46 protein-coding genes, 1 pseudogene and 1 riboswitch (1 of these 48 only partly in view) are annotated in these 44,277 nt (G+C 67.7%); of the genes and pseudogenes, 30 read left to right on the top strand and 17 right to left on the bottom strand.

The window, feature by feature from the left end; translation table 11 throughout:
• Window positions 1-898: pseudogene (locus ASD42_RS13885) on the bottom strand (pyridine nucleotide-disulfide oxidoreductase); the annotation flags it as partial.
• A gap of 1 nt (window position 899) precedes the next feature.
• The coding region (locus tag ASD42_RS35260) for an NAD(P)-binding protein (protein ID WP_235569405.1) at window positions 900-1,102 on the bottom strand (203 nt) is incomplete at its 3' end.
• Between the two features lie 191 nt (window positions 1,103-1,293).
• On the opposite strand from ASD42_RS35260, the gene ASD42_RS13880 reads away from it, so the two are divergent.
• From ASD42_RS13880 to ASD42_RS13870, 3 genes are all read left to right on the top strand, one after another.
• The gene (locus tag ASD42_RS13880; protein ID WP_131816915.1) at window positions 1,294-1,752 is read left to right on the top strand and encodes an Rv0361 family membrane protein; all 459 of its coding nucleotides are present in this window, start codon (window positions 1,294-1,296) and stop codon (window positions 1,750-1,752) included.
• Window positions 1,753-1,797: 45 nt separating this feature from the next.
• A riboswitch (SAM riboswitch) is annotated at window positions 1,798-1,917 on the top strand.
• A gap of 17 nt (window positions 1,918-1,934) precedes the next feature.
• Window positions 1,935-2,351, top strand: a complete 417-nt coding sequence (locus ASD42_RS13875; protein ID WP_056815009.1) for a rhodanese-like domain-containing protein — start codon at window positions 1,935-1,937, stop codon at window positions 2,349-2,351.
• Window positions 2,352-2,361: 10 nt separating this feature from the next.
• On the top strand, window positions 2,362-3,570 hold the full coding sequence (locus tag ASD42_RS13870; protein WP_056815005.1) for an O-succinylhomoserine sulfhydrylase: 1,209 nt from the start codon (window positions 2,362-2,364) through the stop codon (window positions 3,568-3,570).
• Here the strand turns inward: ASD42_RS13870 and ASD42_RS13865 are convergent.
• Entirely contained in the window at window positions 3,567-3,923 is a 357-nt protein-coding gene (locus tag ASD42_RS13865) for a hypothetical protein (RefSeq protein WP_056815001.1), read from the bottom strand. The two genes, ASD42_RS13870 and ASD42_RS13865, sit on opposite strands and share 4 nt — an antisense overlap.
• A 99-nt stretch (window positions 3,924-4,022) precedes the next feature.
• Window positions 4,023-5,033 (bottom strand): glucose-6-phosphate dehydrogenase (coenzyme-F420), encoded by a 1,011-nt coding sequence (fgd, locus tag ASD42_RS13860; RefSeq protein WP_056814999.1) that lies wholly within the window; start codon window positions 5,031-5,033, stop codon window positions 4,023-4,025.
• A 159-nt stretch (window positions 5,034-5,192) separates the two neighbouring features.
• Between fgd and ASD42_RS13855 the strand changes: the two genes are divergently transcribed.
• The 4 genes from ASD42_RS13855 (at window position 5,193) to ASD42_RS13840 (ending at window position 8,305) form a co-directional block, all read left to right on the top strand.
• Window positions 5,193-5,951: an HAD-IIA family hydrolase gene (locus ASD42_RS13855; protein WP_442938653.1), complete on the top strand. Its 759-nt coding sequence runs from the start codon at window positions 5,193-5,195 to the stop codon at window positions 5,949-5,951.
• Window positions 5,952-6,028: 77 nt separating this feature from the next.
• Window positions 6,029-7,120 (top strand): LLM class flavin-dependent oxidoreductase, encoded by a 1,092-nt coding sequence (locus ASD42_RS13850; RefSeq protein ID WP_056814995.1) that lies wholly within the window; start codon window positions 6,029-6,031, stop codon window positions 7,118-7,120.
• Window positions 7,117-7,728, top strand: a complete 612-nt coding sequence (locus ASD42_RS13845) for an FMN reductase (RefSeq protein ID WP_056814992.1) — start codon at window positions 7,117-7,119, stop codon at window positions 7,726-7,728. Before ASD42_RS13850 ends, ASD42_RS13845 begins: the two co-directional genes overlap by 4 nt.
• Window positions 7,729-7,756: 28 nt before the next feature.
• A complete protein-coding gene (locus ASD42_RS13840; protein ID WP_056814989.1) occupies window positions 7,757-8,305 on the top strand; it encodes a YceI family protein in 549 nt (182 codons plus the stop codon).
• A gap of 63 nt (window positions 8,306-8,368) precedes the next feature.
• On the opposite strand, the gene ASD42_RS13835 is transcribed toward ASD42_RS13840, so the two are convergent.
• Window positions 8,369-8,818, bottom strand: a complete 450-nt coding sequence (locus ASD42_RS13835) for a MarR family winged helix-turn-helix transcriptional regulator (protein WP_056814987.1) — start codon at window positions 8,816-8,818, stop codon at window positions 8,369-8,371.
• On the bottom strand, window positions 8,815-9,447 hold the full coding sequence (locus ASD42_RS13830; protein ID WP_056814985.1) for a DJ-1/PfpI family protein: 633 nt from the start codon (window positions 9,445-9,447) through the stop codon (window positions 8,815-8,817). Before ASD42_RS13830 ends, ASD42_RS13835 begins: the two co-directional genes overlap by 4 nt.
• 115 nt (window positions 9,448-9,562) lie before the next feature.
• Here ASD42_RS13830 and ASD42_RS13825 point away from each other — a divergent pair, with 115 nt between their 5' ends.
• Together ASD42_RS13825 and ASD42_RS13820 are read left to right on the top strand one after the other, a co-directional pair.
• Window positions 9,563-9,781: a hypothetical protein gene (locus tag ASD42_RS13825; protein WP_056814983.1), complete on the top strand. Its 219-nt coding sequence runs from the start codon at window positions 9,563-9,565 to the stop codon at window positions 9,779-9,781.
• Between the two features lie 12 nt (window positions 9,782-9,793).
• The gene (locus ASD42_RS13820) at window positions 9,794-10,891 is read left to right on the top strand and encodes an SPFH domain-containing protein (protein WP_056814982.1); all 1,098 of its coding nucleotides are present in this window, start codon (window positions 9,794-9,796) and stop codon (window positions 10,889-10,891) included.
• Between the two features lie 66 nt (window positions 10,892-10,957).
• Here the strand turns inward: ASD42_RS13820 and ASD42_RS13815 are convergent, their stop codons facing one another.
• Window positions 10,958-11,467 carry a nitroreductase family deazaflavin-dependent oxidoreductase gene (locus ASD42_RS13815; protein ID WP_056814979.1) on the bottom strand — a complete coding sequence of 170 codons (510 nt, stop codon included), beginning with the start codon at window positions 11,465-11,467 and terminating at the stop codon, window positions 10,958-10,960.
• A gap of 206 nt (window positions 11,468-11,673) precedes the next feature.
• Here ASD42_RS13815 and pta point away from each other — a divergent pair, with 206 nt between their 5' ends.
• The gene (gene pta, locus ASD42_RS13810) at window positions 11,674-13,752 is read left to right on the top strand and encodes a phosphate acetyltransferase (protein WP_056814976.1); all 2,079 of its coding nucleotides are present in this window, start codon (window positions 11,674-11,676) and stop codon (window positions 13,750-13,752) included.
• Entirely contained in the window at window positions 13,749-14,948 is a 1,200-nt protein-coding gene (locus ASD42_RS13805; protein WP_056814974.1) for an acetate kinase, read from the top strand. The genes pta and ASD42_RS13805 overlap by 4 nt, the downstream gene beginning before the upstream one ends.
• Window positions 14,949-14,956: 8 nt before the next feature.
• On the opposite strand, the gene ASD42_RS13800 is transcribed toward ASD42_RS13805, so the two are convergent.
• From ASD42_RS13800 to ASD42_RS13790, 3 genes are read right to left on the bottom strand one after another with little or no spacing between them, the layout of a single operon-like run.
• The gene (locus ASD42_RS13800) at window positions 14,957-17,689 is read right to left on the bottom strand and encodes a serine/threonine-protein kinase (protein ID WP_235569404.1); all 2,733 of its coding nucleotides are present in this window, start codon (window positions 17,687-17,689) and stop codon (window positions 14,957-14,959) included.
• Window positions 17,690-17,694: 5 nt separating this feature from the next.
• Window positions 17,695-18,651 (bottom strand): glutamate ABC transporter substrate-binding protein, encoded by a 957-nt coding sequence (locus ASD42_RS13795; protein WP_056816301.1) that lies wholly within the window; start codon window positions 18,649-18,651, stop codon window positions 17,695-17,697.
• Window positions 18,648-20,129: a hypothetical protein gene (locus ASD42_RS13790; protein WP_235569403.1), complete on the bottom strand. Its 1,482-nt coding sequence runs from the start codon at window positions 20,127-20,129 to the stop codon at window positions 18,648-18,650. Before ASD42_RS13790 ends, ASD42_RS13795 begins: the two co-directional genes overlap by 4 nt.
• Window positions 20,130-20,257: 128 nt before the next feature.
• Between ASD42_RS13790 and ASD42_RS13785 the strand changes: the two genes are divergently transcribed.
• On the top strand, window positions 20,258-20,896 hold the full coding sequence (locus tag ASD42_RS13785; RefSeq protein ID WP_056814971.1) for an NUDIX domain-containing protein: 639 nt from the start codon (window positions 20,258-20,260) through the stop codon (window positions 20,894-20,896).
• Window positions 20,897-20,971: 75 nt separating this feature from the next.
• Here ASD42_RS13785 and thiE read toward each other — a convergent pair whose 3' ends face one another.
• Entirely contained in the window at window positions 20,972-21,670 is a 699-nt protein-coding gene (gene thiE, locus ASD42_RS13780; RefSeq protein ID WP_056816294.1) for a thiamine phosphate synthase, read from the bottom strand.
• A gap of 79 nt (window positions 21,671-21,749) precedes the next feature.
• On the opposite strand from thiE, the gene thiO reads away from it, so the two are divergent.
• The 6 genes from thiO to ASD42_RS13750 all read left to right on the top strand — a co-directional run bounded on the left by thiO (window position 21,750) and on the right by ASD42_RS13750 (window position 26,683).
• Window positions 21,750-22,841 (top strand): glycine oxidase ThiO, encoded by a 1,092-nt coding sequence (gene thiO, locus ASD42_RS13775; protein WP_056814968.1) that lies wholly within the window; start codon window positions 21,750-21,752, stop codon window positions 22,839-22,841.
• Entirely contained in the window at window positions 22,838-23,053 is a 216-nt protein-coding gene (gene thiS / locus ASD42_RS13770; RefSeq protein WP_056814965.1) for a sulfur carrier protein ThiS, read from the top strand. Before thiO ends, thiS begins: the two co-directional genes overlap by 4 nt.
• Entirely contained in the window at window positions 23,046-23,810 is a 765-nt protein-coding gene (locus ASD42_RS13765; RefSeq protein WP_082843589.1) for a thiazole synthase, read from the top strand. Before thiS ends, ASD42_RS13765 begins: the two co-directional genes overlap by 8 nt.
• 85 nt (window positions 23,811-23,895) lie before the next feature.
• Window positions 23,896-24,828, top strand: coding sequence for an ABC transporter ATP-binding protein (locus tag ASD42_RS13760; protein WP_056814962.1), 933 nt, complete (start codon window positions 23,896-23,898; stop codon window positions 24,826-24,828).
• Window positions 24,828-25,589, top strand: coding sequence for an ABC transporter permease (locus ASD42_RS13755; RefSeq protein WP_056814959.1), 762 nt, complete (start codon window positions 24,828-24,830; stop codon window positions 25,587-25,589). Before ASD42_RS13760 ends, ASD42_RS13755 begins: the two co-directional genes overlap by 1 nt.
• Window positions 25,590-25,876: 287 nt before the next feature.
• Complete coding sequence (locus tag ASD42_RS13750; RefSeq protein ID WP_056816288.1) at window positions 25,877-26,683, top strand: adenylate/guanylate cyclase domain-containing protein; 807 nt, start codon at window positions 25,877-25,879, stop codon at window positions 26,681-26,683.
• On the opposite strand, the gene ASD42_RS13745 is transcribed toward ASD42_RS13750, so the two are convergent.
• A complete protein-coding gene (locus tag ASD42_RS13745; RefSeq protein WP_056814956.1) occupies window positions 26,666-27,004 on the bottom strand; it encodes a hypothetical protein in 339 nt (112 codons plus the stop codon). The genes ASD42_RS13750 and ASD42_RS13745 overlap by 18 nt on opposite strands.
• Before the next feature lie 49 nt (window positions 27,005-27,053).
• Window positions 27,054-27,197: a hypothetical protein gene (locus ASD42_RS34760; protein ID WP_162256181.1), complete on the bottom strand. Its 144-nt coding sequence runs from the start codon at window positions 27,195-27,197 to the stop codon at window positions 27,054-27,056.
• 85 nt (window positions 27,198-27,282) lie between these two features.
• On the opposite strand from ASD42_RS34760, the gene ASD42_RS13740 reads away from it, so the two are divergent.
• From ASD42_RS13740 to ASD42_RS13695, 10 genes are all read left to right on the top strand, one after another.
• Complete coding sequence (locus ASD42_RS13740) at window positions 27,283-28,998, top strand: acyclic terpene utilization AtuA family protein (protein WP_056814953.1); 1,716 nt, start codon at window positions 27,283-27,285, stop codon at window positions 28,996-28,998.
• On the top strand, window positions 28,995-30,146 hold the full coding sequence (locus ASD42_RS13735) for an acyl-CoA dehydrogenase family protein (protein ID WP_056814950.1): 1,152 nt from the start codon (window positions 28,995-28,997) through the stop codon (window positions 30,144-30,146). Before ASD42_RS13740 ends, ASD42_RS13735 begins: the two co-directional genes overlap by 4 nt.
• Window positions 30,143-31,741: an acyl-CoA carboxylase subunit beta gene (locus tag ASD42_RS13730; protein WP_056814948.1), complete on the top strand. Its 1,599-nt coding sequence runs from the start codon at window positions 30,143-30,145 to the stop codon at window positions 31,739-31,741. The genes ASD42_RS13735 and ASD42_RS13730 overlap by 4 nt, the downstream gene beginning before the upstream one ends.
• A gap of 8 nt (window positions 31,742-31,749) precedes the next feature.
• Entirely contained in the window at window positions 31,750-33,744 is a 1,995-nt protein-coding gene (locus ASD42_RS13725) for an acetyl/propionyl/methylcrotonyl-CoA carboxylase subunit alpha (protein WP_056814945.1), read from the top strand.
• Entirely contained in the window at window positions 33,741-34,901 is a 1,161-nt protein-coding gene (locus tag ASD42_RS13720) for an acyl-CoA dehydrogenase family protein (RefSeq protein WP_056814941.1), read from the top strand. Before ASD42_RS13725 ends, ASD42_RS13720 begins: the two co-directional genes overlap by 4 nt.
• A gap of 238 nt (window positions 34,902-35,139) precedes the next feature.
• Window positions 35,140-35,922 (top strand): enoyl-CoA hydratase family protein, encoded by a 783-nt coding sequence (locus ASD42_RS13715; RefSeq protein WP_056814938.1) that lies wholly within the window; start codon window positions 35,140-35,142, stop codon window positions 35,920-35,922.
• A 4-nt stretch (window positions 35,923-35,926) separates the two neighbouring features.
• On the top strand, window positions 35,927-36,541 hold the full coding sequence (locus tag ASD42_RS13710) for a TetR/AcrR family transcriptional regulator (RefSeq protein WP_056814935.1): 615 nt from the start codon (window positions 35,927-35,929) through the stop codon (window positions 36,539-36,541).
• A 70-nt stretch (window positions 36,542-36,611) separates the two neighbouring features.
• Window positions 36,612-36,818 carry a hypothetical protein gene (locus tag ASD42_RS13705; RefSeq protein WP_056814932.1) on the top strand — a complete coding sequence of 69 codons (207 nt, stop codon included), beginning with the start codon at window positions 36,612-36,614 and terminating at the stop codon, window positions 36,816-36,818.
• A complete protein-coding gene (locus tag ASD42_RS13700; RefSeq protein ID WP_056814929.1) occupies window positions 36,809-37,240 on the top strand; it encodes a PIN domain-containing protein in 432 nt (143 codons plus the stop codon). The genes ASD42_RS13705 and ASD42_RS13700 overlap by 10 nt, the downstream gene beginning before the upstream one ends.
• Window positions 37,241-37,314: 74 nt before the next feature.
• Window positions 37,315-38,094 (top strand): SDR family oxidoreductase, encoded by a 780-nt coding sequence (locus ASD42_RS13695; RefSeq protein ID WP_056816286.1) that lies wholly within the window; start codon window positions 37,315-37,317, stop codon window positions 38,092-38,094.
• 90 nt (window positions 38,095-38,184) lie between these two features.
• Here ASD42_RS13695 and ASD42_RS13690 read toward each other — a convergent pair whose 3' ends face one another.
• The 3 genes from ASD42_RS13690 to ASD42_RS13680 form a co-directional block, all read right to left on the bottom strand.
• The gene (locus ASD42_RS13690) at window positions 38,185-40,191 is read right to left on the bottom strand and encodes a glycosyltransferase family 39 protein (protein ID WP_056814926.1); all 2,007 of its coding nucleotides are present in this window, start codon (window positions 40,189-40,191) and stop codon (window positions 38,185-38,187) included.
• Window positions 40,188-41,465: a glycosyltransferase gene (locus tag ASD42_RS13685; protein ID WP_056814924.1), complete on the bottom strand. Its 1,278-nt coding sequence runs from the start codon at window positions 41,463-41,465 to the stop codon at window positions 40,188-40,190. The genes ASD42_RS13690 and ASD42_RS13685 overlap by 4 nt, the downstream gene beginning before the upstream one ends.
• 69 nt (window positions 41,466-41,534) lie before the next feature.
• A complete protein-coding gene (locus tag ASD42_RS13680; protein ID WP_056814921.1) occupies window positions 41,535-42,161 on the bottom strand; it encodes a class I SAM-dependent methyltransferase in 627 nt (208 codons plus the stop codon).
• A 150-nt stretch (window positions 42,162-42,311) separates the two neighbouring features.
• Here ASD42_RS13680 and ASD42_RS13675 point away from each other — a divergent pair, with 150 nt between their 5' ends.
• Window positions 42,312-43,043, top strand: coding sequence for a TetR/AcrR family transcriptional regulator (locus tag ASD42_RS13675; protein ID WP_056814918.1), 732 nt, complete (start codon window positions 42,312-42,314; stop codon window positions 43,041-43,043).
• Between the two features lie 239 nt (window positions 43,044-43,282).
• Here the strand turns inward: ASD42_RS13675 and thiD are convergent, their stop codons facing one another.
• Entirely contained in the window at window positions 43,283-44,131 is an 849-nt protein-coding gene (gene thiD / locus ASD42_RS13670; protein WP_056814915.1) for a bifunctional hydroxymethylpyrimidine kinase/phosphomethylpyrimidine kinase, read from the bottom strand.
• A 79-nt stretch (window positions 44,132-44,210) separates the two neighbouring features.
• On the opposite strand from thiD, the gene ASD42_RS13665 reads away from it, so the two are divergent.
• On the top strand, window positions 44,211-44,277 hold the beginning of the coding sequence (locus ASD42_RS13665) for a GTP-binding protein (protein ID WP_056814912.1). 1,076 nt of this gene lie beyond the right edge of the window; 67 of the gene's 1,143 nt are visible here — the first part of the coding sequence; the start codon lies at window positions 44,211-44,213; the stop codon falls past the right edge of the window.

Below are 44,277 nucleotides of genomic sequence, written 5' to 3'. Positions count from 1 at the left end.
CGTCGAACGGCAGCTGGGTGACGTTCTGCGAGAGRTAGCCGACGGCGCGGTACACGGCCTGGATGTCCCAGTCGGTGAAGTCGCCGGTGCCCTTGACGTTGCCGGTGCCGTCGAGCTGGGTGCGTTCGGTCTTCAGGCCGACGACCTTGCCGTCGGCGCCGAGGATCTCCGAGGGCGATTCGAAGAAGTGCAGGAACAGCTTGTGCGGGCGGTCGCCGTGRTCGCGGATGGCCCACTGCTCCAAGGTGTTGGCGACCATGTCGACCTGCTTGGAGTTACGGCGCGCGGCTTCGGAGCCCTCGTCGTAGTCGATGTCTTCGGGGTTGACGATGACCTCGATCGTCGGCGAGTGATCCAGTTCGCGCAGCTCGAGGGGCGTGAACTTGGCCTGCGCGGGGCCACGACGACCGAACACGTGGACCTCGAGGGCCTTGTTGGCCTTGAGGCCTTCGTAGACGTTCGGCGGGATCTCGGTCGGCAGCAGCTCGTCACCGGTCTTGGCGAGCACGCGCGCGACGTCGAGGGCGACGTTGCCGACACCGAGCACGGCGACCTTCTCGGCCTCGAGGGGCCAGGAGCGCGGGACGTCGGGGTGGCCGTCGTACCAGGACACGAAGTCGGCGGCGCCGTAGGAGCCGTCGAGGTCGATGCCGGGGATGGTCAGGGCGCGGTCGGCGTTGGCGCCGGTGGAGAAGATGACCGCGTCGTAGAACTGGCGCAGGTCGTCGAGGGTGATGTCGGTGCCGTAGTCGATGTTGCCGAGCAGGCGGACCTGGTCTTTGTCGAGGACCTTGTGCAGGGCGGTGATGATGCCCTTGATGCGCGGGTGGTCGGGCGCGACGCCGTAGCGGATCAGACCGAAGGGCGCGGGCATGCGCTCGTAGAGGTCGATGCTCACNGCGGTGATGATGCCCTTGATGCGCGGGTGGTCGGGCGCGACGCCGTAGCGGATCAGACCGAAGGGCGCGGGCATGCGCTCGTAGAGGTCGATGCTCACGTCGGCATCGGACTTCATCAACGCGTCGGCGGCGTAGATACCGGCCGGTCCCGCACCCACGATCGCAATGCGAAGTGGGCGAGTCGCTGCACTCTGTTCGGTCATTTCTACGCGCACCCTTTGGTCGAGAACTGATTTGACGGCGTCAACTTAGCTTAGGCTAAGTCGATATACCGGCTTACTGGCAGCTGCCATCCCACGCGGCAGCCGACCGCAATCAAGGCGATTCTAGCTGCGGCGTTGCAGCCACCCGGCGCGCGGTGTGGCTGCCCGCGCGGGTCTGTCAGGATTACAGCATGAACGAGGAGCAAACAGGCTCGGATGACCAGCCCGTAGTGGTGGATCAGACCGACAAGCGTTCCATCGTCCCGTTCGTCGCGGCCGCGGTGATCGCGATCCTCGTGCTCATCGGCATCGTGGTGGGCGGACTGCTCTCACCCGCTGAGAAAAATGTCACAGAGGCCGACCGTCTCGCGGCCGCCGTCACCAACTATATCGACGCCCGCTCGCGCAGCGACCTGCGTCCGCCGACCGGTGTGGCCTGCCCCGGCTTCGACGAAGAGTCCTCCGGCCTCGGCGAACGGCTGGGTGGCCCGAAATCTGTTGTCACGATCGACGGCAAGGGCTTCGCGAACGCGACCGTGAACGGCGACCGCGCCAAAATCGACGCGACGGTCGTCGTGAACGGCACCCCGTCGACGAGCACCTGGAAACTGACCAGCGTCGACGGCGCGTGGCTGGTGTGCACCTTCTGAATCGTTTGACACGGTGACCTGTGCCGAGGCAATCTCAGATCGCAAGGTCATGAGTGCCAGCGTCAAGCCCCGGCTCGCTGGTCGGCAACCCTCCTCCGCGGTGGGGTGCTCCGGGTGACGACCTGGCCGTGTGTTCGGGGACTTCCGGCACGGCAAGAGCGGATTCACGCAGGAGGATCGACATGACTTACGCCGGCGACATCACCCCTGAGAAGGCGTGGGAGCTGCTCACCGAGCACCCCGGCGCCGTACTGGTCGACGTGCGCACCGAAGGCGAGTGGGCACACATCGGTATCCCCGACACCAGCTCCATCGAACGCCCGGCCCATTTCATCGAATGGGTCGACGGCACCGGCACGCGCAACCCGGAGTTCGGCGTGCAGCTCGAGAAGGCGCTCGCCGGTCGCCCCGACGACGCGCCGGTGGTGTTCCTGTGTCGCTCCGGTCAGCGTTCCGCGCACGCGGCGAACCTGGCGACGGCGGCGGGCGTGGCACCGTCCTACAACGTGCTCGACGGTTTCGAAGGTGGTCCCGACGCGTTCGGTCAGCGCGGCAGCACCGGTTGGCGCGCTGTCGGCCTGCCGTGGCGTCAGGCATAAGGAGAAAAGCATGATCACCGGTGGTTCGTTCGACAAGCCACTGCCCGAGGGCGTCGGTCCGGGCACGCTCGGCGTGCGCGGCGGCCTGCGCCGTTCCGGTTTCGACGAGACCTCCGAGGCGCTGTATCTGACCTCCGGTTTCGTCTACGAGAACGCCGAAGCCGCCGAGGCCGCGTTCACCGGCGACGTCGAGCACTTCGTCTACTCCCGCTTCGGCAACCCGACCGTGGCGATGTTCGAGGAGCGCATCCGCCTGCTCGACGGCGCCGAGGCGGCCTTCGCGACCGCGTCCGGCATGTCGGCGGTGTTCACCGCGCTCGGCGCGCTGCTGAAGGCAGGCGACCGCCTCGTCGCCGCCCGCAGCCTGTTCGGTTCCTGTTTCGTGGTCTGCAACGAGATCCTCCCGCGCTGGGGCATCGAAACCGTCTTCGTCGACGGGGATGACCTCGACCAGTGGGAAGAAGCTCTTTCCGTCCCCACCCAGGCCGTCTTCTTCGAGACCCCGGCCAACCCGATGCAGACCCTCGTCGACGTTCGCAAGGTCACCGAGCTCGCCCACGCCGCGGGCGCGAAGGTGGTGCTGGACAACGTCTTCGCCACCCCCCTGCTCCAGCGCGGCTTCGAACTCGGCGCCGACGTGGTCGTCTACTCCGGCACCAAACACATCGACGGCCAGGGCCGCGTCCTCGGCGGCGCCATCCTCGGCGCCAAGGACTACATCGACGGCCCCGTCAAAACCCTGATGCGCCACACCGGCCCGGCCCTGAGCCCCTTCAACGCCTGGACCTTGCTCAAGGGCCTGGAAACCATGCCGCTGCGCGTACGCCACTCCACCGAGTCGGCCCTGCAGGTGGCGAAATTCCTGGAGACCAAGAACTCGGTCGACTGGGTGAAATACCCCTTCCTGGAATCACATCCGCAACATGCCCTCGCCAAGGAGCAGATGACCGGCGGCGGCACCGTCGTCACCTTCGCCCTCACCGGCGACGACGGCAAGAAGCGAGCCTTCGAGGTCCTCAACCGCCTCCGCATCATCGACATCTCCAACAACCTCGGCGACGCCAAAACCATGATCACCCACCCCGCCACCACCACCCACCGAGCCATGGGCCCGGAGGGACGCGCGTCGATCGGCTTGTCCGACGGGGTAGTTCGCATCTCGGTCGGCCTGGAAGACCTCGAGGATCTCCTCAGCGACCTCGACCACGCCTTGAGTTAGCTCCGAGTATCTGTCCTTGCGGCGTCCAGAATCGCGATTGCCTCGTCGATCGCCTCGATGACGAAAAGTTCAGTTCCGGCGTCGGTGTCGACGCGCAGACGAGTGCGGAGGCCGCCGCTGAACAGGCCGCCATCCGGGCTCTGCCGCCCGACGGCGCGCAGTTGGGTCAGGGGCACTTCCCAACGCTTGCCGCCGGTGACTGCGTCGAGGTGATTGGGTACGAAGAGCAGTCGGGTTTCGGTCAGGTGGAGGCGTCCGCCGACGGCCCTGCCGCCTTGTGTTCGATTGGCGAGTTTCTGCCAGACGACGTTCTCGGAGGCGTTCAGCGCGGGGCTACCGATCCACAATCCCATGGTTCATTTCCTTGTGTCGTTCCGGTGTTCGTCACCATGGATCGATATCTGGCCGGGCGCCGTTAATGGCGCCCGGCCAGGGATCTGAGCAGACCGGTCTCAGCCCAGGGCGCGCAAACGCGGGGCCAGGTCTCGCTTGAAGAGGTCGAGGAAGCGGAGCTGATCCTGACCGGGGGCGTGGAAGACCAGGTGGTTGAGGCCGGCGTCGAGGTAGGGCTTGATCTTGGCGACGGCTTCGTCGGGGTCGCTGGCGACGATCCAGCGCTTGGCGACCTGCTCGATCGGGAGGGCGTCGGCGGCCTTTTCCATTTCGATGGGGTCGGTGATGTCGTGCTTCTGCTCGGGGGTCAGTGAGAGCGGGGCCCAGAAGCGGGTGTTCTGCAGGGCCAGTTCGGGATCGGTGTCGTAGGAGATCTTGATCTCGATCATCTTGTCGATCTCGGCGACATCGCGTTCGACCTTGGCGGCGCCCTCGGCGACGGCGGGCAGCAGCTTCTCGGTGTAGAGGTCCATGCCCTTGCCCGAGGTGCAGATGAAGCCGTCGCCTGCGCGACCGGCGTACCTGGCCACCACCGGGCCGCCTGCGGCGATGTAGACGGGGATGCCGCCCTTGGGAACGTCGTAGATGGACGCGCCGACGGTGTGGTAGTACTCGCCCTCGAAATCGACGCGATCGCCGGTCCACAGTTCGCGCATCATCTTCACCGCTTCACGCAGGCGGGCGAAACGCTCCTTGAAATCGGGCCATTCGCCCTTGTAACCGGTGGCGATCTCGTTGAGCGCCTCGCCGGTGCCGACACCGAGCATCACCCGGCCCGGGTACAGGCAGCCCATGGTGGCGAAGGCCTGCGCGATCACGGCCGGGTTGTAGCGGAAGGTCGGGGTGAGTACCGAGGTGCCGAGCTGGATGCGTTCGGTGCGCTCGCCGACGGCCGCCAGCCAGGCCAGCGAGAACGGGGCGTGGCCGCCGTCGTGGCGCCACGGCTGGAAGTGGTCACTCACGGTCGCGCTGTCGAGGCCGTGCTGCTCGGCGGCGACGCCGAGTTCGACCAGCTCTCGCGGCCCGAACTGCTCTGCCGATGCCTTGTACCCGAGCTTGAGCTCAACCATTCCAGCCACTCCTGTCGTCCGTTGACCCCTGCCATCACGACACTAGCGCGCGGTCGGTCATCCGCGCCCACGCTGTTTCGTCACCCGCCATGCCGAGTTTTAGCGGACAATTAACTGGTGACCACCAAGGATGAGCAGATCTTGTCGTACCTCACCGACATGGACGGCGTGCTGGTGCACGAGGATCAGCTGATCCCCGGCGCCGACGAGTTCCTCGCCGAACTGCGTGCCAACGAGATCCCGTTCCTCGTACTCACCAATAACTCGATCCGCACCCCGCGCGACCTGCAGGCCCGCCTGCGCCGCACCGGCCTCGACATTCCCGAGGAGTCGATCTGGACCTCGGCGCTGGCCACGGCGACGTTCCTCGCCGACCAGCGCCCCAACGGCACCGCGTATGTGGTCGGCGAATCCGGCCTCACCACCGCGCTGCACGAGATCGGCTACGTGCTCACCGACAGCGATCCCGACTACGTGGTGCTCGGCGAGACCCGCACCTACTCCTTCGAGGCCATCACCACCGCGATCCGCCTGGTCGATCGGGGCGCCAAGTTCATCGCCACCAACCCCGACGCCACGGGCCCCTCCCGCGACGGCGTGCTGCCCGCCACCGGTTCGGTCGCGGCCCTGATCACCAGGGCCACCGGTAAGGAGCCGTACTACGTCGGCAAGCCGAACCCGCTGATGATGCGCTCGGCGCTGCGCCAGATCGGCGCGCATTCGCAGTCGACGGTGATGATCGGCGACCGGATGGACACCGACGTGATCGCGGGGCTGGAGGCCGGTATGCGCACGGTGCTGGTGACCTCCGGCATCTCGACCAAGTCCTCGGTGGAGGCATACCCGTTCCGGCCGACCATGGTGGTCGACTCGGTGGCCGACCTGATCGGCCGGACCCGCCGCCCGTTCTCCGCCTGATCATGTGACCTGCGCCTCATTGGAATAGGTTGCCCCCTTCGCTGGTTATAGTTGCCATGGCAACCAAAGGAGGGCCCGTGCAGTTCGGAATCTTCAGCGTCGGCGATGTGACCACCGATCCCACCACCGGCCGCACCCCCACCGAGGCCGAGCGGATCAAGGCGATGGTCGCGATCGCGCAGAAGGCCGAGGAAGTGGGTCTCGATGTGTTCGCGATGGGCGAGCACCACAATCGACCCTTCGTGCCGTCCTCGCCGACCACGATGCTCGGCTATATCGCCGGACGCACCGACAACATCTTGCTGTCCACCTCCACCACGCTGATCACCACGAACGACCCGGTCAAGATCGCCGAGGACTTCGCGATGCTGCAGCACCTGGCCGACGGCAGGGTGGATCTGATGCTCGGCCGCGGCAACACCGGCCCGGTCTATCCGTGGTTCGGTAAGGACATCCGCGACGGCATCCCCCTGGCCATCGAGAACTACGCACTGCTGCACCGGCTGTGGCGCGAAGACGTCGTGAACTGGGAAGGCAAGTTCCGTACGCCGCTGCAATCGTTCACCTCGACCCCGCGTCCGCTCGACGACGTGCCGCCGTTCGTCTGGCACGGGTCGATTCGTAGCCCGGAGATCGCCGAACAGGCCGCCTACTACGGCGACGGCTTCTTCGCCAACCACATCTTCTGGCCCACCGACCATTTCAAGCGGCTGATCGACCTGTACCGCCGTCGCTACGAGCACTACGGCCACGGCAGCGCCGACCAGGCCATCGTCGGACTCGGCGGACAAGTGTTCCTGCGCAAGAACTCTCAGGACGCGGTCCGCGAGTTCCGCCCCTACTTCGACAACGCGCCCGTCTACGGACACGGACCGTCGCTGGAGGAGTTCACCGAGCAGACCCCGCTCACCGTGGGCAGCCCGGAGCAGGTCATCGAGAAGACGCTCACCTTCCGCGAGCACTTCGGCGACTACCAGCGCCAGCTGTTCCTGGTCGACCATGCCGGACTGCCGTTGAAGACGGTGCTCGAGCAGCTCGACCTGCTCGGCGAGGAGGTAATTCCGGTGCTGCGCAAGGAATTCGCGGCCCGACGCCCCGCGCAGGTACCGGACGCGCCCACCCATGCATCGCTGTTGGCCGCCGCACGAACGAAGGAGTTGACCGCATGACCACCCGCATCGCCGTGGTGTCGGCCGGACTGTCGCAACCCTCGTCCACGCGACTGCTGGCCGACCGGCTGGCCGCCGCGACGGCACGGGAACTGGGCGGCGAGGTGGAGCTGGACTTCGTCGACCTGCGTGATCACGCCCGTGAGCTCGCCGACAACCTGCTCACCGGGTTCCCCGCCCCGTCGCTGCGGGCGGCGATCGACAAGGTCGTCACCGCCGACGGTCTGATCGCCGTCACACCGATTTTCAGCGCCTCGTACAGCGGTCTGTTCAAGACGTTCTTCGATGTGCTGGAACCGGATTCGCTGGCCGCGATGCCGGTGCTGGCCGGCGCCACCGGCGGCACCGAACGGCACTCCCTCGCTCTCGAGCACGCGGTGCGTCCGCTGTTCGCCTACCTGCGCTCGATCGTCGTGCCCACCGCGGTCTACGCGGCCTCGGCCGATTGGGGCGCCAACGGCGCCGACCAGGCGCTGAACAACCGAATAGACCGCGCCGCAACCGAATTCAGCGCCTTGCTACTCGGCAGGGCGGCCACCCGACCGACCGATCCCTACCTCGACACGACCCCGTTCGAAGACCTACTCGCGGCAAATCTTCCCCACTGATCCACACCCGTCAAGAAGGAGCACACTCATGACCACCGCCATCGCCAAGGGACTCACCGCAGGCACCTGGGCCATCGACCCCACCCACTCCACCGTCGGCTTCTCCGTACGCCACCTGATGGTGAGCAAGGTCCGCGGTCGCTTCACCGACTTCGACGGCGCCCTCGTGATCGCCGAGGACGGCACCGCCACCGCACACGCCGAGATCCGCGTCGACTCCCTCACCACCGACAACGCCCAGCGCGACGGTCACCTGCGCACCGCCGACTTCTTCCACGCCGAGCAGTTCCCGCTGATGACCTTCAAGTCCACCGGATTCCGCGGCGAGGGTAGCGATTTCGTCGTCGACGGCGAGTTCACCGTGCGCGGCAACACCAAGCCGGTCACCCTCGAGGTCGAGTTCCTCGGTGTCAGCCCGGGCATGGGCAACGGCCCGGTCGCCGGCTTCGAAGCCAAGACCGTGGTCTCGCGCCGCGACTTCGGGCTCGACATCGACATGCCGCTGCCCGACGGCGGCGCCGTGATCGGCGACAAGATCACCCTCACCCTGGAGATCGAGGCCGGCCTGCAGAGCTGAGCTCCGCGCCGAATCGACGCCCCCATCACCCGTCCGGGTGGTGGGGGCGTCGACGCGTTCCGGCTAGTCCTCGTCGGCGATGATCGTGTCGAGGGTCGCCGCGAGGCGAGTGAGGGTCGCGACCGTCGCGGCGAACTCCGCCGGACCGAGCGCCTGCGCCAGCCGGTGCGCCATGGCCGCGTGCTGCGGGTTGATGCGCCGAATGGCGGCGTGGCCTTCCTCGGTCATCGCGACCAGCTTGGCTCGCTTGTGCGCCGGGTTGGGTCGGTACTCGCACATACCCTTGCCGACCAGCAGGTCCGCGATCCGCTGCACGCTCTGCCGGGTGATGCCCATCGCGCGGGCGATGCCGGCCACCGGCTGCGGCTGCTCCTGCACGGCGGCCATCACCTGCCACCAGGCCACCGAGATCCCGGCCGGTGCGGACAACCCGTCACCGATCGTCAGGAACTGACCGTTGAGCCGGAAGACCGTGAGCGCGGCGCCGTCGAGTAAGTCCTGTTCGGAGTTCAAGCTGCGTGGGTCCCCTCGTATTCGGCCAGCGCGGCGTACCCGGCCGGGTCCTTCTGCGCATACAGCTTGTACCAGGCCTCGAGTACGTGCGGTTCGTACAGGTCCAGACGCGCGAAGATCTCTCTCGCGAATTCGAACGGTGACATGCCGTCCGCGGTGATCACGTCACGGTCGGTGATCGCCGCCGTCTCGACGTAGTGCTCGGCCCCCGAATATCCGCTGTAGACAAGGAGTTCCGCCGCATTGCTGGTGTGTGCGCGGTCATCGAGCAAGCCCGCCGCGGCCAGTCCGAAGGTGGCGCCGCAGATCGCGGCCACCGGCACCCCGGCGTCGACGAACTCCTTCGCCTTGTGCGCGAACGCGTTCAGCTCCCCACTCATCCACAGGTCCGCGCCCGGCAGGATCAGCATCGCGCTGTCGGCCGGATCGAGATCGGCGAGGGTGAGGTCGGGCGTTACCCGCAGACGCCCCATGGTGGTGATCGGTTCGGTGGTGAGGCCGACCGTCGCGACCTCGAACGTTCCGGGCTCCCGGTGCCAGTTTCCGTTGGCGATGTGCGCCGTGGCGGCCCCCACTTCCCAGTCGGCGAGGGTGTCGTAAACGGCTACGTGAACTGTGGTGATCGACATGACAACATGCTGTCATACTTGACAGGATGCTGTCAATAAGAATTTTACTACCGGCTTATAGCCGCCGCTCCGTACTCTGACGGCATCCGGTGCGAGACAGGGAGGTTCACCCGCGATGACCGATTCCGTGCACGGCATGACGGGCACCATCACGTCACCGATTCGGGAGGCGGGCGCACTGGGTGAGGTGCTGATCTCGATTCGCGGGGGTACGGAGCTCTACCTCGCCCGTGCCGATGAGCCGATCGCCGCCTGGACCACCGTGTTGATCGTCGCGGTCCATCCGGGGCGGCTGGTCGATGTGGTCACTTGGATTCCGCTTCCCTCAGAATGAAAGGGGCCCGCGATGCTGGGCTATCACGTTCCCGATCCCGACGAAGCCATGCTGGTCAGTGGTGCCAAGACCAAGGACGACACCCCTTTCAAGGTGGTCATCGGCCGCGGCACCTGGGTGGTGCCGCTGTTCCGCAAGGTCCGCTACCTGTCGCTGGCCATGTTCGAGTCCGAGATCCGCGAGCGCTGCGTCACCAAGCAGGCCATCCAACTCGATGTGCGTGCGGTGATCGCGTTCAAGGTCGCCAACGACACCCAGTCGATTGTCAATGCGGCACAACGCTTCCTGTCCGAACAGGAACAGGAGATGTCGGTGCTCACCGGCCGGATCTTCTCCGGTCACCTGCGCTCGATCGTCGGCTCGATGACCGTCGAGGAGATCATTCGTGAACGCCAGAAGCTGGCCGACGAGGTCCTCATCGCCTCCAAGGTGGAGATGAGCAATATCGGCCTGTGGGTCGACTCGTTCCAGATCCAGAGCATCGACGACGGCAATCTCGGCTACATCAACGCGCTCGCGGCGCCGCACAACGCGGCGGTCCAGCGCGATGCCCAGATCGCCCAGGCCCAGGCCGCCCAGCGCTCCGCCGAAGCCGAACAGGAGTCGTTGCGTCGTCGCGCCGAATACGAGCGCGAAACCTCCATCCTCAAGGCCGAGTACCAGCGCGACATCGACAAGGCCAATGCCGAAGCGGCGCAAGCGGGCCCGCTCGCCGACGCCATCGCCAGGCAGGCCGTCCTGCACGCCCAGGCCGAGCAGGCGCGCAAGAACGCCGAACTCCGCGAACAGCAACTCCAGGCCGAAGTGGTGAAACCCGCTGAGGCGGAGGCGGAACGCGTCCGCATCCTCGCGGTGGCCGAAGCCGACCGCACCCGCATTCAGGCCGAAGCGGCAGCGTCCAACAACCGAATCGCGCTGGACCAGATGCTCATCGAGCAACTCCCCGAAATCGTCAAGCAGGCCGCACACGGCCTGGCGGGCGCCAACCTCACCGTCCTCAACGGCCCTGACGGCGTCGGCGAGCTGCTCAACGGAATGGTCGGTCAGGGGCTGACGGTGTTCAACTCCCTGCAGAAGGCACTGTCGAACGGCGAAGTCGACAAGGTCTGATGAGCGAGGGCGTCCCGAGCCTGACAAGCCCGGGGCGTCGCGGGGCTGCCGCGGTCTATGACCCGGTCAGGTAGTCCGGCGCAGGGCGAACATGCGGAGATCGCGGGTGGTGCGGTCGCGGTAGGCGGCGTAGGCGCCGGTGATCTCGACGAAGCGGGTGAAGATCGCGTCCTGGTCCGCGTCGGGGACCGGGGTGGCGGTGACCGGGATGCGCTCGCCCGCGATGGCGACGGTGGCCGACGGGTCGGCGAGCAGGTTGGCGGTCCACGCGGGGTGGTGCTGCTGGCCGAAGTTGGAGCCGATCACGTACAGGGTGTCGCCGTCGTGGACGTAGAGCAGCGGCTGGGTGCGGGCGACGCCGGACTTGCGGCCGGTGGTGGTGAGCAGGATCACCGGGGCGCCGATCGGGCCGAGCACGGTGTACTTGGCGTCGGTGCGTTCCAGCAGGGCACGGTCGAGCGGGGTGATCGTGCGGACCAGCCAGGACCCCGGCTTGGTCGCGGCGAAACGGTTGGCTGCGCGGGACAGGGGATTGGTGCGCGAACCCCACTGCCGATCCGGGAACTGCGATGTCATGGGGCGGACTATAGCCCGACCGATCGGACCACGATCCGGGCACTGAGTGTCATTTGGGGCGGACTATAGCCCGACGGATCGCACCACGATCCGGGCACTGAGTGTCCCTTGGGGGCGGGCTATAGCCCGACCGGGGCGGACTATAACGCGACCGATCGGACCACACCGCGCCCCTGAATCGCCGACGATTCACTAAGCTCGCGAGCATGGTCGAACAAGCGCCGTCCACCGTGTACATCGCCTCACCCGAGGGTGACACCGGAAAATCTACGGTCGCACTGGGTGTCCTCGGCATGCTGTGCGCGACCACCGCACGCGTCGGTGTATTCCGTCCGATCACCCGCTCGGCCGACGAACCCGACTACATCCTCGAGCTGCTGCTCGAGCACAGCACCGCCGATATCAGCTACGAACAGGCCATCGGCGTCACCTACGAGGACGTGCACCGCGACCCCACCGCCGCGATCAGCGACATCGTGATGCGGTTCCACGACGTCGCGAAGGCCTGCGACGCGGTGGTGATCGTCGGCAGCGACTACACCGACGTCGCCAGCCCGAGCGAGCTGCGCTTCAATGCCCGCATCGCGGTGAACCTGGGCGCGCCGGTACTGCTGGTCGTTCGCGGCGCGGATCGCACGCCCGGCGAGGTCAAGCAACTGGTCGAACTGTGTACCAGCGAGCTCACCACCGAGCACGCTCACCTCGTCGCGATCGTGGCCAATCGCTGCGCCCCTGACGAGCTGGACGAAATCGCCACCACATTGGCGAGTTTCGATGTTCCGTCGTGGACCCTGCCCGAGGTGCCGCTGCTGATGGCGCCGACGATGGCCGAGTTGTGCGAGTCCATCGAGGGCGAGATCTACAGTGGCGACCCGGAATTGCTGCAGCGTGAAGCGCTGCGCATCATGGTCGGCGGCATGACCGCCGAACACATCTTGGAACGACTCTCCGACGGTGTGGTGGTGATCGCGCCCGGTGACCGGTCCGACGTGCTGCTCAGCCTGGTGAATGCCCATGAGGCAGCGGGTTTTCCGTCGCTGGCCGGGGTCATCATGAACGGCGGCCTTCGCCCGCATCCGGCGATCGCGCGGCTGATGGAGGGACTGCAACCCAGGCTGCCCATCCTCGCCACCGAACTCGGCACCTACGACACCGCGAGCGCCGTGCACGGCACCCGTGGCCGGATGTGGGCGGGCAGCCCGGGAAAGGTGGACACCGCGCTCGCGCTGATGGAGCAGCGGGTCGACGCACCGGAACTGTTGCGGCGCATCCAGGTTCCGACCTCGACGGTCGTGACACCGCAGATGTTCGAGTACCGGCTGATCGAACGCGCCCGCGCCGATCGCAAACGCATCGTGCTGCCCGAGGGTGACGACGACCGCATCATCCGCGCCGCCGGACGAGTACTACAGCGCAAGATCGCCGACCTCACCATCCTCGGTGACGAGGCCTCGGTGCGAGCCCGTGCCGCCGAGCTCGGTGTCGACATCGCCGACGCCGAGGTGCTGGCGCCGCGCACCTCCGGCTACCTCGACGAATTCGCCGCCGAATACACCGAACTGCGCAAGCACAAGGGCATGACGCTCGAGCGCGCGCGCGAAACCATGGCCGACATCTCGTATTTCGGCACCATGATGGTCTACAAGGGGATCGCCGACGGCATGGTCTCCGGCGCCGCGCACACCACCGCGCACACGATTCGGCCCTCGTTCGAGATCATCAAGACGGTGCCCGGCGTCTCCACGGTGTCGAGCGTGTTCCTGATGTGCTTGGCCGATCGTGTTCTCGCCTATGGCGATTGCGCCGTGGTGCCCGACCCGACCTCGGAGCAGCTGGCCGATATCGCGGTGTCGTCGGCGGGCACGGCCGCCCGGTTCGGGATCGAACCGAGGGTGGCGATGCTGTCGTACTCGACCGGCGCGTCCGGGACCGGCGCCGACGTCGACAAGGTCCGCGCGGCAACCGAACTCGTGCGCGAGCGGGCGCCGGAACTGCCGGTGGAAGGTCCGATCCAGTACGACGCCGCGATCGAGCCCGCCGTCGCCAGCGCCAAGCTGCCCGATTCCGAAGTGGCCGGCAAGGCCACGGTTTTCGTCTTCCCCGACCTCAATACCGGCAACAACACCTACAAGGCGGTGCAGCGCAGCGCGGGTGCGGTCGCGATCGGGCCGGTGCTGCAGGGGCTGCGTAAACCGGTGAACGATCTCTCGCGCGGCGCGCTGGTCGCCGACATCGTCAACACCGTGGCGATCACCGCCATCCAGGCACAGGGAGACGGCAAGTGAGCGATCTCGTCCTGGTGCTGAACAGCGGCTCCTCGTCGATCAAATATCAACTGCTGCACGCTGTCTCGGCAGAGGTGTTGGCGTCCGGGCTGGTCGAGAAGATCGGCGAGTCGCACGGCGGACGGATCGTGCACGAGGCAGGCCCCGCCAAGCTCGAGTACGACGGCACGATCGAGGATCACAAGGCCGGTCTGCTGCGGGCATTCGAGATGTTCCGTGAGACCGGCCTCGATCTGACCACGATCGGAATCGGCGCGGTCGGGCACCGGGTGGTCCACGGCGGCGAGGTGTTCTGGGAGCCGACCCTGATCACCGACGACGTGCTGCACACGATCGACGAGCTGTCGGTGCTCGCGCCGCTGCACAATCCCGCCAATGTGGTCGGCATCGAGTCGACGCGAGAGCTGCTGCCCGGCATTCCCGAGGTCGCCGTCTTCGACACAGCCTTCTTCCACGCCATGCCCGACGCCGCCAAGACCTACGCGATCGACGCGAAACTCACCGCTGCCCACGGGATTCGCAAGTACGGCTTCCACGGCACCTCGCACCAGTACGTGTCGGAGAAGGCCGCGCAATACCTGGGCCGACCGACCGAAGAGCTGAACCAGATCGTCTTCCACCTGGGCAACGGCGCGTCCGCCTCGGCGATCCAGGGCGGCGTCGCGATCGACACCACCATGGGCATGACCCCGCTCGAAGGTCTGGTGATGGGAACCAGGCCGGGCGACCTCGACCCCGGCGTGCTGCCGTTCCTCATGCGCGCGGCCGACCTCGACGTGAGCGAGGTGGAACAACTACTCAATCGCAACTCGGGCATCAAGGGCCTGTCCGGGGTGAACGACTTCCGCGAGCTGCAGAAGCTGATCGACGGCGGCGACACCCAGGCGAAACTCGCCTACGACGTGTACATCCACCGCCTGCGCCGCTACCTCGGCGCCTATCTCGTAGAACTCGGCACCGTCGACGACATCGTCTTCACCGCCGGTGTGGGCGAGAACAGTCCGGCGGTGCGCGCCGACGCCCTGGCGGGGCTACAAGCCCTCGGTATCGAGATCGATCCCGTCCGCAACGAGACGAGAGCCCCTGGCATCCGTCGCATTTCGCCGGACTCCGCCCCGGTGACGGTGCTGGTGGTACCCACCAACGAGGAGCTGGCCATCGCGCGCGCGGCTCACGAACTGGTCGGCGCGCGCTGAGCTCCGGCTCAGAACCAGGATTTGGGGCGCAGCGAGTTGGCGAGGTCGACGAGAGCGTAGCGGTGGTCCCGGTCCGGTGCGTTGCGGGCGAGGGAACGCAGGCCGGATTCGGTGCCGTCGCGCAGGTCGCGTTCGGTGAAGCCGCGCCCGAACAGCTTGGCGTCCTTACGTTTCGGTGTGTTCCCGGCCTGTAGCCAGGCCAACGCGGTGCCCTGGACCAGCGTGCGCATGAGGGTGGCCCGGTGCTCGCCGGGGGCGATGGACTGGGCGCGCGAGGCGGCCAGCCGCAGGACCTGTTCGTCGAGTTCGGCGACGGGGGAGCTGATGAGCAGCAACAGGATCGCCGTGGTCTGGGCGGTGGTGAAGTGGCGGGACGCGGCGGGCACATCATCGAGCGCGTGTACCGCTTCGCCGACTCGTCCCGCCACCGCCAGCTGCCTGGCGAGGCCGAATGCCGCGCTCACCACAGCCCGGTCGGTGCGCCATACGGTGTCGTAATAGCGTTCGGCGAAGCTGCGCCACTGTTCGGGCGCCGCGGAATCCCAGTGTTGCAGGATGAGTTCCGCAGTGGCGGCCAGCGCCAGCTTGGGCGCGATCTCACCCGGCAGCACCCGCAGCACCGCCTCGAACGACGCGAAGGCGGCCTCGTAGTCGAGTTCGAGCAGATACGCCTGACCGGTGAACCAGTCCGTGCGCCAATCGGTGTCGTTCCGAACCCGGTCGAGCAGGTGCAGCACCGCCGCCGACTCGCCCAGTTCCAGCCGCGCACGCGCCTCGGCGAAGAGCAGCTCGCCCGCCAGCGTGTCGGGCGCGTTGTCGGGGTCGGCTTCGGCCCGCTCGCGGGAGTCGTGCAGCGCCTCCAGCACCCGCTCGGGTTCCGGGTTGGCGGTCGCGGCCAGCAGCGGAGCCGACGGGTCGGCGGGGTCGATCAGCGGAATCGGGAGCGCGGCGACCACATCGCGGGAATCCAGTAGCGGTGAGCGACCGACACCGTCGAGGTAGGCGTCGGTCTGGCTGATCAGCTCCTCGGTTCCGAAGCTGGTGCGCTGTGGACTGAACACTGTGGACAGCTGTGGATGTTCGGTGCCGGTGTCGAAAGCGAGGATCTCGCGCAGCACACCGGCCAGCTGTGCCGACATCGCCCGCGCCGACGGAAAACGAAGTGCCGGATCGAGATCGGTAGCGGTGAGCAGGAATCGATGGAAGAACTCGTAGCGGGCGAGCAGCGGTTCGTCGGCGGGGTCGGGGATGCCGTCGAGATAGCGGCCGTGTTCGCTGGGCAGTGCCAGCGTGAGCGCGGCGATCGTGCGACCGACGGTGTAGACGTCGGAGGCCGGCGTCGGCCCGGTCCTGGCGATCTCCGGCGCCTGGAAACCCTTGGTGCCATACAGGTTTCCGTAGGCGTCGATGGTGGCGACCGCGCCGAGGTCGATCAGCTTCACCTGGTCCTCGGTGACCATCACATTGTCGGGCTTGAGGTCGTTGTAGGTGAGACCGATCGAGTGCAGATATTCCAGCGCGGGCAGAATTTCCAGCACATACGCGATGGCCTCGGCCAGCGGCATCTGCTCGCCACGCGGCTTGGCGTCGAGGATGTCACGCAGCGAATGGCCGCCTACGTACTCCATCACGATATAGCCGATGGACCCGTCACCCGCGGTGTGCTCGACGAAGTTGTGGATCTTGACGATGCTCGGGTGCGCCACCTCCGCCAGGAACTGCCGCTCGGCTACCGCCACGGCCTGCGCTTCGGCGTCACCCGCGTGCAACAGCCCCTTGAGCACCACCCAACGATCGCTCACATTGCGGTCGATGGCCAGATAGATCCAGCCGAGCCCGCCGTGCGCGATGCAACCCTGGATCTCGTACTGCCCGGCGACCATATCGCCTTCGTGCAGCGACGGCCGGAAATCGTAAGCGGCCCCGCAGGTTTCGCATTCGCCACTGGTCGAGGCCGCCCGCGCCGGCGTCGAACGCCCGACCGGATTGCTACAGCGCCAGCAGAACCGCCGACCTTCTGACACCATCGGATCCGCCAGCACGGCATCACGCGGATCGGCCGGGGTCACCGTCGGAATCGGCACCAGCCCGGCCCCGAGCCGTCGGGTTGGCCGCGACCGTGCCGTTCGCACGCTGCGCCCCGACCGTGCGGTACCCCCACCGGTCTGCGGCGTGGACGGCCAGGATTCGGGATCGACCGGAGTCGCCTGCGTGCCGGGCTGTTCGGTGCGCTGAGCCGCCTCGGTCGCCGCGTACGGTGCGGTCATGGGGTCCCGCTGCGCGGCTTCGGTCGGCGCGTACGGTGCGGTTCGCGGTGCTGCTTCGGTCGGTGCGTACGCCGCTGACTCGGTTGCCGGGGGACGACTCGCGCGCTGTGTAGCGAGCTGCTCTTCCGCCTGTTGTGCCGATGCGGTCTGGGGAATCTCGCCCGATCGCTCGACGGCGCCGGACGCTTCGGCCCGCTGGGTCGCATCGGTCGCCGGGGTGTGGTCGCGGCTGCTCGCCTGCTGTCGGGCGAACTCCGCGGCCGCCTCGGCGGTGAGTATGGGCAATGGCCGCGTCTCGTCGTCGCCGGGCAACGTCCATCCACCCGGCAGCGTGCCCGGCCGCTGACGCTGGGTCAGCTGTGTCGGCTCGCGCCGTTCCGGGTCAGGCGCCGGATCGTGGGACGGCGACTCGGCCCCGATCTTCGGGTCCGGATCGGCTTGTCCCAGTTCGCCCTCGCGGGGATCGGTGCTCATGGCCGTCAGTCCTGGTACTTCGGTGCGGGTGGGCTCGGTGTCTCACCGAGGGTCGCGAGCCAGCGGCGGTGGATCCGGGTCCAGGCGCCGTCGTTGCGGATGCGCTCCAGGGTGGCGTTGACGAAACGCACCAGGTCGTCGTCGCCCTTGGGGATACCGATGCCGTACGGCTCGGCGCTGATGCTGCCGCCGACCACCTCGGTGTAGGGGTCCTGGGCGGCCAGACCGGCCAGGATCGAGTCGTCGGTGCTCACCGCGTCGACCTGGCGCTGTTGCAGCACCACCAGGCAGTCGGCCCAGGTCGGCACCGTCAGAATCGTGGCGGCGGGTTGGTCGCGGCGGATGTGATCGAGGGAGGTGGTGCCGCGCACCACGCACACGCGCTTGCCCGCCAGATCGGCGAGCCCGCCGATACCGGAATCCTTCACCGCGAGCACCCGCTGGTCGGCCCGCAGATACACCGTCGAGAACGCCACCCGCTGACGTCGCTCGCAGGTGATCGTCATCGTCTTCGCGATCAGGTCGACGGTGTGATCCTGCAGTGCGCGCTCGCGCTCTTCCGAAGCGAGACTGCGGTATTCGATCAGATCAGGATTGCCGAGCAGGTCGCGGGCGATCTCGCGGGCGATATCGGCGTCGAAGCCGACGATGCGGCCGCTGAGCGGATCGCGGAAGCTGAACAGATTGCTGCCCGCGTCGAGTCCGACGATGAGCCTGCCGCGCGCGCGGATGGCATCGATCGTGGGGCCGGACGCGGTGCTCGGCCGCAGGCTCGCGGTCGGGTCGCCGCATTGTTCGCCACCGGTAGCGGGCACGGGGGTATCGGTGCCGATCGGAATCGCCTTGGCGGGCAACGGCGGTTCCGAATAGACGCCTCGCTCAGCGGGCGTGGTTGTGCTGTCGGAGCAGCCGGCGAGCAACCCGACCAGCACCAGCGCCGCGAGGACGCGCCCGCGCCTCACCGGTACTCCCGCAGCCGCGGCCACAACCCGAGCGCGACGCAAGCCGCCGCCGCGATCCCGAGCACGAATGCGCCGGGGGCGAGGAAAGACAGCACGTCGATCGCCTGAGAGACCTTCGCGCGCAGGGTGTCTCGTGTCACCGCGCCCGCCTTGTCCAGCGCCCGGTCGAGTGCGTCGACCTGGGCGGCCGAATCGGCGGCGCTCGGACCGGTGGCCACGGTGGCCGCGCCCATGAAATCGCCACGCTCGAGGGTGTCGTTCATTCGCTGATGGGCCGACTGCCAGCGGGTCAGCGCGGCTCGCGCGTACGCCACTTCGTCGCGCGCGGGGGCGTCATCGGGATAGCCGGCGAGCAACTCGTTGAGCCGGGCGGCATTGGTATCGAATGTGCGGTCGTAGTCGCCGGTCGCGTCGCGGCGAACCAGCTTCACCATTTCCGCTGATCTGGCTTGCTGCACCAGGATTCGACTCTCGGCCAGCCGCGCCGACGGCACCGCTCCTTCGTCCCGGCAGCGAATCATCGCCACCGCGGACAACGATCCGGCCGCCACCGTCCAGATCAGCGTCAGTGCCAGCGCGCCGGTGCCGATCAGCAGGCCCATATTGAAGAACCGGCGCGAGCGCCGCGCCAGCTCGACCTGCACCCAGATCAGCGCACCGAGCGCCACCACCAGCAGCGCGATCGCCGTCCACGGCGGTTGCACGTGCCGGTGCTGCGCGGCGGTGACCGCGTCGAACCGGTGGTCTTCCAGCTCCTCGGCCATCGGCAGCAGCCCGGTCTGCATCTGATGCGATGCCTCGCTCAGATACGCCGCGCCCACGGGATAGCCGTTGCGGTTGTTCACCCGGGCGGTCTCGATCAGCCCGCTGTAGACGGGCAGCCCGGTCGCGATGCCGGTGCGCAGCCTGCGATCGGTGCCCGACGGGTCGGCCGCTTCTTCGTCGGAGACGTGTCCGGCTTGCGTCACCAGCTCCGCAGCTGCTTCGCCGATGGCCTGGGTGTAGCGGTCGCGCACTGCCTGGGGTTCGAGTCCGCCGGCGATGAAGGCGGTGCCCGCGGCGGCGTCGGCGATCGAGAGCGAGGTGTACAGGTGGTTGGCCGAATGCGCGTCGGGTTCGGTGTCGTCGAGCAGGACGCCGAGAGCTTGCTGACGCTCACTCACGGTCGTCGAAGTCACCGCGCCCGCGGTCACGCACAGCACCATCAAGACCAGTCCGGCGGCAACCAGCCGGCCCGGCGAGGAGTGCGCGAAGCTGCGCAAGCGGGCGGGTTGGAACTGCGCACGCAATGCTCTGACGTCGGGGGCGGGCGGCCGGTCCACGGGCGCAGTCGGTCGGCGCAACGGCGCCCAGCGTGGTGATACCGGCGGGGCTCCCGCAGTGTCGGAAGGCTTCGCACCCTCTTTGGCCTGCGACGACGGGCGAACACGGACGGCCGCCACCTCGGTCGAGGCATTACGATTCCCCGGTTCGTCCATCGTTCACCTCCCGGCGCTGTTCGTGCACACCTACCTGTGCGGAGTTTATTGTGGGCCTACGGGTAGCGCAGCCCCTCACATACCCCCGAAGCGGTTGCTGTTCGGCTGCTCGGAGGAAAGAGTATGGGATGCGCGGCGACGGAGACGGCTGGTACAAGAGCCCTGACGGGGTCAAGCACTGGGGCAAGTTCGGTGCGGCGGGGCTACTGCTGCGCGCGCCGTTGCCCGGTGGCGGGTCGGCGGTGCTGTTGCAGCACCGGGCGCCGTGGAGTCATCAGGGCGGAACCTGGGCGCTGCCCGGCGGCGCCCGCGATTCGCACGAGTCGCCCGAGCACGCGGCCGTCCGGGAGGCGGAGGAGGAAGCGGGCATCACCGCCGACGACCTCCAGGTCCGCGCCGAGCGCCTGACCATGACCGCCGCGAGCGGCTGGACCTACATCACCGTCATCGCCGATGCCGATAAACCGCTGCCCACGGTCGCCAACCGGGAGAGCGCCGAACTCGCCTGGGTCCCCGAGGACGAGGTCACCGACCTGCCGTTGCACCCCGGCTTCGCCACCGCCTGGACCGAACTGCGGGCGGTGCCGTTGCGGGTGCGCGTCGAGGCCGACGCCGAACTCGCGGACGCGCTACCCCGCACAGTCGAACTTCCCGACCAGGGCTTCTTCTGGCTGCACGCCCGGCTCGATGGCCCCGGCGTAGAGGTCGTCCTCGATGGTGAGCCGACCGACGGACCGACCCTCACCAGGGCAGACATCCTCGCCTGACTCGCGGCATCACCTCGCCCGGCCCGACTGTGTACAGCCGGACCCGACCGGCGCGCCCACGCCGCGTCGGCGAGCTCAGTCAGCGGCGAGTAGTGCTTGTTTGAGTTCGCGGGCCGCGGCTTCCGGATCGGCGGCTTCGGTGATCGCCCTGACCACGACGACGCGGCGGGCGCCGGCGGCCAACACCTCCGGTAGTCGCTGCGCGTCGACCCCGCCGATGGCGAACCAGGGGAGCGTGGGATGGGACTCGGCGGTCGAGCGTACGAAGTCCACGCCTGCGGCTTGGCGGCCGGGCTTGGTGGGCGTGGTCCAGATCGGGCCGGTGCAGAAGTAGTCGAGGTGGCCGTCGATGGCGGCCAGGCCCGCCTGATTGCGGTTGTGGGTGGAGCGCCCGATCACCACATCGGGGCCGACGACGCGTCGTGCGTAGGTGGGCGGCAGGTCACCCTGGCCGAGGTGCAGCACGTCCGCGCCCGCGGCCAGTGCGATATCGGCGCGGTCGTTCACCGCGAGCAAGGCGCCGTGGCGTCGCGTCGCGGCCTTGATCTCGGCCAGCGCGCCCAGCTCGGCCTTGGCCTCCAGCGCCCCGAATTCGGCCTCGCCCGGCGACCCCTTGTCTCTGAGCTGCACGATGTCCACGCCACCGGCTAGCGCGGCGTCGACGAATCTGGCCAGATCGCCCTTCTCCCGGCGCGCGTCGGTGCACAGATACAGCAGCGCACTCGACAGACGCTCCCTGGGCGGGACGGAACGGTTCGGATGGGAGGGCTGCACGTCCACGACGGTAGTCGCGCTACCGTTGGAGTGCGAACGCCGTGGCTGGCGATAGGCGAAAAAAGACAGGTGGAACGTGATGCGGACTCTGGCGGTCGTTGGCGGCGGCGCCGTCGGACTCGCCGTCGCATGGCGGGCCGCCGAGGCGGGCTGGACGGTCACCGTGTACGACCCCGAACCGGCGCGCGGCGCTTCCTTCGTGGCCGGTGGAATGCTCGCTCCGCTGTCGGAAGGCTGGCCCGGTGAGGATCGCGTGCTCGCCTTCGGCGCGGCCGCGCTGGCCGAGTGGTCCGCCTTCGGAGACAGCCTGCGCGCGATCGCCGGCGAGTCGATGTTCGTGGCCGATGAGACGCTGACCGTCGCTCTCGACGGCGCCGATGCCACCGACCTGCGCACCGTCTCGGAGTGGCTGGCCGGGTTCGGCCACGACCTGCGAGTGCTCGACCGGGCGGGGGTCCGCGCGCTGGAACCCGCGCTCGCGCGCACCGTCCGCGCGGGCCTGCACGCGAAGACCGAACCCGCCATCGACAACCGGCGGGTACTGCGTGCTCTCCAGTCCGCCTGCGCCGCGGCAGGTGTCGAGATCCGCGCCGAAGCTGTTGTCGCACTGGATGATCTACCGCACGACCGGGTCGTCCTCGCGGCGGGCGCCCGCTCCGCCGAGCTCTGGCCAGGACTGCCGGTGCGCCCGGTGAAGGGCGAAATCCTCCGGTTGCGTCGCAGGCCGGGCGTCAGCCCGCCGCCGACCAGGGTGATCCGTGCCCGGGTCCACGGCCGACAGGTCTACTTGGTCCCCCGCGAAGACGGAATCGTCGTCGGTGCAACACAATACGAAGCGGGCTTCGACACCACCGTCACCGTCGGTGGCGTCCGTGACCTGATCGCCGACGCCGAGACCATCCTGCCCGGCATCGCCGAATACGAACTGGCCGAAGCGAATGCGGGTTCGAGGCCGGGAACACCCGACAACCTCCCGCTGCTCGGCCACCTCGACGACCGGGTCGTCGCCGCCACCGGACACGGCCGCAACGGCATGCTCACCCTGGCGCTCACCGCCGCGGTCGTGCCCGCACTGCTCGACGGCGCCACCCCCGCGGTAGTCGAAGTCGCTTCACCCCAACGTTTTCCGGCATCGCAGATGCCATCTCTGTCGCAAGGAGGAGTTCGATGACCTCGACCATCCCGATCGGCGTCACCGTCAACGGTGTCGACCACGAGTTCCCCGAGCCGCTCAGCGTCCGCGAACTGCTGGCAAAGCTCGAATTGCCCTGCCGGGGTGTGGCATTGGCGGTCGACGGCGCGGTCTTCTCGAAATCCCGCTGGGACGAACCGGTCGGGCGCGGCTGGACCATCGAGGTGCTCACGGCGGTGCAGGGTGGCTGAGGCCGTCGCGCCGTTGCGTATCGCGGACAAGGAGTTCGGTTCGCGCCTGATCATGGGCACCGGCGGCGCCGAAAACCTCGCCGTCCTGGAACAGGCCCTGATCGCGTCGGGCACCGAGCTCACCACCGTCGCCATGCGCCGCGTCGACGCCGCGGGCGGCACCGGCGTGCTCGATCTGCTCAAGCGCCTCGACATCACTCTGCTGCCCAACACCGCGGGCTGTCGCACCGCCGCCGAGGCCGTGCTCACCGCCCAGCTGGCCCGCGAGGCCCTCGACACCAACTGGGTCAAGCTCGAGGTGGTCGCCGACGACCGCACCCTCCTGCCCGACCCCTTCGAACTCCTCGACGCCGCCGAGAAGCTCGTCGACGACGGTTTCGTGGTCCTGCCGTACACCACCGACGACCCCATCCTCGCCCGCCGCCTCGAAGAAGCCGGCTGTGCCGCCGTGATGCCCCTCGGCTCCCCGATCGGCACCGGCTTGGGCATCGCCAACCCCCACAACATCGAGATGATCGTCGCTGCCGCAGCGGTCCCCGTGATCCTCGACGCGGGCATCGGCACCGCCAGCGACGCCGCTCTCGCCATGGAACTCGGCTGTTCGGCAGTCCTGCTCGCTACCGCCGTGACCAGGGCGAAAGAGCCCGAACTCATGGCATCGGCCATGTCGGCGGCGGTGCGCGCGGGCTATCTGGCCAGGCAGGCGGGCCGTATCCCCAAGCGTTTCTGGGCTCAGGCTTCTTCCCCAGCCGTCTAAGGGTCGAAGGTCATCCTCGAGGATGACCCGACTCGCTACTTCTCGGCGACGCGCGTTGCGCGGGTTGTCAGGCAAGCTAGGGCTCATGATCGAGCTGAAGGGCCTGACGAAGCAATTCGGCCAGACCGTCGCGGTGCAGGACCTCACGTTCACCGTCCGACCAGGACTGGTGACCGGGTTCCTCGGACCCAACGGCGCCGGTAAATCGACGACGATGCGGATGATCCTCGGATTGGACAAGCCGACGGCGGGCAGCGCGCTCATCGACGGCAAGAAGTACCAGCAGCTGGAACGCCCGCTCACACAGGTCGGCGCGTTGCTGGATGCCAAGTGGGTGCATCCGAACCGCTCGGCGCGCGCTCACCTGGAGTGGCTGGCCGCCTCCAACGACATCCCGAAGTCGCGGGTCGAAGAGGTCCTGCGCCTGGTCGGCCTGTCCGAGGTGGCGAACAAGAACGCGGGCGGATTCTCGCTCGGTATGTCCCAGCGCCTCGGCCTGGCGGGCGCGCTGCTCGGCGACCCGAAGGTGCTGCTGTTCGACGAGCCGGTGAACGGCCTCGACCCGGAGGGCATCCTGTGGATCCGCCGGTTCATGCAGCGCCTGGCCGCCGAGGGTCGCACGGTGCTCGTGTCGAGCCACCTGCTCTCGGAGATGTCGCAGACCGCCGAGCAACTCATCGTCATCGGTCGTGGTCAGCTGATGTTCGACGGCACCACCCAGGAGTTCATCGACCGCGCCTCCGAACAGTCGGTGCGCGTGCGCAGCCCGCAGCTGGATCAGCTGCGCAGCCTGCTCACCTCGCACGGTATGACCGTGAAGGAAGACGGCGACGCCGCGCTGATCGTCGCGGGCGTCACCTCCGACGAGGTCGGCAAGGTGGCGGGCACGAACAACGTCACGCTCTACGAGCTGGCGCCGCAGCAGGCCTCGCTCGAGGAAGCGTTCATGCGGATGACCGGCGGCGCCGTGGAGTACCACGGTGAAAGCTTCGACCAGGCGATGGGAGGTGCGCTCTGATGGGCGTGCTCGCAGCGGAACGAATCAAACTCACCTCGACCCGCTCGCCCTGGTGGTGCTCGGCAGTCGTAGTGGTCCTCGGCATCGGCCTCGCTTTGCTGATCGCGCTGGTCACGAATGCCGACACCGCGGGCACCTCGGAGGAGGGCCCGCCGTTGCTCACCCCGACAGTCGCGGTATCGGGTGTCTCCAGCTTCGGCGTGATGGTGCTGATGATCATGGCCGCGTTGACGGTGACCAGCGAATATCGCTTCGGCGTCATCCGCTCGAGCTTCCTCGCCGTCCCGAACCGGTCCAAGGTCGTGCTGTCCAAGACCGCGCTGGTCGGCGTGTACGCGGCGGTGCTCACCGGTGTCCTCTCGCTCATCGCCTTCATCGTGGCCAAGGTGATCGTCGGTGACGACGCTCCCGGTCTCGTGCTCGACGGCAACTGGCGAGCCCTCTACAGCGTTCCGATCTATGCCTTCCTGTGCGTCATGCTCGCCATCGGCGTCGGTGTGCTGGTCCGGCAGTCCGCCGCGGCCATCTCGCTGATCGTGCTGTGGTCGCTGCTGGTGGAGAACCTGCTCGGCGCGTTCGGCAGCTTCGGCCGCACCGTGAAGCCGTTCCTGCCGTTCCAGAACGCGAACCGTTTCCTGAGCGTCGAGGAGTACGCGGGCGACTGGCACTGGGGCGTATGGGGCAGTCTGATCTACTTCGCCGTCTTCGTGGCGATCGTTTTCGCCGGGGCGCTCGTGCTGGTCAACCGCCGCGACGCCTGATAATCCAGCCCGGGCTGCCCTCGTAATCGCCCGGGCCGCGAGGGCCGCGACCTTGTCGGGAGGTCGCGTGACCCGACCTTCGGGCTTCCGCTGCCCGGTAGCTCGAAGGTAGGACCGCCGGTCCGCTGCACACAAGCAGCGGACCGGCGGTCGTCGTCGGGTGATATAACCTTTTGAGCGTGAGTGAAACGCCTTCTGGCGGGGTGAATCCGCGGCGCGACGCCGCTGCGGACGTATCCATCCCGTTGGAGCCGATCGTCAGCGGATCCGCCGAATCCGACCCCGGCGTGCGCGCGGGGAGGAAGCGCCCCCAGCTCTCGTCGAAATTACAGGCCGCCAACCGTCGGGCCGACGTGATCGGTGCGCTGCGCAAGGCCCGCCAACAGCTGCCCGGTGATCCCTCGTTCGGCGATCCCCTGTCGGTGACGGGCCCCGGTGGTGCGCGCGCGGTGGCGAGAGCCGCGGACAAGATCGTCGGCGGCGCGCCGACCGCTGCCAGGGAGATCGGTTTCGGCGCCCTGCAGGTGTGGCAGGCCGGGCTGGAGCGGATCGGTCGTGGGCGTGGCACCGAGGAGGTGACCATCGTGTTCACCGACCTGGTCGGGTTCTCGAGTTGGTCGCTGTCGGTGGGCGACGAGCTCACCCTGGAACTGCTGCGCAAGGTCGCCAGGGCCATCGAGCCGCCGATCGTCGAGCGCGGCGGTCAGGTGGTCAAGCGGATGGGCGACGGGCTGATGGCCGTGTTCTCCTCGCCTGATCGGGCCGTGCGTGCCGCGCTGGCGGCTCGCCGCAATCTCGCCGAGGTCGAGATCGCCGGTTACCGCCCGCGCATGCGGGTCGGCCTGCACACCGGTTCTCCCCGGGAGATCGGTGGCGACTGGCTCGGCGTCGACGTCAATATCGCCGCCCGCATGATGGAGGCGGGCGGCAACGGAAACACGATGATATCCAGCGTCACGTTGGCCGCCCTGCGCCCGGAAACGCTGGATGAGCTGGGCGTTGTCGCCAAACCGTACAAGCGGAATTTCTGGGCCGCGCCGCTGAACGGCGTGCCCGAAGACGTCAGGATCTTCAAGCTACACACGACGGGCTGAGCGCTTCGCCAGCCGATCCTGTTCCTTCCAGTAGGCCCGGAACGCCTGCTGGGTCGGGGTCGGCCTGGTGGTCAGCGCCTGCCAGTTCGTCGAGCGCACGAAGTCGATCGTCAGCAGCACCGGCAGGATGAACGCGTGGAAGAAGATCAGGTAGTCGCCGCCTTCGAACACGAACGCCAGATACCCCGCGTAGCCGAGGAACGCGATGCCGAACACGGCGTTGAGGCCGCGGGAGAGCGCGCTGCGGCCGTTGTCGATGTTGGCCATGATGATCATCGCGAGGCCGCTGACTGCGAGCAGGCCGACATACCAGGTGAACATGGAGGCAAGCCAACAGCGCTCGCCTTGCCCTGATCTTGCGAAAGTCTTGCTACTCGAGCCAGAGCACGGCGCCGAGGCTCGCGAGGACGGCGGCGACGATCAAACCGATCGACATCGCGCGATTGTTCTTCCAGGTCGTGTACGCACCGCCGAGCAGGAATCCGGCGAGGGCGAAGAGGAGGACGGACAGCATGGGCTCCATCTTGCCTGGTCTATTCCCCGATATTAACAAGCACGCGTGCTTGCTTTTTTTCTGAACCGCTGCGATCCTGGGTGCCATGAGTGCTCTCTCCGCTGATCCGGACCTGATCCGGATCGGGAATTGTTCCGGGTTCTACGGTGACCGGCTCAGCGCCATGCGCGAGATGCTGGAGGGCGGGCAACTCGACGTGCTGACCGGCGACTACCTCGCCGAGCTCACCATGCTGATCCTGGGCCGCGACCGGATGAAGGACCCCAGCCTCGGCTACGCCAAGACCTTCGTGCGCCAGATCGAGGACTGCCTTGCCCTCGCGCTCGAGAAGAACGTGCAGATCGTCACCAACGCGGGCGGGCTCAACCCGGCCGGGCTGGCCGAGCGGCTGCGCAAGGTCGCCGCCGACCTCGGGCTGGACGCCAAGATCGCCTACGTCGAGGGCGACGACCTGGTCGCCCGCGCCGCCGAGCTCGACCTGGGTCAGCCGCTCACGGCCAACGCCTACCTCGGCGCGTGGGGCATCGTCGAATGCCTGAATTCCGGCGCCGACATCGTCGTCACCGGCCGGGTCACCGACGCCTCGGTGATCGTCGGCCCGGCGGCGGCCCACTTCGGCTGGGGCCGAACCGATTACGACGCCCTGGCCGGCGCCGTGGTGGCCGGGCACGTGATCGAATGCAGCACCCAGGCCACCGGCGGCAACTTCGCCTTCTTCACCGAACTCGGTGACATCGGCCGCCCCGGCTTCCCGATCGCCGAGATCCGTCGCGACGGGTCCTGCGTGATCACCAAGCACGACGGCACCGGCGGCGCGGTCACCGTCGACACCGTCGAAGCCCAGCTCATGTACGAAATCCAGAGCGCGCGCTACGCCGGACCCGACGTCACCACCCGCCTGGACAGCATCGCGCTGAGCCAGGAGGGCAAGGACCGCGTACTGATCAGCGGCGTCACCGGTGAGGCGCCGCCGCCGCAGCTCAAGGTCTCGCTCAATACCCTGGGCGGTTTCCGCAACGAGATGTCGTTCATTCTCACCGGCCTCGACATCGAAGCCAAAGCCGAACTGGCGCAACGGCAGCTGGAATCCTGGCTGCCGGACAAGCCCGCCGAGCTCACCTGGACGCTGGCCCGCCTCGATCGCCCCGATGCCGAGACCGAAGAGCAGGCCAGCGCGATGCTGCGCTGTGTGGTGCGCGATCCCGATCCGAACAAGGTCGGCCGCGGGTTCTCCAGTGTCGCCGTGGAATTGGCACTGGCCAGCTACCCGGGAGCCAGCTTCACCGCGCTGCCCGGAAACGGTTCCCCCTACGGCGTCTTCACCCCCGGCTTCGTCGACGCGCACGAGGTGCCGCACGTGGCGGTGCTGGCCGACGGCAGCCGAGTCGATATCGCCCCCGCCACGGAAACCCTGGTCCTCGAACCTGTTTCCGAACCCGAGCTCCCCGCGCCGTTGCCCGCCGCCGGGACCCGTCGCGTGCCGCTCGGCACGATCGCTCTCGCCCGCAGCGGCGACAAGGGCGGTGACGCCAATATCGGCGTGTGGGTGCGCACCGACGATCAGTGGCGCTGGCTGGTGCACACCCTCACCGTCGAAAAGCTGCGGGAACTGCTCCCCGAGACGGCCGAACTGACCGTCACCCGCCACGTGCTGCCCAATCTGCGCGCGGTCAACTTCATCATTTCCGGCCTGCTCGGTAAGGGCGTCGCCTATCAGGCGCGTTTCGACCCGCAGGCCAAGGGGCTCGGCGAATGGCTGCGCTCCCGCCACATCGATCTGCCGACGGAGCTGCTCGTATGACGTCTGTTTGGGAAACGCCGGAGCGAAAAGAGCTGCGCGCCACCGTGCGCGGGTTCGTGGAGCGGGACATCCTGCCCGACCTCGACGCCTGGGAGCGCGCGGGCGAGCTCCCGCGCGAACTGCACAAGAAGGCGGGCGAACTGGGCCTGCTCGGCATCGAGTACCCGGAATCGGCGGGTGGCGAGGGCGGCACTGCCATCGACTCGGTGATCGTGGGCGAGGAGATCCATGTCGCCGGCGCGTCCGGTGGCCTGTGGGCCTCGCTGCTGACCTGCGGAATCGCGTTGCCGCACATGATCGCCTCGGGCAACCAGGCGCAGATCGATCAGTGGGCGAAGCCGACGCTGACCGGTGACCTGATCGGCTCGCTGGCCATCACCGAGCCCGGCGGCGGTTCCGATGTCGGCCACCTCACCACCACCGCAGTGCGCGACGGTGAGGACTTCATCATCAACGGCGCCAAGACGTTCATCACCTCGGGTTGTCGCGCCGACTTCGTCGTCACCGCGGTGCGCACGGGCGGCCCCGGTGCGGCGGGTGTTTCGCTGATCCTCGTGCCGAAGGGCACGCCCGGCTTCACCGTCAGCCGCAAGCTGGAGAAGATGGGCTGGCTGGCTTCCGATACCGCCGAGCTGTCGTATGTGGACGTGCGGGTGCCCGCGTCGAACCTGGTCGGTGCCGAGAACAGCGGCTTCGCGCAGATCGCCGCCGCGTTCGTCAGCGAGCGGGTCGGCCTCGCGGTGCAGGCGTATTCGCTGGCCCAGCGCGCGCTCGATCTCACCGTGCAGTGGTGCCGTGATCGCGAGACCTTCGGTCGTCCGCTGATCAGCCGCCAGAAGGTGCAGATGACGCTCACCGATATGGCCCAGCGCGTGGACATTTCGCGCACCTACACCCGGGCGCTGGTGGAGCGCTACGTCGCCGGTGACGAGAACCTGATCGCCCAGGTGTGTTTCGCGAAGAACAACGCCGTCGAGACCGCCGAATGGGTGGCCAACCAGGCCGTGCAGCTGCACGGCGGGATGGGCTACATGCGCGAGGCCGAGGTCGAGCGCATCTACCGCGATGTGCGCATCATCGGCATCGGCGGCGGCACCAACGAGATCCTGACCATGCTGGCGTCGAAAGTATTGGGGTACCAGGCATGACGACCTTCCGTTCCATCCTCGACAACACCTCGCCCGAGTACACCTCGGCCGCCGAGGCGATGTCGGTCAAGCTCACCGAGGTCGAGGCGGAGTTCGCCAAGGCGATCGCCGGTGGCGGCGCCGACAAGGTGGCCCGCCACCACAAGCGCGGCAAGCTGACGGCGCGTGAGCGCATCGAACTGCTGCTCGACGAGGACTCGCCGTTCCTCGAACTGTGCCCACTCGCGGCCTGGGGCAGCGACTTCCAGGTCGGCGCCTCGACGATCGCCGGAATCGGCCTCGTCGAGGGTGTCGAGTGCATGATCGTCGCGCCCGACCCGACCGTGCGTGGCGGCGCCTCGAATCCGTGGACGCTGCGCAAGCAGTTCCGGATCAACGAGATCATCAGGGAGAACCGGCTGCCGGTGATCTCGCTGGTCGAATCCGCCGGTGCGGATCTGCCGACACAGAAGGAAGTCTTCATCCCCGGCGGCGCGATGTTCCGCGACCTCACCCAGGCCTCGGCCGCCGGAATCCCCACCATCTCCCTGGTTTTCGGCAACTCCACTGCCGGTGGCGCCTACATCCCCGGCATGTCCGACTACGTCGTGATGGTCAAAGAGGGCGCGAAGGTCTTCCTCGCGGGCCCGCCGCTGGTGAAGATGGCCACCGGTGAGGACTCCGACGACGAGACTCTCGGCGGCGCCGAGATGCACGCCCGCACGTCGGGTCTGGCCGACTATCTGGCTGCCGACGAGCAGGACGCGATTCGGTTGGGCCGCAATATCGTTCGCCGCCTGAACTGGAAGAAGCAGGGCCCCGAGCCGCGCGCCGAGGTCATCTCGCCGCTCTACGATCCCGAGGAACTGCTCGGCATCGTGCCCTCGGACCTGAAGATCCCGTTCGACCCCCGCGAGATCATCGCTCGCGTCGTGGACGGCTCCGATTTCGACGAGTTCAAGCCGCTCTACGGTTCCTCGCTGGTCACCGGCTGGGCCGAGATCAACGGCTACCCGATCGGCATCCTCGCCAATGCGCGCGGCGTGCTGTTCTCCGAGGAATCGCAGAAGGCCACCCAGTTCATCCAGCTGGCGAACAAGAAGAACACGCCACTGTTGTTCCTGCACAACACCACCGGCTACATGGTCGGCAAGGAGTACGAGCACGGCGGCATCATCAAGCACGGCGCGATGATGATCAACGCCGTCGCCAACTCGACGGTGCCGCACATCTCGCTGCTGGTCGGCGCCTCCTACGGGGCCGGGCACTACGGCATGTGCGGGCGCGCGTTCAACCCGCGCTTCCTGTTCGCCTGGCCGAGTGCGAAGTCCGCCGTCATGGGCGGCGCGCAGCTGGGCGGCGTGCTCACCATCGTGCAGCGCGGCGCGGCCGAGTCCAAGGGCCTGCCGTTCGACGAGGAGGCCGCCGCCGGTCTCGCCGCGATGGTCGAGGCGCAGATCGAGGCCGAGGCCATGCCGATGTTCTTGTCGGGCAGGCTTTTCGACGACGGCATCATCGACCCCCGCGACACCCGCACCGTGCTGGGAATGGCCCTGTCGGCCATTCACACAGCCCCGATCAAGGGCGCCGATGGCTTCGGCGTCTTCCGAATGTGAGCCGCGACATGACGATTACTAACGTTCTTGTTGCCAACCGTGGAGAAATCGCGCGTCGCGTGTTCGCCACGTGCAGGCGGATGGGTATCGGTACCACCGCGGTCTATTCCGATGCTGATGCCGCATCACCCCACGTGTCGGAAGCCGACGCCGCCATCCGGCTGCCCGGCAACACGCCCGCCGAGACCTACCTGCGCGGTGAGCTGATCATCGAGGCCGCCTTGTCGGCCGGTGCCGACGCAATCCACCCCGGCTACGGATTCCTGTCCGAGAACGCCGAATTCGCGCGGGCGGTGCTCGACGCGGGTCTGGTGTGGATCGGTCCGCCGGTCGCGGCCATCGAGCAGATGGGCTCCAAGGTCGAGTCCAAGAAGATGATGGACGCCGCCGGAGTTCCCGTACTCGCCGAGCTCGACCCGGCCGAGGTCACCGACGCGCACCTGCCCGTGCTGATCAAGGCGTCCGCCGGTGGTGGCGGTCGCGGCATGCGTGTCGTGCGCGACTTGGCCGAACTGCGGGATCAGATCGCCGGCGCCCAGCGCGAGGCCGAGTCGGCCTTCGGCGATCCGACGGTGTTCTGTGAGCGCTATCTGGAAACCGGGCGTCACATCGAAGTCCAGGTCATGTCGGACACTTTCGGCAAGACCTGGGCGGTGGGCGAGCGTGAGTGCTCGATCCAGCGTCGTCATCAGAAGGTCGTCGAGGAAGCCCCGTCGCCGCTGGTCGAGAAGATCGACGGCATGCGTGAGCGGCTGTTCGAGGCGGCGCGTTTGGCAGCCGAGGCGATCGGTTACGAGGGCGCGGGCACCGTCGAGTTCCTGGCCGACGAGAAGGGCGACTTCTTCTTCCTGGAGATGAATACCCGCCTCCAGGTGGAACATCCGGTCACCGAGCAGACCACCGGCCTCGACCTGGTCCGCCTGCAGTTGCAGGTGGCCGCTGGTCTGCCGCTGCCCGCGAACCAGCCCGCGCAGCGCGGTCACTCGATCGAGGTCCGCCTCTACGCCGAGGACCCCGCCAACGACTGGCAGCCACAGAGCGGCCCGGTGTACAAGATCGAGATTCCCTTCACCGCCGGTGAATTCACCGTCCTCGATCAGCCCGGCGTACGACTCGACACCGGCGTCGTGGACAACTCGCTGGTCGGCGTGCACTACGACCCGATGCTGGCCAAGGTGATCTCCTACGCCGAAACCCGCGCGGAGGCAGCGCATCTGCTCGCCACCGCGCTCCAGCGCGCCAAGATCCACGGCCTGGTCACCAACCGTGATCTGCTCGTGCGGGTGCTGCGCCACCCGGCGTTCCTCGCCGGTGACACCGACACCGCCTTCTTCGCCACCCACGACCTGGCCGTGCTCTCGGCGCCGCTGGCGTCGGAGGCCGACGAGGCGCTCTCGATCGTGGCCGCGGCGCTGGCTGATTCAGCGGCCAACCGAAGCACCTCGCGACTGGCCGGACTCACCCCGAGCGGCTGGCGCAACCTGCCTTCGCAGCCGCAGACCAAGTCCTACGAGAGCCGCACCACCGGTACGCACGAGGTGCGCTACCGCTTCACCCGCACCGGTGTCGCGGTCGAGGGTTTTGAGGGACTCGAACTGATCTCGGTGTCCGCCGACCGCGTGGTCCTCGGTGTTCCCGGCGAACGTGGCTCGGTGCGTAGGCAATTCGAGATCGCCCGCTACGACGACCTCGTCGCGATCGACTCCCCGCTCGGCCCGGTGGCCGTGCGCAGGCTGCCGCGCTTCACCGACCCGTCCGAGCAGGTCGCGGCCGGTTCGCTGCTCGCGCCGATGCCGGGCAGCGTGATCCGCCTCGGCGCCGCCGAAGGTGACCAGGTCAAGCAGGGGCAGCCGATCCTGTGGCTGGAGGCGATGAAGATGGAGCACACCATCGCCGCACCCGCCACCGGCATTCTCAGTGCACTCAATGTGACCGTCGGCCAGCAGGTCGAGGTCGGAACCGTCCTCGCCGTCGTCGAGGAAGAAGAGCAGGAGCAAGCATGAGTTTCATCGAAACGGAAGAGCAGACCGCGCTGCGGGCGGCGGTCGCGTCGCTCGCGTCGAAGTACAACTACCGCGACTACGTGCTGCCGCTCTCGCGCAAGAACGAGCCGCTCACCGAACTGTGGGACGAAGCGGGCAAGCTCGGCTTCCTCGGCGTGAACCTGCCGGAGGAGTTCGGCGGCGGTGGCGCGGGCATGTACGAGCTGGCGCTCGTGCAGGAAGAGCTCTCGGCCCAGGGTGCGGGCCTGCTGCTGATGGTCGTGTCCCCGGCCATCTGCGGCACCATCATCACCAAGTACGGCACCGACGCGCAGAAGCAGACCTGGCTGCCCAAGCTCGCCGACGGCACCTCGAAGATGGTCTTCGCGATCACCGAGCCCGACGCGGGCTCCAACTCGCATCAGATCACCACCACGGCCCGCCGCGACGGTGACGACTGGATCCTCAACGGCCGCAAGATCTTCATCTCCGGTGTCGATCAGGCCGAGGCCATCCTGGTGGTCTCGCGTACCTCCGACCACAAGACCGGCAAGCTCAAGCCCGCGCTGTTCATCGTGCCGGTCGACGCGCCCGGCCTGGTGAAGAACGTCCAGGAGATGGACGTCATCGAACCCGACCACCAGTACACGCTGTTCTTCGACGACGTGCGCCTGCCGGGCGACGCCCTGGTGGGCTCCGAGGACGCGGCGCTGGCGCAGCTGTTCGCCGGGCTGAACCCCGAGCGCATCATGGGCTCGGCCATGGCGATCGGTCTGGGCCGCTACGCCATCGACCGCGCGGTGGAATACGCCAAGGAGCGCACGGTCTGGAAGACCCCGATCGGTGCGCACCAGGGTATTTCGCATCCGCTCGCACAGATCAAGATCGAGCTGGAACTGGCCAAGCTGATGATGCAGAAGGCCGCGACCCTCTACGACACGGGCGACGAGTTCGGCGCCGCCGAGGCCGCCAATATGGCCAAGTACGCGGCGGCCGAGGCCAGCATCAAGGCCCTCGATCAGTCGATCCAGACCCACGGCGGTTCGGGTCTGACCCGTGAGGTCGGCCTGGCGGCCATGCTCCAGGCGGCGCGGATCATGCGCATCGCCCCGGTGAGCCGCGAGATGATTTTGAACTTCGTTTCTCAGCACTCGTTGGGTTTGCCTAGGTCTTACTGATGTTCGGTAGTCCCAGGAGGTTTGACTGTGTTTATTGGAGCGCTGGCGCGCTCGAGTCGCGGCCCCAAGGGGCCGCCGGTTAGCCACCGGGGCTTGCTCCTTCGTCGCCTACGCCCCGGCGGCTAACCGGCGACCCGGCCGCGACCGGCCACTTCGTGGCCGCCGCTCCCTATGGGTCGCGGGTGGGGGCTGGGTTGGGTGGTCATGGCGGATTCAGTGGATTTAAGAGGAGGCTTTGATGGACGGATCGGCTGATAGTCCTTATGTGCGGTACGAGGTTGTTGATGGGTTCGCGACGCTGACCTTCGATTCGCCGCACAACCGGAACGCGCTCTCGTCCAAGCTGGTTCGTGAGCTGCTGGCGGGATTCGATGCTGCGGCAACTGATCCCGCTGTGCGTGGCATTGTCCTCGCCCACACCGGCGACACCTTCTGCGCGGGCGCCGACCTCAAGGAGGCGAGCACCGCCGATCCCGCGGTGGCCGCCGACGAGCGCACCCGCGTGATGATCGACGTGCTGCGTGGCATCCTCGCCTCGCCCAAGCCGGTGATCGCGCAGATCGACGGCAATGTCCGCGCCGGTGGCATGGGCATCATCGGGGCCTGCGACCTCGTCGTCGCGGGGTCTGGCAGCAGTTTCGCGCTCACCGAGGTGCGCATCGGGATGGCGCCGTTCATGATCTCGCTCACCCTGGTGCCGCGGCTGGACCAGCGGGCCGCGAGCCGCTACTTCCTGACCGGCGAGAAGTTCGACGCCGCGACCGCGCAGGAGATCGGCCTGGTCACCGTGGCCGCCGAAGACGCCGCCGCCGAGGTGAAACGCCTGTCAGGGGAGCTGCGCAAGGGTTCACCGCAGGGACTGGCCGAGTCCAAGAAACTGGTCAACGCGGCCCTGCTGGCGACCTTCGATGCCGAGGCAGAAGCACTGGCCAAGCGGTCGGCGAGCTTCTTCGGCACCCCGGAGGTGATCGAGGGCATGACGGCCTTCTTCCAGAAGCGCCCACCCAACTGGGCACAATAGTCCGATGGCGACACCCCACGAACCCAAGCAGGACCGCAGCCGGGCCACCCGGCAGCGGCTGCTGGAGGCGACCATCGACTGCCTGGCCGAAACCGGCTGGGCAGCTGCCACCGTGTCGGTGGTCGCCGAGCGGGCCGGGGTGTCGCGTGGCGCCGCTCAACACCATTTCCCCACTCGTGAGGAACTGATCACCGCCGCGCTCGAGTTCATGTTCGAGTTCCGGATGGACATGGCCAAGGCCGAAGCCGAGACGGTGAACGCGGTCGCCCAGGGCGAAGGCCGAACGCGCGCGGTCGTTTCCGCGCTGGTCGAGTCCTACACCACACCGTTCTTCAAAGCCGCCCTCCAGGTCTGGACCCACGCCGCCGCCGATCCGGCCCTGCGCGAACGCATCCTCCCCCTCGAGGCCCGCTTCGGCCGGACCTCCCACCGCCGCGCCGTCGAGGCGCTCGGCGTCGACGACTCCGACCCGGTCGCCCACCACCTGGTTCAGGCCACCCTCGACCTCGCCCGCGGCCTCGGCCTCGCCGACGTCCTCACCGACGACTCCGCCCGCCGCAAACTGATCGTCGACCAGTGGGCCGCTACCCTCCACACCGCCCTCAACATCACCCACTGAGCCCTTGTGACCTGGTCGTTTCGGAGTATATAGTTCGGGCAGGGGGGAATATATATCGAGGGACTGTGTGATGACCAAACGTCTGATCGAGATCGACGACGAGCTACTCGAGTCCGCGCAGGACGCGCTCGGGACCGCTGGCGTCTCCGATACCGTTCGCGCCGCGCTGAACTCGGCCGTGGTGGCGCATGCGCGCGCGAGCGAAGTCGAATGGTTGGTCAACGGTGGCATGGCCGAAATGGCCGACAAGGATCGGCGCGACGACGTATGGCGATAACGGCGCGCTATCTCATCGACACCAGCGCGGCCGCTCGAATGCGTCATCCGGACGTGGGGGCCGCACTCGGGCCGCTGCTCGAGGCCGGATTGATCGCCACCTGCGCACCGCTCGATTCCGAGGCGCTCTATAGCGCCCGAAGCCCCGCTGAATACGAACAGATTCGTTTTCGGCGCCGCGCTGCCTATGAGTACCTGCCTACCAACGACGAACACTGGCAAAGCGCTTTCACGATCCAACGCGAACTTGCGCGGTCGGGCCGCCACCGCGCGGTCGGCATCCATGACCTGCTCGCTTCGGTGCTTGCGATAGAACACCGCCTTGTCCTGTTCCACTACGATTCCGATTTCGACACTGTGGCATCGGTGGTGGATCTCGATCACCGCTGGGTCGCCCCTCGAGGGAGTCTCGAGACATCGTGACCAGGTGATGTCACACTCCGGTCGCCTACTTCGTCGACTCTGTGAACGCGAAAGAAGCGACGGAGGAGTGGATCATGGCGGAGCAGAAGAAGATCGCGGTGGCTGGGGCGACCGGGCGGCTGGGCAAGCATGTGGTGGATGTGCTGGTCGAGCGCGGGCACGAGGTGGTGGCCTTCTCGCGGGCCGACGGGGTGGATATCGAGACCGGTGTGGGGCTGGACGAGGCGCTGAACGGGGTGGATATCGTCATCGACGCCTCCAGTACGTCCTCGGCGGACCAGCAGGTGGCGACCGAGTTCTTCACCTCCTCCGCGCGGAATCTGCATGCGGCAGGGGAGCGGGCGGGGGTGGAGCGGCTCGTCGTCGTGTCGATCATCGGGATCGACGGTTCGCTCGCGGGGTACAACGCCGCCAAGCTCGCCCATGAGCAGGAGCTGCTCAAAGGCGCTCTGCCGGTGCAGATTCTGCGTGCCGCGCAGTTCCATGAGCTCGTCGAGGTCATGGTGGGGTGGGGCACCCAGGATGGCGTCGCCTACATCGAGGGCATGCGCACCCAGTTGGTTGCCGCTCGAACCGTCGCCGAGGCACTGGTCGACCTCGCCGTGAATCCGATCGCCGCCGAGGATGTTCCGTTCCCCGAGATCGCGGGTCCCCAGCCGGAGACGATGGCCGCTGCCGCCACCGCGCTGGTAGCGGCTCGCGGTGATGCCCTCCAGATCATCGAGACCTCCGACTCCGCCAACCCGGACCGCGAGCAGTTCGAGAACGGCACCCTCCTGCCTTCCCCGCACGCCACCCTGGCCGGTCCGACCTTCGCCGAGTGGATCGCCGCCACGGTGGCCGTCGCTCGCTGACGCAGCTGTGACCGAGTGCGGTCGGCCGCGACACGAACGCCGGGCCCGACGGATCGAGATGATCCGCCGGGCCCGGCGTGTTCTAGGGAGCTACGACTTCGGTTGGGTGAGGTCGTAGAGGGTTACCCCGTCGACCGTGGTGGCGGTGTAGTTCGCCGTCACCCAGGTGGTGATCGCCGAGCTGGTCGATGCACTGTTCCCGCCGGGGCCACCGCGCCCGCCGGCGACGAAGTAGTGGATCCTGCCGTCGGCCACGTACTGCTGGAACTGTTCGAGGGTGGGGGACGGGTCGCTGCCGTTGAAGCCGCCGATCGGCATCACGGGCAGCTCGGTGGCGAGCTGGTACCCGGCGGCGCTGTTCGACCCGACCGCGGCGGCCACCCAGGTGTAGTCCGTCCCGTTCGTCTCGAGCAGGGTGACGATCTGGTCGCTCGGCCGTGATCCGCCGAGCAGCCCACCGGCGCCACCCATCCGCTGATCATCTCCATTCACAGCGCCGTCCGGAACGGTCGTAGCGCCTCGGGCACCGTCGGGCATGGCGCCCGGGGCGGCGGACCCGTCGATCTGACCTGGAGCGTTGCCGTCGCCGCCGGGCCGCATACCGGGCCCGCCCATCCCGTGCATGCCACCGGCGCTCGGCCCCGCGGACGGAATCGCGCCGGAATGCGCGGACGCGAGGGTGTCGACGGAGTAGGCGATCGGCCCGGCGAGCCCGATGCAGGCGGCGGCGAGCGCGGCGATCACCGACTGCTTGCGCGTCAGCGGGAACACGAAGGCAACGGTGGCGACAACGCCGACGACCAGAATCACCCATCGCAACCAGGGGAGGAAGGAAGGGCTGCGCGACAACAACATCCACGCGGTCGCCGTGCTGAGCCCGATGGCAAGCGCGCCCGCGCACCGCACCCACAGCCGATCCCGCGCACCCCAGATCTGCACGGCCCCGATTCCCACCAGCGCCGCGACAGCAGGCGCGAGCGCCACCGTGTAGTACTGGTGGAAGATCCCCGCCATGAAGCTGAACACCGAACCGGTGACGAGAAGCCAACCGCCCCAAAGGATCAGCGCGGCCCGACGACGATCGGTACGCGGCGCGCGACCACGCAACACGAGCCCGACCACCAGCGCGAGCAACGCCGCCGGAATCAACCACGCGATCTGACCGCCCTGCGCGGGTTCGAACATCCGGGTGATCCCGGTGCTGCCCCACATCCCGTTCCCGCCGGCGGGCAGTTCACCGCCTGGCCCGACGCTGCCGGTCTCGTTGCCGCTCAACCGCCCGAGCCCGTTGTAGCCGAGGGTGAGTTCGATGATCGAATTGTTCTGCGACCCACCGATCCACGGCCGGGAACTCGCGGGCCACAGCTCGACCGCGAGCAACCACCAGCCCGCCGCGACAACCATTGCCGCACCGGCGGCGAAAAGCTGCGCGATCCGCTTGCCCAGCTTCGGCGGCCCGGCGATCAGATACGTCAGTGCCAGGGGCGGCACCACCAGCAGCACCTGCAACTGCTTGGCGAGGAACCCGAATCCGATCAATCCGCCGGTGAGCAGCAACCAGCGCCAGCGCCCGTCCGCGATCGCACGCGTCATCGCCCACGCGGCCCCGATCATCAGAAACACGAGCAGCGCGTCAGGGTTGTTGAACCGGAACATCAGCACCGCAACGGGAGTCACCGCGAGGGCCGTGCCCGCGATCAACCCCGCCGCCGGTCCGAACGACCTGCGCACCGTCGCCCACAACAGCGCGACGCTCGCCACGCCGAGCAGGACCTGCGGCACCAGCATGCTCCAGCTGTTGAGCCCGAACAGCCGTACCGAAAGTTCCATCACCCACAGCGAAGCGGGCGGTTTGTCCACGGTGATCGAGTTGGCGGCATCGGAGGAACCGAAGAAGAACGCCTCCCACGATTGCGAACCCGCCTGTATCGCAGCGGCATAGAAGTCGTTGGCCCAGCCGTTGGCGCTCAGATTGATGAGATAGGCGATCAGCGTGCCGATCAGCAGCGCCGCCAAAGCGGGTCGTTCCCAACGCTTTCGGTTCGGCTCGGCGTTCACGATCCCGGTGGGTGACGGTGGGGCGATGGTCGTGGTCATCGGCGAACCCCCAGCGCGCTCATGCGCTCTGCCGACCCGACGACCGGGGTGACAGTGGCATCGCCGACGCCCGCGTGCCGGAACACCCAGCGCAGACCCACGAAACGAGCAAGCGTCGCAACGAGATTGGCGGTGATCAGCACGGTGAGCTCCACCGCGACGGGCGCGTCGGGAGCCCAACGGTGCAGGGCGAACAGCGACCCGCTGGTGATCGCCAGCCCGAACGCGAAGATGGCCAAGCCCTGGAACTGGTGCGACACCGCGTTGCCGCGTCCGCGCACACCGAAGGTGAACGCCCGATTGGCGGCGGTATTGCCCACCGCGGTGATCAGCAGCGACACCAGATTGGCGCCCTGGCTGCCGACCAACGGCTGCAACAGCAGATACAGGGCGATGTAGGCGAGCGTCGAGGTCACCCCGACGATCGCGAACCGCACCAGCTGGCCGACCATGCCGAGCGGCACCCCGGCCACCAGCGGCTCACGCCCGACGGCGGCCCGCAACTCGTCCACGGGAAGCGCGCCGGTGGTCAGTGCCCTGGTCAACCGCCAGATCCCGCGCAGATCCTTGCGCGCGGTATCGATGATGTCGACCCGGCTGTCCGGATCGTCGATCCAGTCGACGGGCACCTCGTGAATCCGCAGACCCGCGCGCTCGGCCAACACCAGCAGTTCGGTATCGAAGAACCATTCGCCATCGCGCACCAGCGGCAGCAGCTCGCGCGCCACCTCGGTTCGCACGGCTTTGAATCCGCATTGCGCATCGGAAAAGCCTGCCCGCAGCGTTGTTTTCAGCAGCAGGTTGTAACAGCGGGAGATGATTTCGCGCTTGGGTCCGCGCACCACCCGGGAAGAGGAGTCGAGCCGGGTGCCGATCGCGAGGTCGGAATGTCCGGACACCAGCGGTGCGATCAGCGGCAACAGCGCGTTCAGGTCGGTCGACAGGTCGACGTCCATGTACGCCACCACCGCCGCGTCCGACCCCTCCCACGCGGTCCGCAATGCCCGCCCACGCCCTTTGGCGTCCAGGTGCAGTACCTGGACGCCGTCGAGCTCCGCCGCGAGCAGCTCGGCCACCGCGAGGGTGGCGTCGGTGCTGGCATTGTCGGCGATGGTGATGCGGGCCGTGAAGGGGAATCCGGCGCGCAGATAGCTATGTAATCTGCGCACGCACAGGCCGAGGTCGACCTCTTCGTTGTAAACGGGTATCACTACGTCGAGCACCGGCGCGCGGCTGCTCTGCATGGCCTTCTGCTCGGCCTCGGTCTGAGTCATGACACCCAGACTCGATGGCCGCGCTGCCACCGAGCTGGGACCGAGCTGGGAGGTTGCTGGGGATCGTGATCAGCCGCGACGCAGGCGCAGCACGCTGTCGACCCGCTGGCCGACCACACCGTCGGGGCTGGTCGACGGGGTGTGGACCAGCTCGGCGGTCTCGGCCTGCCACTCGGGTCCGAGCTCGAGCTGCTCGAGTACCTGCTCGATGGTCGGGAACACATGGGCGTGCATCTCGCTGGGGGCCCAGCTCGGCGCGGCCGCGTGGGCGCCGATCACCAGCACCCCACCCGGCGCGACGGCAGCCGCCGCACTGCGCAGAATCCCGGCCCGCTCGTCCGGGCGCTCCACCGGCGAGTGCAGGAACTGCGCGGACACCAGGTCGAAGGTGCCCGCCGGGAAGCTCGCTTGGAGGTCGTGGCGATCCCACACGATCGTCACGCCGACCTCGGTGGCCCGCCGCGCTCCGCGCTCCATCGCGGTCGCGGAGATGTCGACCGCGGTGACCTGCCAGCCGCGCTCGGCCAACCAGATCGCGTCGGCACCTTCGCCACAACCCAGGTCGAGGGCGGTCCCGGGGGGCAGCTCGGCGACCTCACGGACCAGAAGGGGGTTCGGGTTACCGGTCCAGATCTGCTCACGGTCGCGGTAGAAGTCTTCCCAGAACTCTTCGGCGTTCGCCACGGTCTCGGTCATCGATGCTCCTGGTCAGTCAGGGTGAACGGATCATCCGATAGTGCATCGGCACCCCTGATTACCGCCAGAAACTTTGCTGTTTCAGCAAATGTGTTCCCGCTCTCGGTGGGGTGCGTAACCCGCGGTACGGCCCGCCCTAGTATTACTACCGTGACGCGCGGTTACCCCAAGACGGACGAGGCGCCGCGTCGTCGTGTCGACGCGCGGACCGAACGCTGGCGCGAACATCGCGTGCAGGTGCGCATCGAGTTCGTCGACGCGGCTTTCCGGGCGCTCGATCAGGTCGGGCCCGATGTGAGTATGGGCGATATCGCCAAGGAGGCCGGTGCGGCCAAACCGAAGCTGTATCGCCATTTCGAGGACAAGACCGACCTCTACAACGCGATCGTCGACCGACTGCGCGACATGCTCTGGGAGCGCGTCCTCACCAGCGTGAATCTCACCGACGACTCGATCGCCGAACTCGTTCACACCGCGGCCGCCGAGTATGTGGCGGTGGTGTCGGCACACCCGAATGTCTTCCGGTTCATGCTGCACAGTCATTTCAGCCAGCAGGCCAAGGAAACCGAACGCGCATTGGTCGCGGCCCGTCAATCGGCGAGGCGGGCAGCGGAATTCTTCGCGGGCCTGCTGCCGACGGAATCGATCGATGTGACCGGGATCGAATTGGTGAACTATTCGATTTTCGGTGCGGTCGCCTCGGCCACGGACTGGTGGCTCGGGGCGAATCAACGCGAAGTATCGGCGATGCCGGTCGAGCGCTTCGTCGACTATCTGGCCGAGAGCATCTCGGCGCTGGCGCAGGCGCACGCCCGCTTCAATGGAGTCAAGATCGACCCGTCGAAACCCCTGCGCGACGCGTTCTGTTCCGCCTCTCCGTGACTTCTAGCCAGACTCAGGCAATGTCGGACTTGCGTCGGCGGCCGGCGGGGCGTGCGGAATGGGTTAGCTCGAGTCGGTGAGTTACCCATGTTCTTGCGAGATCTGTGGGTTGGTTGTCTGCGTCGATCCATCGCGCCCGACACGAACTCCGTTGTTCTCGCCGATCACGCCTTTGGGGTCGGCGGGGGGTGCGATGGGTTCAGTATGAACCTGGGCACCGACAAGTTCGCGACGCCACGCTAGGCGTTGGTGTGGAGTCTCCAGAGTGGTGAGACGGGCCCGTGACCTGCGCCGAGGTCGTACGAGGCGGCCAGGCAGCGGTAGGTCCACTCCTTGGCGAATTCCACCGCGTCGGGCACCGAGTAGCCGTTGGCGAGCGCGCTGGCGATCGCCGCGGCCAGGGTGTCGCCGCCGCCGTGATCGTTGCCGGTGGCGATGCGCGGCGCGGTGAACTCGCGGAAGGTGTCGCCGTCGTAGAGCAGATCGGTGCTGAACTCCGACGCGCGCAGGTGCCCGCCCTTCACGATCGCCCACTGCGCGCCGAGCGCGTGCAACGCCTCGGCGGCTTTGCGCGCGGTGGCGTCGTCGATCACTTCGATGCCGGTGATCAGGCGCACCTCGTCGAGGTTCGGGGTGACGACGGTCGCGAGTGGAATCAACGTATTACGCACTGCCTCGAGGGCTTCGGCGTGCAGCAGCGGATCCCCGTGCATGGAGGCCGCGACCGGATCGACCACCAGCGGGATGGTGCCGTCACGGCCGATTCCCAGCTCGCGACATACCTCGGCGACCGCTTCGATGATCGCGGTGGAGGCGAGCATGCCGGTCTTGGCCGCGCCGATGCCGATATCGCGAACGACCACCCGCACCTGATCGGCCACCACCTGCGCCGGGATCTCGTGAAAACCGCTGACGCCCACCGTGTTCTGCACGGTCACGGCCGCCACCGCCACGCACGCGTGCACCCCGCACAGCGCCATGGTGCGCGAATCGGCCTGGATACCGGCGCCGCCGCCGGAGTCGGTGCCCGCGATGGTGAGCGCGCGAACGGGGGTCTGACCATCGGGGGTCAGCGGCAACATCTTCACGCCCCAACCCTACGGCCGCGCACGTCGCCGCGAGACCCCGCCCGCGCACTGCAAATGAAAACCATTATCATTAACTCTCGTGACCAACACCCTGACGCCTCTGCCCGTCACCGTCCTGTCCGGCTTCCTCGGCGCGGGCAAGACCA

Source organism: Nocardia sp. Root136 (genome assembly GCF_001427185.1).
GTDB classification, from domain to species: Bacteria; Actinomycetota; Actinomycetes; order Mycobacteriales; family Mycobacteriaceae; genus Nocardia; species Nocardia salmonicida.
Note: the sequence above shows the minus strand (reverse complement) of the source record. Positions and strands in the feature narration are given on the sequence as shown.

Excerpts from the sequence above, each read along its gene's own strand:
- ASD42_RS13880 (WP_131816915.1), top strand. The coding sequence starts at position 1,294 with ATGAACGAGGAGCAAACAGGCTCGGATGACCAGCCCGTAGTGGTGGAT.
- ASD42_RS13875 (WP_056815009.1), top strand. The coding sequence starts at position 1,935 with ATGACTTACGCCGGCGACATCACCCCTGAGAAGGCGTGGGAGCTGCTC.
- ASD42_RS13870 (WP_056815005.1), top strand. The coding sequence starts at position 2,362 with ATGATCACCGGTGGTTCGTTCGACAAGCCACTGCCCGAGGGCGTCGGT.
- ASD42_RS13865 (WP_056815001.1), bottom strand. The coding sequence starts at position 3,923 with ATGGGATTGTGGATCGGTAGCCCCGCGCTGAACGCCTCCGAGAACGTC.
- fgd (WP_056814999.1), bottom strand. The coding sequence starts at position 5,033 with ATGGTTGAGCTCAAGCTCGGGTACAAGGCATCGGCAGAGCAGTTCGGG.
- ASD42_RS13855 (WP_442938653.1), top strand. The coding sequence starts at position 5,193 with ATGGACGGCGTGCTGGTGCACGAGGATCAGCTGATCCCCGGCGCCGAC.
- ASD42_RS13845 (WP_056814992.1), top strand. The coding sequence starts at position 7,117 with ATGACCACCCGCATCGCCGTGGTGTCGGCCGGACTGTCGCAACCCTCG.
- ASD42_RS13840 (WP_056814989.1), top strand. The coding sequence starts at position 7,757 with ATGACCACCGCCATCGCCAAGGGACTCACCGCAGGCACCTGGGCCATC.
- ASD42_RS13830 (WP_056814985.1), bottom strand. The coding sequence starts at position 9,447 with ATGTCGATCACCACAGTTCACGTAGCCGTTTACGACACCCTCGCCGAC.
- ASD42_RS13825 (WP_056814983.1), top strand. The coding sequence starts at position 9,563 with ATGACCGATTCCGTGCACGGCATGACGGGCACCATCACGTCACCGATT.
- ASD42_RS13820 (WP_056814982.1), top strand. The coding sequence starts at position 9,794 with ATGCTGGGCTATCACGTTCCCGATCCCGACGAAGCCATGCTGGTCAGT.
- ASD42_RS13815 (WP_056814979.1), bottom strand. The coding sequence starts at position 11,467 with ATGACATCGCAGTTCCCGGATCGGCAGTGGGGTTCGCGCACCAATCCC.
- pta (WP_056814976.1), top strand. The coding sequence starts at position 11,674 with ATGGTCGAACAAGCGCCGTCCACCGTGTACATCGCCTCACCCGAGGGT.
- ASD42_RS13800 (WP_235569404.1), bottom strand. The coding sequence starts at position 17,689 with ATGAGCACCGATCCCCGCGAGGGCGAACTGGGACAAGCCGATCCGGAC.
- ASD42_RS13790 (WP_235569403.1), bottom strand. The coding sequence starts at position 20,129 with ATGGACGAACCGGGGAATCGTAATGCCTCGACCGAGGTGGCGGCCGTC.
- ASD42_RS13785 (WP_056814971.1), top strand. The coding sequence starts at position 20,258 with ATGCGCGGCGACGGAGACGGCTGGTACAAGAGCCCTGACGGGGTCAAG.
- thiO (WP_056814968.1), top strand. The coding sequence starts at position 21,750 with ATGCGGACTCTGGCGGTCGTTGGCGGCGGCGCCGTCGGACTCGCCGTC.
- thiS (WP_056814965.1), top strand. The coding sequence starts at position 22,838 with ATGACCTCGACCATCCCGATCGGCGTCACCGTCAACGGTGTCGACCAC.
- ASD42_RS13760 (WP_056814962.1), top strand. The coding sequence starts at position 23,896 with ATGATCGAGCTGAAGGGCCTGACGAAGCAATTCGGCCAGACCGTCGCG.
- ASD42_RS13755 (WP_056814959.1), top strand. The coding sequence starts at position 24,828 with ATGGGCGTGCTCGCAGCGGAACGAATCAAACTCACCTCGACCCGCTCG.
- ASD42_RS13745 (WP_056814956.1), bottom strand. The coding sequence starts at position 27,004 with ATGTTCACCTGGTATGTCGGCCTGCTCGCAGTCAGCGGCCTCGCGATG.
- ASD42_RS34760 (WP_162256181.1), bottom strand. The coding sequence starts at position 27,197 with ATGCTGTCCGTCCTCCTCTTCGCCCTCGCCGGATTCCTGCTCGGCGGT.
- ASD42_RS13740 (WP_056814953.1), top strand. The coding sequence starts at position 27,283 with ATGAGTGCTCTCTCCGCTGATCCGGACCTGATCCGGATCGGGAATTGT.
- ASD42_RS13735 (WP_056814950.1), top strand. The coding sequence starts at position 28,995 with ATGACGTCTGTTTGGGAAACGCCGGAGCGAAAAGAGCTGCGCGCCACC.
- ASD42_RS13730 (WP_056814948.1), top strand. The coding sequence starts at position 30,143 with ATGACGACCTTCCGTTCCATCCTCGACAACACCTCGCCCGAGTACACC.
- ASD42_RS13725 (WP_056814945.1), top strand. The coding sequence starts at position 31,750 with ATGACGATTACTAACGTTCTTGTTGCCAACCGTGGAGAAATCGCGCGT.
- ASD42_RS13720 (WP_056814941.1), top strand. The coding sequence starts at position 33,741 with ATGAGTTTCATCGAAACGGAAGAGCAGACCGCGCTGCGGGCGGCGGTC.
- ASD42_RS13715 (WP_056814938.1), top strand. The coding sequence starts at position 35,140 with ATGGACGGATCGGCTGATAGTCCTTATGTGCGGTACGAGGTTGTTGAT.
- ASD42_RS13710 (WP_056814935.1), top strand. The coding sequence starts at position 35,927 with ATGGCGACACCCCACGAACCCAAGCAGGACCGCAGCCGGGCCACCCGG.
- ASD42_RS13705 (WP_056814932.1), top strand. The coding sequence starts at position 36,612 with ATGACCAAACGTCTGATCGAGATCGACGACGAGCTACTCGAGTCCGCG.
- ASD42_RS13700 (WP_056814929.1), top strand. The coding sequence starts at position 36,809 with ATGGCGATAACGGCGCGCTATCTCATCGACACCAGCGCGGCCGCTCGA.
- ASD42_RS13695 (WP_056816286.1), top strand. The coding sequence starts at position 37,315 with ATGGCGGAGCAGAAGAAGATCGCGGTGGCTGGGGCGACCGGGCGGCTG.
- ASD42_RS13690 (WP_056814926.1), bottom strand. The coding sequence starts at position 40,191 with ATGACCACGACCATCGCCCCACCGTCACCCACCGGGATCGTGAACGCC.
- ASD42_RS13685 (WP_056814924.1), bottom strand. The coding sequence starts at position 41,465 with ATGACTCAGACCGAGGCCGAGCAGAAGGCCATGCAGAGCAGCCGCGCG.
- ASD42_RS13680 (WP_056814921.1), bottom strand. The coding sequence starts at position 42,161 with ATGACCGAGACCGTGGCGAACGCCGAAGAGTTCTGGGAAGACTTCTAC.